The 56738-nt window shown below is 63.0% G+C and carries 57 protein-coding genes (2 of these 57 only partly in view); 24 read left to right on the forward strand and 33 right to left on the reverse strand.

All coding sequences use genetic code 11. From position 1 onward, the window contains the following. From GE253_RS15865 to GE253_RS15880, 4 genes are all read left to right on the forward strand, one after another. On the forward strand, nt 1-644 hold the 3' end of the coding sequence (locus tag GE253_RS15865; RefSeq protein ID WP_153205128.1) for an ATP-binding protein. The gene continues 1603 nt to the left of window position 1, outside the view; 644 of the gene's 2247 nt are visible here — the last part of the coding sequence; its start codon lies off the left edge, out of view; its stop codon occupies nt 642-644. Nucleotides 645-780: 136 nt separating this feature from the next. Further along, nucleotides 781-1437 carry an OmpW family outer membrane protein gene (locus tag GE253_RS15870; protein ID WP_089286016.1) on the forward strand — a complete coding sequence of 219 codons (657 nt, stop codon included), beginning with the start codon at nt 781-783 and terminating at the stop codon, nt 1435-1437. Nucleotides 1438-1793: 356 nt separating this feature from the next. After that, a protein-coding gene (gene prfB / locus GE253_RS15875) for a peptide chain release factor 2 (protein WP_153205129.1) occupies nt 1794-2916 on the forward strand; the annotation gives its coding sequence in 2 pieces (ribosomal slippage) (nt 1794-1862 and nt 1864-2916; 1122 coding nt in all). 202 nt (nt 2917-3118) lie between these two features. Further along, nucleotides 3119-4684 (forward strand): ATP-binding protein, encoded by a 1566-nt coding sequence (locus tag GE253_RS15880; protein ID WP_153205130.1) that lies wholly within the window; start codon nt 3119-3121, stop codon nt 4682-4684. A gap of 12 nt (nt 4685-4696) precedes the next feature. Here GE253_RS15880 and GE253_RS15885 read toward each other — a convergent pair whose 3' ends face one another. Continuing rightward, nucleotides 4697-6526, reverse strand: coding sequence for a DUF885 domain-containing protein (locus GE253_RS15885; protein ID WP_153205131.1), 1830 nt, complete (start codon nt 6524-6526; stop codon nt 4697-4699). 198 nt (nt 6527-6724) lie between these two features. Here GE253_RS15885 and GE253_RS15890 point away from each other — a divergent pair, with 198 nt between their 5' ends. Beyond that, nucleotides 6725-7267, forward strand: coding sequence for a peptidoglycan-binding protein (locus GE253_RS15890; RefSeq protein WP_173012671.1), 543 nt, complete (start codon nt 6725-6727; stop codon nt 7265-7267). A gap of 14 nt (nt 7268-7281) precedes the next feature. Here the strand turns inward: GE253_RS15890 and GE253_RS15895 are convergent, their stop codons facing one another. Further along, nucleotides 7282-7626, reverse strand: a complete 345-nt coding sequence (locus GE253_RS15895; protein ID WP_153205133.1) for a hypothetical protein — start codon at nt 7624-7626, stop codon at nt 7282-7284. Nucleotides 7627-7707: 81 nt separating this feature from the next. Beyond that, entirely contained in the window at nt 7708-8550 is an 843-nt protein-coding gene (locus GE253_RS15900; RefSeq protein ID WP_153205134.1) for a ferritin-like domain-containing protein, read from the reverse strand. 518 nt (nt 8551-9068) lie between these two features. Here GE253_RS15900 and GE253_RS15905 point away from each other — a divergent pair. Continuing rightward, complete coding sequence (locus tag GE253_RS15905; RefSeq protein ID WP_153205135.1) at nt 9069-10289, forward strand: hypothetical protein; 1221 nt, start codon at nt 9069-9071, stop codon at nt 10287-10289. On the opposite strand, the gene GE253_RS15910 is transcribed toward GE253_RS15905, so the two are convergent. The 15 genes from GE253_RS15910 to GE253_RS15980 all read right to left on the reverse strand — a co-directional run bounded on the left by GE253_RS15910 (nt 10216) and on the right by GE253_RS15980 (nt 22899). Further along, a complete protein-coding gene (locus GE253_RS15910) occupies nt 10216-11361 on the reverse strand; it encodes an acyltransferase (RefSeq protein WP_153205136.1) in 1146 nt (381 codons plus the stop codon). The genes GE253_RS15905 and GE253_RS15910 overlap by 74 nt on opposite strands. Before the next feature lie 350 nt (nt 11362-11711). Then, nucleotides 11712-12056, reverse strand: a complete 345-nt coding sequence (locus GE253_RS15915) for an iron-sulfur cluster assembly accessory protein (protein WP_153205137.1) — start codon at nt 12054-12056, stop codon at nt 11712-11714. A gap of 17 nt (nt 12057-12073) precedes the next feature. Further along, the gene (locus GE253_RS15920; RefSeq protein WP_247878697.1) at nt 12074-12424 is read right to left on the reverse strand and encodes an SUF system Fe-S cluster assembly protein; all 351 of its coding nucleotides are present in this window, start codon (nt 12422-12424) and stop codon (nt 12074-12076) included. 54 nt (nt 12425-12478) lie between these two features. Then, nucleotides 12479-12961, reverse strand: coding sequence for a Fe-S cluster assembly sulfur transfer protein SufU (sufU, locus tag GE253_RS15925; RefSeq protein WP_153205139.1), 483 nt, complete (start codon nt 12959-12961; stop codon nt 12479-12481). A gap of 11 nt (nt 12962-12972) precedes the next feature. Further along, nucleotides 12973-14253, reverse strand: coding sequence for a cysteine desulfurase (locus tag GE253_RS15930; protein ID WP_153205140.1), 1281 nt, complete (start codon nt 14251-14253; stop codon nt 12973-12975). Next, entirely contained in the window at nt 14250-15155 is a 906-nt protein-coding gene (locus GE253_RS15935) for a GNAT family N-acetyltransferase (RefSeq protein WP_153205141.1), read from the reverse strand. The genes GE253_RS15930 and GE253_RS15935 overlap by 4 nt, the downstream gene beginning before the upstream one ends. Continuing rightward, nucleotides 15155-16498 (reverse strand): Fe-S cluster assembly protein SufD, encoded by a 1344-nt coding sequence (sufD, locus tag GE253_RS15940; protein WP_153205142.1) that lies wholly within the window; start codon nt 16496-16498, stop codon nt 15155-15157. Before sufD ends, GE253_RS15935 begins: the two co-directional genes overlap by 1 nt. Before the next feature lie 3 nt (nt 16499-16501). Continuing rightward, entirely contained in the window at nt 16502-17386 is an 885-nt protein-coding gene (locus tag GE253_RS15945) for a GNAT family N-acetyltransferase (protein WP_153205143.1), read from the reverse strand. Between the two features lie 16 nt (nt 17387-17402). Then, nucleotides 17403-18158: a Fe-S cluster assembly ATPase SufC gene (gene sufC, locus GE253_RS15950; protein ID WP_089286835.1), complete on the reverse strand. Its 756-nt coding sequence runs from the start codon at nt 18156-18158 to the stop codon at nt 17403-17405. A 184-nt stretch (nt 18159-18342) separates the two neighbouring features. Continuing rightward, a complete protein-coding gene (locus GE253_RS15955; protein WP_153205144.1) occupies nt 18343-18627 on the reverse strand; it encodes a GIY-YIG nuclease family protein in 285 nt (94 codons plus the stop codon). Nucleotides 18628-18791: 164 nt separating this feature from the next. Then, entirely contained in the window at nt 18792-20273 is a 1482-nt protein-coding gene (gene sufB / locus GE253_RS15960) for a Fe-S cluster assembly protein SufB (RefSeq protein WP_153205145.1), read from the reverse strand. Nucleotides 20274-20308: 35 nt separating this feature from the next. Then, nucleotides 20309-20764 carry an SUF system Fe-S cluster assembly regulator gene (locus GE253_RS15965; protein ID WP_153205146.1) on the reverse strand — a complete coding sequence of 152 codons (456 nt, stop codon included), beginning with the start codon at nt 20762-20764 and terminating at the stop codon, nt 20309-20311. Nucleotides 20765-20971: 207 nt separating this feature from the next. After that, a complete protein-coding gene (locus tag GE253_RS15970) occupies nt 20972-21904 on the reverse strand; it encodes a YtxH domain-containing protein (protein WP_153205147.1) in 933 nt (310 codons plus the stop codon). Nucleotides 21905-21931: 27 nt separating this feature from the next. Then, nucleotides 21932-22345 carry a phage holin family protein gene (locus GE253_RS15975; protein ID WP_153205148.1) on the reverse strand — a complete coding sequence of 138 codons (414 nt, stop codon included), beginning with the start codon at nt 22343-22345 and terminating at the stop codon, nt 21932-21934. Continuing rightward, entirely contained in the window at nt 22342-22899 is a 558-nt protein-coding gene (locus GE253_RS15980) for a hypothetical protein (protein WP_153205149.1), read from the reverse strand. Before GE253_RS15980 ends, GE253_RS15975 begins: the two co-directional genes overlap by 4 nt. Nucleotides 22900-23521: 622 nt before the next feature. Here GE253_RS15980 and GE253_RS15985 point away from each other — a divergent pair. The 3 genes from GE253_RS15985 to GE253_RS15995 are packed head-to-tail and all read left to right on the forward strand — an operon-like array spanning nt 23522 to nt 26537. Then, a complete protein-coding gene (locus GE253_RS15985; RefSeq protein ID WP_153205150.1) occupies nt 23522-24136 on the forward strand; it encodes a hypothetical protein in 615 nt (204 codons plus the stop codon). After that, the gene (locus tag GE253_RS15990; RefSeq protein ID WP_348770875.1) at nt 24048-24956 is read left to right on the forward strand and encodes a response regulator transcription factor; all 909 of its coding nucleotides are present in this window, start codon (nt 24048-24050) and stop codon (nt 24954-24956) included. Before GE253_RS15985 ends, GE253_RS15990 begins: the two co-directional genes overlap by 89 nt. Before the next feature lie 6 nt (nt 24957-24962). Beyond that, the gene (locus tag GE253_RS15995; protein ID WP_153205151.1) at nt 24963-26537 is read left to right on the forward strand and encodes a HAMP domain-containing sensor histidine kinase; all 1575 of its coding nucleotides are present in this window, start codon (nt 24963-24965) and stop codon (nt 26535-26537) included. 16 nt (nt 26538-26553) lie between these two features. Here the strand turns inward: GE253_RS15995 and GE253_RS16000 are convergent, their stop codons facing one another. Together GE253_RS16000 and GE253_RS16005 are read right to left on the reverse strand one after the other, a co-directional pair. After that, a complete protein-coding gene (locus GE253_RS16000; protein WP_153205152.1) occupies nt 26554-27903 on the reverse strand; it encodes a class I SAM-dependent RNA methyltransferase in 1350 nt (449 codons plus the stop codon). Between the two features lie 28 nt (nt 27904-27931). After that, entirely contained in the window at nt 27932-28363 is a 432-nt protein-coding gene (locus tag GE253_RS16005; RefSeq protein WP_173012672.1) for a thioesterase family protein, read from the reverse strand. Between the two features lie 171 nt (nt 28364-28534). On the opposite strand from GE253_RS16005, the gene GE253_RS16010 reads away from it, so the two are divergent. After that, nucleotides 28535-28780: a hypothetical protein gene (locus GE253_RS16010; RefSeq protein WP_089286041.1), complete on the forward strand. Its 246-nt coding sequence runs from the start codon at nt 28535-28537 to the stop codon at nt 28778-28780. Nucleotides 28781-28901: 121 nt separating this feature from the next. On the opposite strand, the gene glgA is transcribed toward GE253_RS16010, so the two are convergent. The 3 genes from glgA to glgC all read right to left on the reverse strand — a co-directional run bounded on the left by glgA (nt 28902) and on the right by glgC (nt 32619). Further along, nucleotides 28902-30395, reverse strand: coding sequence for a glycogen synthase GlgA (gene glgA, locus GE253_RS16015; RefSeq protein ID WP_153205154.1), 1494 nt, complete (start codon nt 30393-30395; stop codon nt 28902-28904). A 33-nt stretch (nt 30396-30428) separates the two neighbouring features. Further along, nucleotides 30429-31271: a type I methionyl aminopeptidase gene (gene map / locus GE253_RS16020; protein ID WP_247878688.1), complete on the reverse strand. Its 843-nt coding sequence runs from the start codon at nt 31269-31271 to the stop codon at nt 30429-30431. A 61-nt stretch (nt 31272-31332) separates the two neighbouring features. Next, entirely contained in the window at nt 31333-32619 is a 1287-nt protein-coding gene (glgC, locus tag GE253_RS16025; RefSeq protein ID WP_348770878.1) for a glucose-1-phosphate adenylyltransferase, read from the reverse strand. Between the two features lie 518 nt (nt 32620-33137). On the opposite strand from glgC, the gene GE253_RS16030 reads away from it, so the two are divergent. Continuing rightward, on the forward strand, nt 33138-34427 hold the full coding sequence (locus GE253_RS16030; RefSeq protein ID WP_211101487.1) for an ammonium transporter: 1290 nt from the start codon (nt 33138-33140) through the stop codon (nt 34425-34427). Nucleotides 34428-34497: 70 nt separating this feature from the next. Here the strand turns inward: GE253_RS16030 and GE253_RS16035 are convergent, their stop codons facing one another. Continuing rightward, the gene (locus GE253_RS16035) at nt 34498-35472 is read right to left on the reverse strand and encodes an NADPH:quinone oxidoreductase family protein (RefSeq protein ID WP_153205157.1); all 975 of its coding nucleotides are present in this window, start codon (nt 35470-35472) and stop codon (nt 34498-34500) included. Between the two features lie 81 nt (nt 35473-35553). Then, nucleotides 35554-35766 carry a hypothetical protein gene (locus GE253_RS16040; protein WP_089286046.1) on the reverse strand — a complete coding sequence of 71 codons (213 nt, stop codon included), beginning with the start codon at nt 35764-35766 and terminating at the stop codon, nt 35554-35556. 140 nt (nt 35767-35906) lie between these two features. On the opposite strand from GE253_RS16040, the gene GE253_RS16045 reads away from it, so the two are divergent. The 5 genes from GE253_RS16045 to GE253_RS16065 all read left to right on the forward strand — a co-directional run bounded on the left by GE253_RS16045 (nt 35907) and on the right by GE253_RS16065 (nt 39532). After that, nucleotides 35907-36134, forward strand: a complete 228-nt coding sequence (locus GE253_RS16045) for a hypothetical protein (RefSeq protein WP_153205158.1) — start codon at nt 35907-35909, stop codon at nt 36132-36134. Nucleotides 36135-36231: 97 nt separating this feature from the next. Further along, nucleotides 36232-37389, forward strand: coding sequence for a Re/Si-specific NAD(P)(+) transhydrogenase subunit alpha (locus tag GE253_RS16050; protein WP_153205159.1), 1158 nt, complete (start codon nt 36232-36234; stop codon nt 37387-37389). Between the two features lie 14 nt (nt 37390-37403). After that, nucleotides 37404-37838: an NAD(P) transhydrogenase subunit alpha gene (locus GE253_RS16055; protein ID WP_153205160.1), complete on the forward strand. Its 435-nt coding sequence runs from the start codon at nt 37404-37406 to the stop codon at nt 37836-37838. 12 nt (nt 37839-37850) lie between these two features. Next, a complete protein-coding gene (locus tag GE253_RS16060) occupies nt 37851-39266 on the forward strand; it encodes an NAD(P)(+) transhydrogenase (Re/Si-specific) subunit beta (RefSeq protein WP_153205161.1) in 1416 nt (471 codons plus the stop codon). Nucleotides 39267-39325: 59 nt separating this feature from the next. Then, nucleotides 39326-39532: a hypothetical protein gene (locus GE253_RS16065; protein ID WP_153205162.1), complete on the forward strand. Its 207-nt coding sequence runs from the start codon at nt 39326-39328 to the stop codon at nt 39530-39532. Between the two features lie 3 nt (nt 39533-39535). Here the strand turns inward: GE253_RS16065 and GE253_RS16070 are convergent, their stop codons facing one another. Beyond that, on the reverse strand, nt 39536-40090 hold the full coding sequence (locus GE253_RS16070) for a pseudouridine synthase (RefSeq protein ID WP_153205163.1): 555 nt from the start codon (nt 40088-40090) through the stop codon (nt 39536-39538). Nucleotides 40091-40306: 216 nt separating this feature from the next. Between GE253_RS16070 and GE253_RS16075 the strand changes: the two genes are divergently transcribed. Continuing rightward, nucleotides 40307-40966, forward strand: a complete 660-nt coding sequence (locus GE253_RS16075; protein ID WP_247878698.1) for a superoxide dismutase — start codon at nt 40307-40309, stop codon at nt 40964-40966. A 49-nt stretch (nt 40967-41015) separates the two neighbouring features. Here GE253_RS16075 and GE253_RS16080 read toward each other — a convergent pair whose 3' ends face one another. Continuing rightward, nucleotides 41016-43304 (reverse strand): TonB-dependent receptor, encoded by a 2289-nt coding sequence (locus GE253_RS16080; protein ID WP_153205164.1) that lies wholly within the window; start codon nt 43302-43304, stop codon nt 41016-41018. Between the two features lie 106 nt (nt 43305-43410). Further along, entirely contained in the window at nt 43411-44889 is a 1479-nt protein-coding gene (locus GE253_RS16085) for an NAD(P)/FAD-dependent oxidoreductase (protein ID WP_153205165.1), read from the reverse strand. A 250-nt stretch (nt 44890-45139) separates the two neighbouring features. Between GE253_RS16085 and GE253_RS16090 the strand changes: the two genes are divergently transcribed. From GE253_RS16090 to GE253_RS16100, 3 genes are all read left to right on the forward strand, one after another. Further along, nucleotides 45140-46252 carry a DUF3089 domain-containing protein gene (locus GE253_RS16090; RefSeq protein WP_173012673.1) on the forward strand — a complete coding sequence of 371 codons (1113 nt, stop codon included), beginning with the start codon at nt 45140-45142 and terminating at the stop codon, nt 46250-46252. 44 nt (nt 46253-46296) lie between these two features. Then, a complete protein-coding gene (locus GE253_RS16095) occupies nt 46297-46677 on the forward strand; it encodes an HNH endonuclease signature motif containing protein (RefSeq protein WP_153205167.1) in 381 nt (126 codons plus the stop codon). 154 nt (nt 46678-46831) lie between these two features. Continuing rightward, nucleotides 46832-49138 (forward strand): TonB-dependent receptor, encoded by a 2307-nt coding sequence (locus GE253_RS16100; RefSeq protein WP_153205168.1) that lies wholly within the window; start codon nt 46832-46834, stop codon nt 49136-49138. Nucleotides 49139-49438: 300 nt separating this feature from the next. Here GE253_RS16100 and rpsU read toward each other — a convergent pair whose 3' ends face one another. From rpsU to pstS, 5 genes are all read right to left on the reverse strand, one after another. Next, complete coding sequence (gene rpsU / locus GE253_RS16105) at nt 49439-49642, reverse strand: 30S ribosomal protein S21 (RefSeq protein WP_089286057.1); 204 nt, start codon at nt 49640-49642, stop codon at nt 49439-49441. Nucleotides 49643-49871: 229 nt separating this feature from the next. Further along, nucleotides 49872-50657: a phosphate ABC transporter ATP-binding protein PstB gene (gene pstB / locus GE253_RS16110; RefSeq protein ID WP_153205226.1), complete on the reverse strand. Its 786-nt coding sequence runs from the start codon at nt 50655-50657 to the stop codon at nt 49872-49874. A gap of 20 nt (nt 50658-50677) precedes the next feature. Beyond that, entirely contained in the window at nt 50678-51529 is an 852-nt protein-coding gene (gene pstA / locus GE253_RS16115) for a phosphate ABC transporter permease PstA (RefSeq protein WP_153205169.1), read from the reverse strand. 3 nt (nt 51530-51532) lie between these two features. Further along, entirely contained in the window at nt 51533-52507 is a 975-nt protein-coding gene (gene pstC / locus GE253_RS16120; protein ID WP_089286059.1) for a phosphate ABC transporter permease subunit PstC, read from the reverse strand. Between the two features lie 107 nt (nt 52508-52614). After that, the gene (pstS, locus tag GE253_RS16125) at nt 52615-53670 is read right to left on the reverse strand and encodes a phosphate ABC transporter substrate-binding protein PstS (protein WP_211101488.1); all 1056 of its coding nucleotides are present in this window, start codon (nt 53668-53670) and stop codon (nt 52615-52617) included. Between the two features lie 211 nt (nt 53671-53881). Here pstS and def point away from each other — a divergent pair, with 211 nt between their 5' ends. The 4 genes from def to GE253_RS16145 form a co-directional block, all read left to right on the forward strand. Beyond that, nucleotides 53882-54436, forward strand: coding sequence for a peptide deformylase (def, locus tag GE253_RS16130; protein ID WP_348770876.1), 555 nt, complete (start codon nt 53882-53884; stop codon nt 54434-54436). 24 nt (nt 54437-54460) lie between these two features. Then, on the forward strand, nt 54461-55177 hold the full coding sequence (locus GE253_RS16135; protein WP_153205170.1) for a COQ9 family protein: 717 nt from the start codon (nt 54461-54463) through the stop codon (nt 55175-55177). Further along, nucleotides 55174-56415, forward strand: coding sequence for an adenylate/guanylate cyclase domain-containing protein (locus GE253_RS16140; protein WP_247878689.1), 1242 nt, complete (start codon nt 55174-55176; stop codon nt 56413-56415). Before GE253_RS16135 ends, GE253_RS16140 begins: the two co-directional genes overlap by 4 nt. Nucleotides 56416-56507: 92 nt before the next feature. Next, on the forward strand, nt 56508-56738 hold the start of the coding sequence (locus GE253_RS16145) for an alpha-2-macroglobulin (RefSeq protein ID WP_153205171.1). 4743 nt of this gene lie beyond the right edge of the window; only the first 231 of its 4974 coding nucleotides appear in the window; its start codon is at nt 56508-56510; its stop codon lies beyond the right edge, outside the window.

Genomic DNA, 56738 nt, shown 5'->3' on the forward strand with positions numbered 1-56738 from the left:
CCGACGGGGAAACGGCGTTGGCTCTGCTGCGCGAGAAAGCCGTTTCCACCGTGCTGATGGATATCGGGATGCCTGGCCTGGATGGGTTCGAGACCACGGCCCGGTTGCGCGCCAGTGGCGGCCCCATGGCACATGTGCCGGTCATTGCGCTCACCGCCAATGTATTGCCGGAGACCGTGGCTCGCAGCCGCATTGTCGGAATGCAGGGCTTCATCGCCAAGCCGATCCGGCTGGAGGAATTGTTGGCAGCTTTGGCTGCGGTGATGCCGCCGGACGGGTTGGGGCGGGTGGAAACGCCTGATCCCGCGTCTGCTCCACCGCCATCGGCCTTGTCCACCCTGCGTGACCGACTGGGCGATGGCGCCACCAGCCAGTTGTTGCAACTGGCCGGGGAGCAGATGGCGCTGGCCCGCCGGTCGCTGGCTTTCGATGCCACGCCGGCGCCGGCGGAACTGCGGCGCATTGCCCTGCGGCTGGCGGATGCGCTGGATGCTGTGGAACAGACTACCGACGCCCAGGCGCTGCGCGATTGTCTGGGACTGCTGCTGGATGGCCAGCCCCCTGGCACGGCGCAGGCGGCCATGGATGCCATCCTGGCCGGCGCCCAGGCCCGCCTGCCTCGACCGCATCAGTCGGCAGCATAAACAAACGCCGAATTGATCCAAGTCAGAGAAACAGCGATCATGAAGTTATAGAAAAGCTCCTGTAGGACGCGCCAAGGAGAGCGCGCCGCTGGGAAGACGAAATATTCGCCCGGCACATGATATAGGAGCCTCTGTTATGAAAAAGACTGCCCTGGCTGCCGCCATTGGTGGCGCCGCCCTCCTGATGTCCGCCGCCACCCCTGCCATGGCGGAGAAGGCCGCCGGGGATTTGCTCGTTCGTGGCCGCGTGATCTTCGTGTCGCCGGATGAAAGCAGCGATCTGAAGCTGGGCAATGCCGCCATCCCCGGCCATGCCTCCCTCGACATGTCCGTCGTGCCGGAACTGGATTTCAGCTATTTCTTCACCGACAATATCGCGGCTGAGCTGATCCTGGGCACCACCCATCACCACCCGAAGGCCAAGGCCACCCCGCTGGGTGCCTCGGTTGATCTGGGCGATGTCTGGCTGCTGCCGCCGACGGTGACCCTGCAGTACCATTTCAACCCGAAGGGCCAGATCAGCCCCTATGTCGGTGCGGGTCTGAACTACACCTTCTTCTATGGCGAAGATCCGGGCCAGGCCCTGGATACCAAGTATGACAATGGCTTTGGCTATGCCCTGCAGGCCGGTGTGGATGTGGAGCTGACCAAGAAGTGGTCGCTGAACCTCGACGTCAAGAAGCTGTGGCTGAACACGGATGTGAAGGTCAATGCCGGCCTGCCGTCCCTGATCAATGCCGATGTTGATATCAACCCCTGGATCATCGGCGTCGGCGTCGGCTACCGCTTCTGATGTCATACTCATCTCCCTTGATCGTAACCGATCAAGGGAGATGAGTGTTCCCTCACGCGCCGGGCGGCGGCATCCGCCGCCTTGGCTTACGCGGGCACGAGCCCGCGGGCCAGCGGTCACTGGCCTCCAACCTGTCTGAAGGTCAACCTTCAGACAGGTTGGTATCATTGGGTTCAGGCAGTCCGAAAAGGCCGCAGGGGCTTTCCCTGCGGCCTTTTCACGTTCAGGGCAGCGGCTATGCCCGGTCATGGGCGTGATAGGGCTTGGCGCGGCGGGCGCGCGCCGCTACATACAACGCTCCCTAAATGTTGGCCGCCCCCTGGGTGGTCCACCCTTGTGATCATCAGGAGCCGCCCATGCGTGCCGAGATCCAGGCGGTGATCGAGGCTGTTGAACAGTCCTTGGTCCTGCTGAGGAGGCATCTTTGACTGGGAGAAATCCCTTTTCCGCCTCGACGAACTGACCGCCCTTTGTGAAGACCCCAACCTCTGGAACGATGCTGAGCGTGCCCAGAAGCTGTTGCGGGAAAAGAACCAGCTGGATTCGGGCCTGAACGGCACCAGACAGCTGGAACGCGACATGAAGGATAATCTGGAACTGTTGGAGATGGCCGAAGCCGAGGGCGATCAGGATATGATCACCGAGGCGGAAACCGCTCTGCTGGGCCTGAAGGACCGCGCCGCCAAGATGGAGCTGGAAAGCCTGCTTTCCGGCGAAGCCGACGCCAACGACGCCTTCCTGGAAGTCAATGCCGGTGCCGGTGGCACAGAGGCCCAGGATTGGGCCCTGATCCTGCTGCGTATGTATACGCGCTGGGCCGAGCAGCATGACTATAAGGTGGATCTGCTGGACGAGACGAACGGCGAAGAAGCCGGCATCAAGTCCGCTACCATCCAGATCAAGGGGCACAATGCCTATGGCTGGCTGAAGTCGGAAACGGGTGTGCACCGTCTGGTGCGCATTTCCCCATTCGACAGCCAGGCGCGGCGCCACACCTCCTTCTCCTCCGTGTCCGTCACCCCGGTGATCGACGACAAGATCAATGTCGAGATCAACGAGAAGGATGTGAAGGTTGACACGTTCCGCGCCAGCGGGGCCGGCGGCCAGCACGTCAACAAGACCGACTCGGCGGTGCGCTTCACCCACATTCCCACCGGGATTGTGGTGTCGTGCCAGCAGGAACGCAGCCAGCACAAGAACCGCGCCAAGGCGTGGGACATGCTGCGCGCCCGCATCTATGAGATGGAACTGCGCAAGCGCGAAGAGGCGGCCAACGCCCTGGAAGCCACCAAGAGCGATATTGGCTGGGGCCACCAGATCCGCTCTTACGTGCTGCAGCCCTATCAGATGGTGAAGGATCTGCGCACCAACGTGGAAACCAGCGACAGCGCCGGCGTGTTGAACGGCGATCTGGACCGGTTCCTGCAGGCAGCATTGGCGCAGCGTATCCAGGGCCATGGGGATCAGCAGGCCGGCTGACGGTCCCTGTTCCCGGCGGCCATAATCCGTTATGATGGTCACCCGGCAACAAAATGTTGCCGGGTGACTGTTTTTGTCGCACAACATTTGACAGGTTCCCGGAGAATCTGTCGGTTCCCGTTCCCGGTCCGGAAAATTTCAAACGAAATTCATCGAATGCCGCCCCTGGCGGGCGTCTTCGGCTTTGTGCAGGGATTGCCGCATGATCGCAGCGGATACCAGCGGGTTTCCTGACCCGACCGGGTTCGGCCTGGGTGACGGGCGGTTGATGGCTGCCTATTTCGAATCGACCCAGCAGATGCTGATCCTGCTGGACCCGGATGGGTTGGTGCTGTCCGCCAACCGGGCCGCCCTGCGCAGCGGCGGTCTGTTGCTGCAAAGCCTGATCGGCCGCCCCCTCTGGTCCACGCCCTGGTGGCAGGGGGCGTCGCTGGAACAGGAACGGCTGCGCGCCGCCATTCTGGCCTCTGCCCGGCGCGGCGCCACCATCCGCATGGATTTGCAGACCGGCCCCGGCTTCATGGCGCCGCTGATCTTCGATCTGGCGTTGACGCCGATCCTGGACGAACGCGGGCGCGTCCATCGCCTGATGGTCGAAGGCCGCGACGTCACGGAGGCACGGGAGATCGAGACTGCCCTGCGCACCAATGAACAGCGCCTGCGCGACATGGTGGAAGGCTCGGTCCAGGGTATTATGGTGCATCAGGGCGGGCATATCCTGTTCGCCAACCCGGCCTTTCTGGAAATGACCGGCTATGCCGATCTAGGCGCGCTGCGGCGGGCCGGCGTGTCCAGCATCATCCTGACCAGCGAGCTGGAAACCGCGAAGATGGAATGGGAGCGGCTGCTGGCGGGCGATCAGCTGCCGGTCCAGCGCAACCGGATGCTGCGCTGCCAGAATGGCGCCCTGATCTTTGTCGATGTGTTGGCCCGCGCGGTGGATTGGGATGGGCATAAGGCCATCCAGGCCACGCTGGTGGATGTGACGGCGCAGACCCAGGCGGCCACGGCAGAGGCGGCCCGGCTGGCGGCGGAGGAGGCATCGCGCGCCAAATCCGCTTTCATCGCCACCATGAGCCATGAGCTGCGCACGCCGCTGAACGCCATTCTGGGCTTTGCCGGCATGATCGCCACCGATGCCGGGCCGGATGATCCCCATGCCGAATATGCCGACGATATCATCATGGCGGCCCGGCATCTGCTCTCCCTGATCAATGACATGCTGGACCTGTCGAAGATCGAGGCGGGGCGGCTGGTGCTGGACCTGTGCTGGATTCCGCTGGAACATGAATTGCGCCAGGTGCGGCGCATCGCCCAGGGGCTGGTCCGCGCCAAGGAACTGGCCTTTGATCTGGAGATGACCGGGGCGGAGGGGGTGCAGCTGCTGGGCGATGAACGGGCGGTGCGCCAGCTGCTGCTGAATATCGTCGGCAATGCGGTGAAATTCACCCCCGATGGTGGTTCCATCCGCATCAAGGTGGGGCTGGAGGCGGATGGCGACCTGACCATCGTGGTGGCCGACAGCGGGGTGGGCATCCAGCCCGATGATCTGCACCGCATCTGGCGGCCGTTTGAACAGGTGGGTCGGGTGCAGGATCATCAGCATGGCACGGGGCTGGGGCTTTCCATCGCGCGGGCGCTGGCAGAACTGCATGGCGCCAGCGTCTCGGTGGAAAGCCGGCCCAATGAAGGCACGGCTTTCAGCTTCCGCTTCCCGGCCGGCAATGTGACCATTGCCCCACCGCCGGGCGAACGCCCGGCGGATTGATAGAAATTTCCCTCAGGCGCTCTTGCGGCTGTCGACCCACTGCGCCACCACCTCTTCCAAGATGGGCAGGGTGACGGGGCCGTTCTTCAGCACCGTGTCATGGAAACCCCTTATGTCGAACTTCTCGCCCAGGGTGGCCTTGGCCTGTTCGCGCAGCTCCAAAATCTTGTTCATACCGATCTTGTAGCCCAGGGCCTGACCGGGCCAGACGAAATAGCGCTCGATCTCGTTCTCATTGTCGGCAATGGGGTTGGCGGTATTCTCGCCCATCCAGGCGATGGCCTGTTCGCGCGTCCATTTCTTGGCATGGATGCCGGTATCCACCACCAGCCGCCCGGCGCGGAACAGTTCGGACACAATGCGCCCGGCCTCTGAGAGCGGTTCCTTATAGAAGCCGAAATCCTTGGTCATGCGCTCCGTATACATGGCCCAGCCTTCGCCATAGGCGGTGTCCCAGGTGAAGCGGCGGAAGGTGGGGATGCCGTCGGTTTCCTGGGCGATGGCGATCTGCATATGGTGGCCGGGCAGGGCTTCGTGGTGGCACAAAGCCTCCAGATCATGCCGCGTCTGCACCGACATGTCGGACAGGTTGGCATAGAACACGCCGGGGCGGGAGCCATCGGGGGAGGATTGTTCGTAAAAGGCGCTGGGGGTGGCCTTTTCCCGATAGGCCTCCACCGGCTTCACCACCACCTTGGCCTTGGGCAGGGTGCCGAACATCTCGCTCAGGCGGGCGGCCACGCCGTCAATATAGCCGGCGGCGGTGGCCAGATATTCCTTGCGGCCCGCCTCGCTGTCGGGGAAGCGCATGGCGGGATCGGTGCGCAGATGCTGGAAGAAATCCTGCACGCTGCCCTTGAAGCCCAGCTTGACCATGGCCTGCTGCAATTCCCCATGCAGGCGGGCGGTTTCCGACAGGCCCAGCGCGTGGATTTCATCCGCTGTCATCAGCAGGCCGGTATGAAAGCGGATCTGCGCCCGGTAATAGTCGTCGCCATCGGGCAGGGCCCAGGCACCATTATTGGCCGTCTGCTGCTTCTGGAACCCTTCCACCGCGGCGATGAAGCGGCCATAGGCCGGCTTCAACTTGTCGGAAAGTGCTGCACGACCGGCGCGGATCAGCGCCTGCTTTTCGGATGCAGGGATGGAGAGCTTCTCCACCTTCTCCTTCAGGTCGGCCAGCAGCGGGCTGTCCGGTCCCTTGGTGAAGGGGGCCCCTTCCACCACATTCCGCGCGGCAGTCAGAATGCGGGGGAAGCTGAAGGCGGGCGGCAGCACGCCCTTTTTCGCCTGCCGGCCCATCTGGTCGATGGTGATATCGATCAGCGTGGCGGCCCCGTTCAGGCGGGTGACATAATCCTCCGCATCCTGCTTCTTCTCCACGGCGTGATAGCCGATCAGGAAGGAGGGGATGTTGGTATGCACGCCTTCCAGATGGCTGACGGCGAACTGGTGGAAGCGCCAGCGATAAAATTCAATGCCGGTGGTCAGCTTCTGTTCGAGCAGCCGGTGGCTGATGCGGGCCGACGGCGACAGGCTGTTAATGTCAAAGCCGCGCAGTTCCTTCAGCGTGGCGGCAGCGATGCGCAGGCTTTCCTGCTGATAGCCGTCATCGGGTAGGGTCCAGGCATCATGGCGGCCGGGCAGGCCCAGACGGGTGCGCATTTCCGGGCTGCGCGCCAGTTCATCCTGCCACGCCTTTTCCAGGAAGGCGTTGAAAGCCTTGTCGGCGGTGGTCTCGGGGGTGGCGGCAAGGGCCATGCGCGCCATCACCCCATCCAGGGCGGCGGCGGTGGCGGACAGGGCGAACAGACCGGCAAGGGTGGCGCGGCGGCTCAACATCGGTGGTTTCACTCCAAGAAACGGCAGCCAGCGGTGCCGGTGGATGAAAGATGGTGCCCATCCTAGCCCGATCGGGTTTCACGCCAAGCCCGCTGTTGTAACGGGCCTGTAACGGTGGGGTGTTTCTTCGCCATTCTCTTGCCACCCTTGGCGGCCAGCATGGGCAATCGGATGTCACAACCCGCCGGACCCAATCCCATGCGCCGCCTGTCCCTTGCCCTGATGGCCCTGATCGCCACCCCCATGCTGGCCAGCCCTGCCCTGGCCACCCCGCAGCCGGAATGGCACCGCGCCTGTGCCGCCGATGGGGTGGTGCCGCTGCAATCCGTGCCGGTGATCAAACAAATTCAGACAGAACTGGCCATTGCCGGCTTCGATGCCGGCAAGCCCGATGGTACCGTCGGCCGTGGCACGCGCCAGGCCATCCGCGATTACCAGAAACAGGCCGGGTTGAAGCCTGATGGCTGCCCGTCAGAGGCGCTGTTGCAGCGCCTCTCCTTCGGTTTGCCCAAGGTCTATAACAGCCGCCGCCCGGCCATACCGACGGAGACGGTGCAGGTTCAGGAAGAATTGTTACGCCGGGGGTATTGGACTGGGCCGGCGGATGGTCGCGTCGGCAAGGCCACCGCTGAGGCGATCCGTCAGTTCGAACTGGATAATGACCGCCCGCTGACGGGTGAGATCAGCCCCACCCTGTTACAGGATCTGAAGACGGGCGACCTGTCCAAGCGACGGAACTGAGCTTCCGCCGTACGTCACCAGGGTCGGGCATTGGGCTGGCCCTGGACGGTGCCACCATTCGCGCTGGGAACAACGGTTTTGCCGGCATCCGGGTTGGGGCTGTCGGTCATGCGGTCCAGCCGGCGGTTGGGCGGGGCTTCTTTGCCATAGATCTTGTTCAGCCGTTCGAATTCCTTCTGGTGGAATTCGTTCTGTTCCTGAAAGTCGGGCTCCCCATCACGGCGGCCGCGTACGATGATTTCCTCCTCCATGGCGGGCGGCTCGGCTTTCTTGTCACCCGTTGCCGGCGGCTCTGCCAGCACGGGCGAGTACCAGGCCAGTGCGGCAAGCACCAGGGGGAACAGCACCCGTTTCGTCATTTGTGTCACCGCCGTCTCGCACAGGCCCTATGATTGGGCCTTTGTTTCACCCTGCCACAAGATAATGGAACCGAACAGGGTTCACGCGCTGTGGGGCAGGTCACTGGCCAGTGGTTCATACCAGTCCGATGGCAGGCCCGCCAGTTCGCGCGACAGGCCATTGAAGGGGCGCTTCAATTCCCCCTTGAAATGGGTGCGCACCAGATGCTGCCACCAGGGGCCAGCCTCCTGGCCCAGGCAGCGGGCCGCCTGTTCAAACCAGCGGCGGCCGGCGGCCACATGTCCCACCTCTTCCGCCAGGATAATCTCCAGCACGGCCACGCTGTCCCGGTCGCCGGCCTTGGTCAGGCTGTCGATGATGGCGGGTGTCACGTCCAGTCCGCGCGCTTCCAGCACCATCGGCACGACGGCCAGCCGGGCCGGCAGATCATGCGCCGTCACCTCGCTGGCCTGCCACAAGCCATCATGGGCCGGCAGGTCGCCATAGGCAGCGCCAAAATGGGCCAGCCGGTCGGCGACCAGCGCATGGTGCTTGGCCTCCTGCTCCGCCACGCGCACCCAATCATCATAGAAGGCGCGCGGTAGCGGCGTACCATCGGGAAGGGTGCGAAACCGGGCCACGATGTCCCAGGCCAGATCAATGGCGTTCAGTTCAATATGGGCGATGGCGTGCAACAGCGCGATGCGGTTGGCGATGCTTTGCCCCTTGCCGCGCTTGGGCATATCCTTGGGGTGGCGCAGTTCTGGCTTGGCAGGGCGCGCGGGCCGGGAAGGCGGGCTGCCCTGGCCGATTTCGCTGATGCGCCCCTCGCGCCAGGCGGCGGCAAGGGTGCGGGACAGGCGCACCTTGTCGGCGGCGTCCGGCGTGGTCAGCACCGCGATAGCGGCGTCGGCAAGGGTGGGTATGGGGGTGGCAGCACTCATAGGCGACCCGGTATCGCGGAACGCCCGCCGGGGCAAGGGTGGATTAGCGCAGGGCGCCCCGGACCAACAGGCAAAAAGCCAAGAGCCAGCCCAGCAAGGCTGCCATCAGCCAAACCGGATCGGTGATCCGGGTCAACAGCAGGGGGAGGGGGGCGGCCGCGAAGCAGATCGTGGCAGCTTTGTGGTTTGGCTTAACCCATGGCCGCATCATCGGCTGCCCTATTCATTACATCGTAAAGTTTTTAGCATAGCCGCAGCGCACCTTCCAGTCCGGTCTCTTGAAGGTGACGCCGGACTGGAACTGATTTGCTTGATCCTATACTCAATTGCCTTGATCGTCGGCGCCAACATGCCAACGGCTTGGCTTCACGTGGCACGGGCCGCGCGGCGGCGGTCGCAACATTACCAAGTTGCGATGCGTTCTGCTCATCCCAACTTGATCTTAAGCACTATCATTCGATAATGAGGCGTGCTTAAACTTGGGCCTCTATTTTCCTTTGGTTGCGGCGCGGTCCCTGATGCCAATTATCATTTTTTTATTGAGCATCTTTCTGATTTTTCCATCCCAACATGTGGCTCATGTCACCGGTGGTACGATTGGCCTTCTCCTTTATCTGATCCTGCCGACAGTCTCTTTCAGCATTCTGCTGGCAGTGGAACGCTCCAAGCCGTGGGCTCAATGGGTACGACGCCATGAAAAATGGCTGCTGGCCTTGGCCTGCGCCATTCTGGTTGCAATGTTCGTCATAAGATATCCCCTATCCCAGGCGGGATTATTGGGGGCTGGGACAGACCGCGACGAGGCATTGGATATCGGCATCAGCCGGCTTCTCGCCGGTGAATTCCCATATTATGTACGTACCTATTTGGGTGGAAGATTGACACCCATGCCGGGCGCATTCTTGCTGGCAGCCCCTTTTCATCTGCTGGGCGGCGCGGCTTGGCAGAATCTACTATGGGGACCGATCGGGCTTATTTTGCTGACGAGCATGGCGAGCGGACTGCAGGCGCGTGCAGCATTTGCTATTGTCGCTTTTTTCGGTCAGCCCCTCCTGTTGCAGGATTACATGCATGGCGGTGACCTTGGGGTTAATTGCTTTTATGTCGCTGCGGCGTTAATGCTGGTACACCATGTTGGTGCTGAAGGAAAACCAAGGCGCTGGAAGTTAATAGTTTCCGCAATATTTTTGGGTATTGCCATCGTCTCCCGTCCAATTTTCGCCAGTGCTGCGATTCTCGGTGTTTCTTACATTTTTGGCCGCTGCGGTCGACATTATACAGTCATTTTTACTGCTGCACTTGGTGTCGTTATCACTATTTTGGTTGTGCCATTTCTGCTTTACGATGCATCGGCATTTCTGCCCCAACATCTGATTTCTCTGTTACCGAAGGCATGGTTTGGCATCAGCATCGCTTTGGGTATTGCCGGCCTTCTGGTCGCAACGGCACCAGCCTACTGCAAAATCAGGCGGTTGTCGGGATTATATGGCTGCCTTGCCATCAGCCTGGGGCTTATGGTCGTCATGCCTGTCTTCTATAATCCTCATGTTAATGGGAACATACTGAGCCAATCCCCTCGCGTCATCGCCTTCGCTTTACCGGCGTGCCTGTTTGCTGTGCTGGCGTTGTTACCCAAACTTGCCAGAAAAGACCCCGCTTCCAGTGTCAATCTTTCTTCGGACGAAGCCGAAAAATGGAACGGATATCCCGCCCGCCAAATTCAAAATAGCGGTAACTGAGCGTAGAAATTATAAGTAAGAAGCCAATGTAGAGTGGCAGATTTTCTATCCGTTCTATGAAGTTTAATTTTCTTCCCGTGACAAGTTGATCCAAGAGCGGTTTATGCCAAAGATAAATACTATAGCACATAACACCAATCGCGCGCAGGGGCCACAGTGTGAGTACAGCGTCCAGCCAGCTATGGCGCGAGAAGAGAAAACCAATACAAAATAACAATGAAATATCCAGAAGAATAGTTAGAAAAATCTTAGAGTAAATTGAAACGACACCCAGGTACCAGAAGTGCCACAGAGCCAGAACGGCAAATGTTCCGCCGATCCCCAGAACGATGAAGCTCCCCCAATTCAGTAACCGGGATCGCGCCCTCACAAGATCGACCGCCAACATACCAAACAGGAAGTCCGGCAGGCGTGCCGGCAAACTATCCGCGATCCAGTGAAGCCCACCAGATGCGTTCGGGGGAGTTGCGTTAATCCCACGCAATAGGAAGGTGACGGCTACAGCGACGATCAGCAAGGTGTTTCGGTGCCGCTGATAAAGGGGGAGTAATAGGGGAAACAGCAGGCTGAACCATATTTCCAGCCCGATTGACCAAAATGGATAATTGAAGCGGGGTGCGAAGCTGGATGGATGGAAGTTGAATGAAGCAGTCAGCAGCATCAAAATATAAACCCAGTCGCGCAAACTATCAGTGTTGAAAGGATCCTTCAATCCATAGCCGATACAGACAAATCCCACAAAATAATAGAGCGGAAGTAAGCGCTCTAAACGGTGTCGGAGAAATTTCTTGGCATCCCCCAAGTTCTCCATCTTTTTCTCTCCACGGGCGTAGGGAAGATAAAGAACGGCCCCAGATAGAAAGAAGAAAAGACTGACGCCAAGCCAGCCATTTTGTAAAATTAGCTTAAAAGGAAGCCACAGTTCGTTGATGGGAGATTTAATAGAATTTGGACTTACATATCCAACCGCAAAATGATGAAATACCACGCCGATAATGGCAATAGCTCGCAAGCCATCAATTACTGGAACAGGATTGAGGTCAATAGGCGCTGTTGAGTGTTCCCGATTCAATTTTCCTCTCCAGGAATACTTAAATATGCATTAACGCCAAACCACCCAAAGGCGGGCCATTAGGCAGATATGATACCGATATGTTCTTGCCTCGCCAAGTCGAGGACGCTTCATGGTCCTCTCCCGAAGATTGATATAATATCAAAATTCAGGGGACATGGCTCTTCATATGAGCGTTTTCTTCAGACGCCGCGTGTCCTTATCATGCTGTAGGACCTGTGCTTTCATGAGGCGCGCGCAAGCGGTCGCCTATCTCCAATGGAAATATCCATGATCTCCGGATAAGAGGGTAAAAATAATTTAATATTCAATCTAAAATTCGGCTACAGACAGTAGCCGACGCCTCAAGTTTATACCATAAAGCTCTCGCCGCAACCGCAGCGTGCCTTTTCGTTCGGATTTTTGAAGGTGAAGCCGGACTGGAACTTATCCTCGCTATAGTCCATCTCCGACCCGATCAGGAACATGGTGGCGGCAGGGTCGATCAGGATGGTGACCCCCTTATCCTCCACCACCTCCTCGAACAGCTTCTTTTCCTCAGCATATTCGACGAAATAGCTCATGCCTGAACAGCCGCGCGCCTTCACGCCCACGCGCAGGCCGATGATCGGCTTGTCGGACCGGCTGATCAGTTCCTTCACCCGCTCGGCGGCGGCGTCGGTGATGGTCATTGCCTTGGGCAGGGGACGGGCCATGGTCGGGCTCCTTCACATCAAAACATGTTCAACGCGATACGCGCTTCGTCGCTCATGCGGCTGGGATCCCAGGCGGGTTCCCAGATCAGATCGACCCGCGCGCTGCGCACACCGTCAACGGCCTGCACCACCTGCTGCACCTGGCCCGGCATTTCGCCGGCCACCGGGCAGGCGGGGGCGGTCAAGGTCATTTCGATCTCGACATCGCCTTCCGCATCCACATCGCAGCGATAGATCAGGCCCAGTTCATAGATATTCACCGGGATCTCCGGATCATAGACCGTGCGCAGGGCTTCCACCACCCGGTCGGCCAGCGGCGCGTCGGGGGGAAGCTTCTCATCTTCCGGTACTTCCGCCGGGCTGCCCATGAAAATGCCGGGGGCGATGGGGCGTGGATTGCTGCTCATTTTTTTTCGTCCCCCTCAGAAGGCGGAATTTTCGGTGGAAGTGACAGGGTCGCCATGCAAGGCGGCCTTCATCGTGTGCCAGGCCAGCGTGGCGCATTTCACCCGCATGGGGAATTCGCGCACGCCCGACAGCACGGCCAGCTTGTCGGTCGCATCCTCGTCCAGATTCTCATGGACGCCCTGTTCATCATCATCCTTGGTGCAGACATCGTGGAAATACTCGAACAGGGCTTCGGCCTCCGCCGCCGGCTTGCCACGCAGGATTTCCGTCATCAGGCTGGCGCTGGCCTGACTGATGGCGCAGCCGCGCCCGTCAAAGCGCAGATCCTGGATGATGCCGTTCCCATCCACGGTCAGATAGACATTGATCTTGTCGCCGCACATCGGGTTGTCGCCGCGCGCGGTGCGGTTATAGCTCTCCGGCTTGCCGAAGTTCCGCGGGTTCTTGCCGTGGTCCAGGATCACTTCCTGGTAAAGGTCGCGCAAATCATCAAACATGGGGGAAGCCCTTACCCAAAGAAACTCTTGGTCGCCAACACCGCATCCACCAGCGCATCCACCTCCGCCTCGGTATTATAGGCAGCGAAGCTGGCGCGGGCGGTGGCACCCACGCCGAACCGGTCCATCAGCGGTTCGGCGCAATGCCGGCCCACCCGCACGGCCACGCCCCGGCTGTCCAGCAGCGTGCCGATATCATGCGGATGGATGCCATCCATGGTGAAGCTGATGATGGCGGCCTTGTCCGGCGCGGTGCCGATGATGCGCACGCCGTCGATCTCTGACAGCCGGCCGGTGGCATAGGCCAGCAGCCTTTGTTCATGGGCATGGATGGCATCCATGCCCAGTGCGGTCACATAATCAATCGCAGCACCTAAGCCGATGCCTTCCACGATGGCCGGCGTCCCCGCCTCAAACCGATAGGGGGCTTCGCGGTAGGTGGTGTGGGCGAAACTGACGGTGGAGATCATGTCGCCGCCGCCCTGCCAGGGCGGCATGGCATTCAGATGCTCCATCTTGCCATACATCACACCGATGCCGGTGGGGCCGTACAGCTTGTGCCCGGTGAAGACATAGAAGTCAGCGTCGATGGCCTGCACATCCACTGGCTGGTGCACGGCGGCCTGGCTGCCATCAAACGCCACCGGAATGCCCTTGGCATGGGCCAGTTGGGCAATACGCTTGGCCGGGTTCACCGTGCCCAGCACATTGCTGGCATGGGTGATGGATACCAGCTTCACATTGTCGGTCAGCAACTGGGCATAGGCGCTCATGTCCAGCGAGCCATCATCTAGGACCGGCACCACCTTGATTTCAATGCCGATCTGGTCGCGCAGCAACTGCCAGGGCACGATATTGGCGTGATGTTCCATCCAGGAAATCAGCACCGCATCGCCCGCCTTCAGGAACCGCCGGCCCCAGCTTTGGGCCAGCAGGTTGAACGCTTCCGTGGCGTTGCGGGTGAAAACGATGTTCTCCCGGCTGGGCGCGTTCAGGAAGGCGGCCACCTTGTCGCGCGTGCCCTCATACAGGTCGGTCGAGCGCTGGGAGAGGAAATGCACGCCGCGATGCACATTGGCGTAATCGTTCTCCAGCAGGTGCGACATGGCGTCGATCACCTGGCGCGGCTTCTGGGCCGAGGCACCATTATCCAGATAGACCAGCGGCTTGCCGGGCCGGCCTTTGCGTTTATGCACCAGCCGGGTCAGAATCGGGAAATCCTGGCGCACACGCTCCACATCATAGGGCGCATTGCCAAGGCTGGTGGGGGAAAGGGTGGCGGTATCGCTCATGGTGTCGTCCCCAGGGGCCGGCGCAGCCAGTAACGGCCATGGCCCAACAGATAATCCTCGATATGCAGCACAGGCGCGTAGCCCTGGGCCTGGAAGAAGCCCGGATGCTGGAATGCCATCGTGCAGGCGGTGGCCCAGCGACAGCCGACCTCTGCCGCCGTCGCTTCTGCCGCGGCCAGCAGCCGGCTGCCCAAACCTTGGCCGCGCTGGGCCGGTTCCACCCAGCAATCAACCAGGGTGAAGTACCCATTGTCGACGACGCCCATCACACCGCCCAGCGGGTCGCCCGCAGCATTGCGGGCCATCACCGTCAGTTCGGTGTAAAGCCGGTCAATATGCAGCAGCCAATGGGCATCCAGCCCTTCCTCCACCAGCCGCACATCCTCATGCGCGGGCGGGGCGGAAACCTCCAGCCGCAGGCCCGGCGGCAGGTCCGGTGCCGGGGCCTTCTCGGCCAGCGGGCTTTTACGGAAATACAGCCGGTCATGCCCGCCGGTGAAATCCACCATCACGCCCATGGGTACATAGCCCAGGCGCGGATAGAAATCCGGCGCCTGGAACCGCATGGTATTGACCAGGGCGCGGGTGCAGCCGCGCTTGGCGGCCAGTGCCTCCCCGGTCCGCATCAAGGTGGCGGCCAGCCCGTGACGACGCCAGGGCGCATCCACCCACAGCATATGCAGATAGGCATCGCCCCCACGCAGCCAGCAGACCAGCCCGGCCACGATGCGCCCGGTTTCGTCCTTGATGAACAGGCCCGCATCCTCCCGCCCCACGCCCAGGGCCGCGCGCTCGGCCGCCGACACCCGGTCGTGCAGCCAGCGCAGCGCCGACATATCCGCTGGATGGCAGATTTCCAGCGCCAGATCGGCCAGGGAGCTGGGGTGGGCGGCGGCGTTCATCAGGCGCGTTCCGTTCCCATCCAGGCCGCTGCGGCGGCACGGAAATAGGCGCGGACCTGTTCGTCGATGATCTCGTCCATCGCTTCATCCAGGAAGGCACCGATCAGCATCACGCGGGCCATGTCGCGCGGCACGCCACGGGCCCGCAGATAGAACATCTGATCCTCGTCCAGTTCGCCCGCCGTGGCCCCATGGCTGCACTTCACATCATCGGCATAGATTTCCAGTTCCGGCTTGCTGTTGATCTCCGACGTTTCCGACAGCAGCAGGGCGCGGTTCAACTGGTAACCATCGGTCTTCTGCGCATCGGGGCGGACGATGATCTTGCCCTGGAAGACGCCGCGCGCCTTGCCGTCGATGACACCCTTCACCACCTCGCGGCTGGTGCAGTTGGGCTTGGCATGGTCGATCAGGGTGGTGATGTCGCTGACCTGATCGCCGCCGATGGCATAGGCACCAGACACCCGCGCCTCAATCTTCTCACCCCCCAGCACCTGCCGCGCCTCATGCCGGGCCAGACGGGCACCTAAGTTCAGCACGAACGTGTCATAGGTGCTGGCATCGGCCAGATGGGTGTTCAGCGTGGCGATGTGGAAGGCGTCCGTCCCTTCGCGCTGGATCTTGTAATGGTGCAGCCGGGCACCCTTGCCCACTGCCACATCGGCGGCGATGTTGGACAGGTAGGCCGCACCCGGCTGGCCGGCATGATGTTCCACGATGGTGGCTTCCGCCCCATCCTCCACCACCACCACCAGACGTGGGTGCCAGGCAGCGGCCACGCCCGCCGGGGCCAGGAAAACCAGTTCCACCGGCTGGGCCAGCTTCACACCCGCTGGCACGTGCAGCAGCACGCCATCGGCCAGGAAGGCGGCATTCAGCGACCGCATCGGGTGATCAGCACCGGGGAAGCGGGCCAGCAGCCCCTCCATCCGGTCGGCCAGCCCCTGCGGGTCAGCTTCCATCTGCGCCGACAGGGCATCCAGCAGCACGCCATCGGGCAGGCCCTGGATGCGCGACAGGTCAGCCCGGAACTGCCCGCCGATGAAGACCAGACGCGGCCCCGCCGCTTCCAGGGCGGTGGGGATGGCATCCACCGGCACGGACTTGGCATCCGGGGCCGGCGACAAGGACAGCTTGTCCAGCCCGCGCAGGTTGGTGAATTTCCACGCTTCATTCCGGGTGGTGGGCAGGCCCGCCTTGGCGAAACGCTCCATCCCCTCCGCCCGGAAGCAGGCCAGCCAGGGATGTGCCACCGGGGCCAGGGCAGGCTGCGCCTGCTTCACCTGTTCGATGAAGGAAGCAGCGCCCTGGGGGCTATGGGTCGGGGTCAGTTCGCCACTCATCTCTCAAAGCCGCATTTCATAGAAGTTCATGCCCATGCCCGGCACCGGGCTCGCCACATAGGCGAAGCGCTGGAAACCGTGCTTCGGATAGAATTTGGGGGCCTGGCAATCCATCGTTTCCACCCCCGCCCGCGTGCAGCCCATGGCCCGGCCTTCATCCAGCGCGCGGGCCAGCATGTCGAACCCGACACCGGTGCCGCGCAGCCGATCATCCAGCCAGACCATATCGACCATATAGTCGCCCTGGGTGGCGTAGCAGAGGGCGCCGCCCAGCACGGCATGGCTGGCCCGGTCACGCACCATGGCTGCCACCAGGGTCAGCGGCTGGGCCAGCATCAGGCGACGCCGCCGGTCGGTCACGGCCCAGGCATCCCGGCCCAACTGGCGGGACGGTGGGGCGTGCAGGGCGATGGACAGGCCCTCGGCATTCGGCGGGCTGTCCGGGTAGGCCACCGGCTTTTCCATCACGGTGAAGGGCCGGCCATTGACATGCCCATCCACCTGCTGGCGGACCGTGAAACCATAGGTGCTGTAGGGTGCCGTATCATCATGGGCGCGGATGTAGAACTCCATCCGCGTCATGTTGCGCCGCGCCAGTTCCTGCTCCGCCAGCCCTAGCAGCACGGCCACAGCCCCCGGATGGTCCACCGCACCTTGCAGTGACCAGACACCCCAGAAGCAATAGGCGGTATCGCCCCAGCCGATCAGCGTCATGCCGGCGGCGGGGGCACCCGTCTCCGGGTCACCGATCACCAGCATAAAACGGTTGTGACTGGGCGGCAGATGGGCCGTGTTATAGGCCATCAGGCCGGCAATCACCGGTTCGGCCTCCGGGCTGGAGGCCGTGATATCCCGTTCCAGGCTGATATAGGTGTCGGGGGCGGCCATGGCGTGTCGCTTTTCCTCAGGCCGCCGCGTCGCTGATGCCGAACTCGGCATAGCCCTTGGCTTCCAGCTCCAGCGCCAGTTCCTTGCCGCCGGTCTTCTGGATGCGGCCATTGGCCAGCACATGCACCACGTCGGGCACAATGTAATCCAGCAGGCGCTGGTAATGGGTGATCACCAGCATCCCGCGTTCCGGGGAACGCAGCTTGTTCACGCCCTCAGCCACGATCTTCAGCGCGTCAATATCCAGGCCGCTGTCGGTCTCATCCAGAATGGCCAGCTTCGGCTGAAGCACGGCCATTTGCAGCGCCTCGTTGCGCTTCTTCTCCCCGCCGGAGAAGCCCACATTGACGGCGCGCTTGATCATCTCGTCAGTCATGGAGAGATCCTTGGCCTTGGCCCGGATCAGCTTCAGGAACTGCATGGCATCCAGCGGGGATTCGCCGCGCGTCTTGCGGATGGCGTTCAGCGCTTCCTTCAGGAAGGTGGCATTGGTGACACCGGGGATTTCCACCGGATATTGGAAGGCCAGAAACAGGCCGGCAGCGGCGCGTTCTTCAACCTCCAGGGCCAGCAGGTCTTGGCCGTCGAAAGTGACGCTGCCTTCGGTGATCTCATAGCCCTCGCGGCCGGCCAGCACATAGGACAGCGTGCTTTTGCCTGCCCCGTTGGGGCCCATGATGGCATGGACCTCACCAGCATTGATGGTCAGATCAACCCCCTTGAGGATCGCCTTGCCATCGACCGAGGCATGAAGATTCTTGATTTCGATCAGGGACATAACGCTGCTCCGTACTGCCGGATCTGACCCGGTTCCTGTCTTTTCACTACATTGCCGCCCTCTCAACCGTCACCCCGGCGAAGGCCGGGGTCCAGTTCACAGGGCGAGGCGCTTCAGGCATGGCCCCCGGCCTTCGCCGGGGTGACGGTTGAGGGACTCGTATCGGATTTTCCGAACCTCACAGCAGATCGCCTGCAAGGTCGTTCCAATCCGGGTTCGCACTCTCAACCAACCGTATTTTCCAGTCCCGCTTCCATTCCTTCATCTGCTTTTCCCGTCGGATCGCATCGTCGATGCGGTCGAAGGTCTCGCAGTAAACCAGGGTGGCGATGCCGTACTTCTTGGTAAATCCATCGACCAGACCTTCCCGGTGTTCGTAAATTCGCCTGCTGATATCGCTGGTTACGCCGATATAGAGCGTCCCATTGCGGGTACTGGCGAGGATGTAAACGTAACCGGGCATTCTCCTCTTTGCCTTTTCCTGATCCCATCATCCTTGTGAGGGGCGGGGTACAGAATCATCGAGCGCTTTGCTCTACGAAACTGGACCCCGGCCTTCGCCGGGGTGACGGTGAAGGGGGCGGATGACGGAAGAGGAGCGAAAACGGCAACGCCTCTCTCCCCCCATCACCCCACACTCCCCTCCAAACTGATCGCCACCAGCTTCTGCGCCTCCACGGCGAATTCCATCGGCAGTTCCTTCAGCACTTCCTTGCAGAAGCCGTTTACGATCAGCCCGACCGCGTCTTCTTCCTTCAACCCGCGGGAGCGGCAATAGAAGAGCTGGTCTTCGCTGATCTTGGCCGTCGTCGCCTCATGCTCCACCCGCGCCGTGCGGTTCTTGCTTTCGATGTAGGGCACGGTATGGGCCCCGCATTTATCGCCGATCAGCAGGCTGTCGCATTGGGTGAAGTTGCGGGCGTTCTGGGCCTTGGGCAGAATGCGGACCAGGCCGCGATAGGTGTTCTGCGCCTTGCCGGCCGAAATGCCCTTGGAGATGATCGTGGACCGGGTGTTCTTCCCGATATGGATCATCTTCGTTCCGGTATCGGCCTGCTGCATATTGTTGGTGATGGCGACCGAATAGAACTCGCCCACCGAATTATCACCCTGCAGAATGCAGCTTGGATATTTCCAGGTGATGGCCGACCCGGTTTCCACCTGGGTCCAGCTCACCTTGGAATTACGGCCCCTGCAGGCGGCGCGCTTGGTGACGAAATTATAGATGCCACCCTTGCCATTCTCGTCGCCCGGATACCAGTTCTGCACCGTTGAGTACTTGATGGTGGCGTCATCCAGCGCCACCAGTTCCACTACGGCGGCGTGCAACTGGTTCTCGTCCCGCTGCGGGGCGGTGCAGCCTTCCAGGTAGCTGACGTAGGAACCTTCGTCGGCAATGATCAGCGTGCGCTCGAACTGCCCCGTATTCTTCGCATTGATGCGGAAATAGGTGGACAGTTCCATCGGGCTGCGCACGCCCTTGGGGATATAAACGAAGCTGCCATCGGTGAAGACGGCGCAGTTCAGCGTGGCGAAGTAATTATCCGAATAGGGCACGACGGAGCCCAGATACTGGCGCACCAGTTCCGGATGGTTCTGCACCGCCTCGCTGATGGAACAGAAGATGATGCCCTTCTCTTCCAGCTTCTTCTTGAAGGTGGTGGCCACCGACACCGAATCGAACACGGCATCCACGGCGATGGAGGGGCTGTCGCCAGCGCCTTCGACACCGGCCAGGATGGCCTGTTCCTTCAGCGGGATGCCCAGCTTTTCATAGGTCTTCAACAGCTCAGGATCGACCTCATCCAGCGATTTCGGGCCGGGCGTCGTCTTGGGCGCTGAGTAGTAATAGCTGTCCTGATAGTCGATGGGCGGATAGTGCAGCTTGGCCCAATCCGGCTCTTCCATCGTCAGCCAGTGGCGATAGGCCTTCAGCCGCCATTCCAGCAGCCACTCCGGCTCCCCCTTCTTGGCGGAGATGAAGCGGACGATTTCCTCAGACAGGCCCTTGGGCGCGGTTTCCGCCTCAATATCCGTGAAGAAGCCGTACTTGTACTTCGCTTCCGCCAGATTGCGGACCTGTTCGATGGTCTGTTCGGTGGCGGCCATGGCCTGAAAGCTCCCCTAAACGATGCCGTTCCCGATCAACCGGCCAGCGCCGCCGGCGGGGCCGGGGCGTGGATGAAGTCAATCGTGGACGGTGCGGCCATATCGGCCAGCGTCACATCCTGAAGTGCGCGGCGGACCGCGCTGTTCACCTTGTCCCACGCGCTCTTGCGGGCGCAGAGGCTGAGCACCCCGCACGACCCGCTGCCGCCATCCACACAATCGGTCAAGGCGATCGGACCCTCGATCGCCTCAATGATATGCACCACATTGATGGCGGTGGGGGCCTTGGCCAGCGTATAGCCGCCCGTGGCCCCGCGATGGGATTGCAGAAGGTCGCCGCGCGCCAGCAGCTTCAACAGCTTCTGGACCGTCGGCATCGGCAAGCCCGTGCGGTCGGCCAGCGACGTGGCGGTATGCAGCGCACCATCGGTATGCGCCAGCGTGGCCAGGACGACCACGGCATAATCCGTCATTTTGCTGAGCCTCAGCATGGGTTGTTGCGACTCCTTCTCAATTCAGTACCAATCTAGTACTGATTAAGTGAGCCGCCAGCCGGCGATAGTCAAGCATCGCGCTTCAAGCTGTTGTCACAGGTGACATGCATGGGCCGAAAGGCGGGCGGCGCGGATACAAAAAGGGGCAGCCGGATCTGGCTGCCCCTCGGTAGGGAGGGAGGAAGGAAGGGGAAGGCGTGGTCGTTACATGGCCCCCGCCTTCAGTCCCTGTTCTTCGGCCACCGCATCCGCTTTACGAGTGGCCTCATCGGCACCGGCATGGGCGGCCTCCTTGGCAACGGTGGCGACCTTCTCTGCTGTGCGGCGGCCCTTGGCCAGGGCTTCCTCTAGCAGATCGTCGCGGTATTTGCCCATCATCTCATCCTCCCGGCGGGTGGCCGGCAGGCAGGCACCGATGGCCGCCCCTACCGCCAGACCCGCCAAGCCGGCGGACAGCGGATGTTCATCCACCAGATCCCAGAAGCTGCGGTTGATGCGGGCAGCCCGGCGGCGGGCGCGCTGGGCCATGGCTTCACTTTCGGCGACAATGCGGTGGTAACGGCGGTTGCCTTCCGCATCATCCTCGTAATCGAAGCCATAGGCGCTATCGCCGTAGCTGGCGTAGCGCTGCCCCAATTCGTGCAACTGGCGGGAATGGCGCATCCGGGTCAGCTTGCGCTTGGCACGTGCCCGCAATGCGGCAGCCTTGTCGGAAAGATCATGCGTCGTTTCGTCGATCCGGTGGCCGGCCTCGTGCAGGCCTTCCTCAACCCGGTGCGACAGGTCACGATATTGGCGGCGCAACCGTTCCCGCACCTGGGCGGTATGTTCGTCTGCCCAATGGGTGGCGCGATCATAGGCCTCTGTCTTGCGGGCAGCGGAGAAGAGCAGCCAGCCAATACCGGCACCGATCAGGCCCAGGGCGATCTTGTTTTCAGACAACATCGTGCCGATGCCGTGACCGTTCAACGGGGCGGTGCTGCCATGCTCTTCCGCCAGATCATCATGCGTGCTGCCATAGCTGGCCAGCGGATCGGCATAGTTCAACGAATCCGTATCCGTTTGCGCCTGGGTAGAGGAACGGACGGTGCCGCTGTAGCTGCTGCCGTTGCCGCCATTGGTGCTGCCATAAGTCATGCTCATCTCCTTGGGATTTCGGGGGGCTCAGCGGGTCACCGCGTCTGCCACCTCGCGCGCGTCAGCGCGCAGATTGTTCAGGGTGCGGCGGGGTTGCAGGGTCAGCGCCTTCAGCTTCGCCCGCCCCGCCATTACCAACACCAACCCCAGCAGGATCACCGCCCCCCCGACCACCAAAGCCGCCGCCCAGGGGGCGATGACATGGGCCAGACCCAGCGTGGCCGCCGCCAGCAACAGCAGCAGGCCGCAAAAGGCGAAGGCTCCGCCGCACAGGATTTGCCCGGCACCACGCCCGGCATATGCTGCCTTTTCCATCAACTCGGCCTTGGCCAGTTCCACTTCCTTGGTGACAAGGGCGGTCATGCTGCCGGCCAGGTCGGCCAGCAGGCTGGTCAGGGGCCTATCTTCCGGGGTGGGGGTTTCCGGCGCTTCCGGGGTCATGGGATGGACCGTGTGCCGGATGGGATGGTGGTTGCGGCGGCATAATCAAAGCTGACATTTGTTTGCGCCTCGCCCGCATCGGGCGTCGGCTCTGCCGGCGGGGCGGCTGGACGGGGTCGGGTAGCCAGATTGATATCGCCGGCCATGCGGCGGCGATTGCTGCTGGCCTTCAGGAAGCGGCCCAGGGCCACGCCGGCCAACAGTGCCCCACCGACGAACAGCTCCGGCTGGCGGCGTGCCAGGCCTTCGGCTTTTGCCACCAGATCTTCCAGCCCCCGATCACGTACCTGCCCAGCAAGCTTTGCGGCCTGGTCGGCGGCGGCCTTCACATAATGGGCGGTGCCGCCATGATCCTCGGCGCGCAACCGGTCGGCGGCATCGCGCAGGGCGCCGGCCACGCCGGAGATTTCGTCTGCGGCGCGGCGCTGCTGCTTTTCAAAGCCGCTGCGCACCTTCTCCCGCGCGGCATCCACCATCTTGGCACCGACTTCCTTCACCTGCTCGCCCAACTCGGCGGAATTTTTTTCGCCAAAGGGATTCGTCTGGTCAGGCATCTGGTCCTCCTCACCATGGTTGTTCTGCAACGTGCATGGGATAAGAACGCTTGGGCCTCCCCCTGATGTTCCCTGGGGGCTGTCCGTCCCAGCCATGTGGCAGGCGGGACGCTTCCGCGCCGCGCCATGTGCCTGACCGGGTTGACCAACGTCCGGCAGGGGCGCACCATTTCTTCATGACGGGGCGGTTTCGATGGCCGTTCCCGCCAACAGACCGACCGGACACGGGGTTACCGTGGCTGGCCGGACATTCGGTCGGATCGTTATGTGGCGAAGCCACCGCGCTGATGCGGGTTACGAAGGTTTGCGCCCATCCGGCTGAGGCCGACAGGCCGTACAAGATGAAAGCGGCGGGTGCGTCAATTCCAGGCGCCCCGCCGTTTTCATATCCGGGGCTGGCGGCGGTACGGTGTCTTTTACCCCGTCGGCAGTAGAAGCGGAAAAGCGCTACCACCATCGCCCCGGCCCGTTCCCCCACCCCTGCCATTTTTTCGTCTTAGCTGAACCATGGCGTTGCCGTTTCGCGGCGCGATGAACCGTTTTGCGGTTCCGGTTGTTACAGCTTTGTCGCGCGCCGGCCGGATGGCCGCCTTGCTGACGGGACGGATGGAAAGGGCAGATCATGTCGGGCTTGGCCTGGAGGGGCAGAGACAAGGGAACGGGGCAGGCCCTGCCGGTGGCGCTGCTGGCCCTGCTGCTGTCTGCCTGCGCTACGCCGAAGCCAGACCCCACCCCGAAACCCAGCCCATCGGCCCCGGTCGCCGCCACAGCACCGCAGCCGCTGGTTCCCGCCACCCCGGTGCCCAAGGTGAAACCGAAACCACCGGCCAGCAAGCCGGCGGCCAAGCCCGCGCCGGTGGTTCCCGACAGCGCGCCGCAGGTGGCGGCCCTGCCGCCCGCCCCGCCGGTTGTTCTGCAACCGGAGCCCGCCCGCCCCGCCTTCAACCCCGATCGGCTGATCGGCCTGTCGGAGGAACAGGCTGAAGCGGCCTTGGGCCAGCCGGGCCGGGTGGAGGAAAGCCCGCCGTCGCGCACGCTTCATTACGCGGAGGGGCGCTGCGTTCTGCGGCTGCACCTGTTCATGGAAATGACCAGCCGCAGCTTCCGCACCCTCTCTTACGATCTCAACAGCACGGGAGTAGGCCCCGATGTCGATCAGCAATGCCGTGACTGGCTCCAAGCTCGCTTCAAGTCCGCAGCCGGCAGCCCCGACGGGCGCGCGGCCAGCCAGCCGTGACGGTGCCATCATGCAGACGGAAAACCCCATCGCCCGTGTGGCCCTGGTGGATGATGATGACCTGTTCCGCGAAAGCTTAGGCCTGAACCTGGCCGATGAAGGCTATGAGGTGATGCCCTTCGACCGGGGCCATACGGCGCTGGATTATTTCAGCAATGGCGGCACCGCTGACCTGATCCTGCTGGATTGGCGGATGCCCCGCATGGACGGGATTGAAACCCTGCGCCAGCTGCGCGCCCGCAATATCGATATCCCGGTCATTTTCCTGACCGTGCTGTCCGACCAGATTTATGAGGAGACGGCGCTGGGCGGCGGGGCGGTGGATTTTGTCGAAAAATCCCGTTCCCTGCCCATCCTGCTGAAGCGGATGCAACTGATCGTGCAGGGACGCAAGCCGCTGCCCGAAGAGGCTTCCGCCGCAAACGGGGCCGATCATGGCGGGGCGGGCGGCCAGATGTTCCGGCGCGGGCCGCTGGAACTGCGCCTGGATGTGGCCCGCGCCTTCTGGGCCGGCCAGCGGATTGACCTGACCCTGACCGAGTTCAACATCGTTAAGCTGATGGCGACCCGCGCGGGGGAGGATGTCTCTTACCGTGATCTTTATGATCTGGTGCATGGCAAGGATTTCGTCGCCGGCTACGGCCCCGCCGGTTACCGGGCCAATGTGCGCGCCTTCATCAAGCGCATCCGCCACAAGTTCCGTGCTGCCGACCCGCATTTCGATGAGATCGGCAATTATCCCGGCTTTGGCTATCGCTGGTCGGATCGCCATCCGGCGGAACTGACCGGCGAGGCGATGACGGTCCCGGCGGTGGGGTAACAACCGATGGCGACGGCAACCCCCTTTGCCCGTAAAAAGCCCGGTGGGCGGGGCCGTTGGCTCTGGCGGTCGCTGGCGACAAGGCTGGTGCTGGTGCTGCTGGTTTTCCTGGCCGTACCGCTGCTGATCTATGAGCAGTTCCGTGGTGCCGATGCCGAGAAACAGTCCCTGCTGCTGCGCAGTGCCCAGCAACAGGGCCAATTGGTGGCCCGCGCTCTGGAACCGCTGCTGGCCGGGCTGGACAAACGTGGCCTGACGGGGCTGGGGGAACGGCTGGCCCCCTATGCCGACAGCAATACATCGGTTCGCCTGCTGCTCAGCCCGACGCTGAGGCCAACCATTGCCTCAGCCGGGAATGCCGTGCCGGTGCCGCCATCTGGGGCGGAGGGCTTCTTTTATGTTGCCGCCGCACCGGCCATCCCCACCGATCTGCTGGACCTTGAAAGGGATCGGCTGATCGAACAGGGGGTGCTGGACAAGCTGGCCGGCAGTTGCGCTGGCAATTATCCGCTGGCCATCCCGGTATCGCAGGGCAGTGGGGGGGTGGAGTTGCTGACCTCCATCACGCCGGTGCGCACGCCCATGGGTTGCTGGGCCGTCATCACCTCCCATCGGGCGGCGGCCTATCTGGGGGCTGGGGCTGGCCGGCCCTATTGGCAGAACCCGGAAGTGCAGGTGGCGTCCCTGATCTATCTCGCCATGGCGGCCCTGGTGATGCTGCTGCTGGTGGAGGTGTGGCGCAACCTGCGTCGGTTCGGTGATCTGGCCCGCGATATCGTACAGAAAAGCGGCCCCGCCGGCAGTTTCGCCGACCAGAACACGGTGCCCGAGCTGGCCCCGGTGGCGGAGGATTTCGACCGGCTGGTCGCCACCCTGCATAGCAGCGCCAGCAATCTCCGCCGCGCGGCGGAGGATAATGCCCATGCCTTCAAGACCCCCATTGCCGTCATCCGCCAGTCGCTGGAACCGCTGAAAAAGCTGGTACCGACGACGGAACCGCGCGGGCGCCGGGCCTTGGATATGATCGAAGGATCGGTGGAAAAGCTGGATGGCCTCGTCTCCTTCGCCCGGCGGATGGACGAGACGGCAGCCGACCTGCTGGAACCGCCGCGCCAGCGGGTAGACCTGTCCGCCCTGCTGGAGCGGGTGCTGAAGGGCTATCGCGGGTTGGTGGAGGAACGCGGGGTTGAACTGCTGACGCGGGTTGACCCGGATATCGCCGTGCGGGCGGGGGAAGATCTGCTGGAAACGGTGATCGAAAATATCATCGACAATGCGCTGTCCTTCTCCCCCAGCGGCGGGGTGCTGCGCGTCACCCTGCGCCGCCGCGCCAAACAGGCGGAATTCTGCGTGGAGGATGAAGGGCCGGGCGTGGAGCCATCCAGCCTGGACCGGATATTCGAGCGCTATTTCTCCCAGCGGCCGCCCGATTCCGGTCCCGTCGACCCGATGCCGCATTATGGCATCGGGCTGTGGATCGTGCGCCGCAATGTGGAAGCCGTGGGCGGCAAGGTGGAAGCCATGAACCGGGCCGGCGGTGGGCTGTCCATGCGGATCACCCTGCCGGTTTTGGCGGGTTAGCAGGCTTTATCCCCGCTCACCGCTCGAACCGCCCCACCAGCTCCAGATGCGAGGACCAGAGGAACTGGTCCACCGGCCAGATATCCGTCAGCCGATAGCCGCCCTCCACCAGCAGGGCTGCGTCGCGGGTGAAGGTGGCGGGGTTGCAGGACACGGCAATCAGCACCGGTACCGTCGATTTCGCCAGTTCGGCTGCCTGGGCCTGGGCACCGGCGCGCGGCGGATCGAACAGAACGGCTTCGAAACGGTTGAGGTCATAGGGCGGCAACGGGTCGCGGAACAGGTCACGCCGTTCCACCGTCACCTGTCCCGGCGGGCGGATGCGGGCCCCGGCCTGCAGCGATGCCACCGCATCGCCATCGTCCTCCACCGCATGAACGCGGGCTTGTTGCGATAACGGAAAGGTCAGTGTGCCACTGCCGGCGAACAGGTCGGCCACCTCTTTCGCCGGCCCGATCCCGGTCAGGGCGGCGGCGATGATGGCGGACTCCCCGGCGAGGCTCGCCTGCAAAAAGCTGCCAGGCGCGGGGGATTGGGAGACGGGGCCGAAGGTGATGCTGCCCCGACGGCGCATGGCGATGGGTTCCGCCGGTCGCCCTTCCTTGGGCCGCCAGCACAGCCGGGCCAGATCGGCGGTCTCGGCGAAGGCGGCCAGGGTTTCCAGCACCCGCAGATCGGGTTCCGGCAGCCCCTCCAGCACCATATCCACCCCGTCATCCAGCAGGGTCAGGGAGACATCAATCTGCTGTCCGTCGGCCAGAATCTGGCTCAACACCGCGCGCAGCGGGTTCAGCAGCGCCACCAGCGGCGGGGCCAGCACGGCGCATTCGGCCAGATCAACCAGCTTGTGCGAATGCGCTTCGTTAAAGCCCAGCCAGGTCCGCCGGCCGCGCTGGGCCGCCACCAGGCTGGCCCGGCGCCGCCCGCCCTGGCCTGTGCGCGCCATCGGGTGCAGGGTCACCCCCTCGCCCAGCAGGCCTGCCCGGCCCAGGATGCTGGTCAGCATTTCCAGCTTCCAGGCGGTATAGGTTGCCTCATCCATGTGCTGGGCGGCACAGCCGCCGCAACTGCCGAAATGCTGGCAGGCCGGATCGGTCCGGCCCGGTGCCTCCTCCAGCAGGCTGACCGGCACGCCTTCCCAGCCATCGGCGCGGGCTTCGCCGAACTTCACCATCAGCCGGTCGCCGGCCAGCGTCTGCGGCACATAAAGCCGGTGGCCCTGCCATTCCGCCAGCCCGTCACCCCGCCCGCCGACACGGGTGATGGTCACCTCTACCGGGCCATGGGTGGGCGGTTCCTGCCGCACCTTGGCGGGCGGGCGGTGGCTGGGGCGGGGCTTGTTGCTATGCCGGCGGGGGGCGGCCATGGCGGTGACTTTCGTTCCGAGGTCGAAATTATAGAATGATGTTGTTGGCCAGGATGGCGCGGGCCTCTGGCGGCAGCGGGGTGGGCCGGCGGGTCTGCCGGTCGATCAGCACCATCCACGCCTCATGCGTGGCCGCATTCGTTCCGTTTACGAAAAGACCGGCCAGGATGCTGAAGGAGCTGGTGCCGACCGTTCCGATGCCGACACCAATATCCAGCCGGGCGGGGCGATGCACCTCCGCGTTGAATTCGGTCCGGGTGGTTTTGATCACCATCAGCCCATCCGGCAACAGCGGACGGATTTCCAACCGCTCGGTCAGACAGACGCGGCCATTTTCCATGATGATATTGATGGCATTATTGTTGGCATGGCCCAGCGGGTCCAGGTCGCCAAAGCGCACATGGTCCTGTACCCAGTGCCGGAAGCGGGCCGGGTCGCGCAACAGGTTCAGATCGATCATATCCATATCACCGCGCATAGAGGCAGGCATCGTCCCGGTCAAGCCCGCTTACGTCGGGGGGCGTGCCCCGCCTGGGCATAGGTGGTGACCCACATTTCGGCAAGCAGGACGCGGCAAAGGATGTTAGAAGGGGGCTTACCGGTAATCTCTAATCCCGGAAGGGGTCCATCCATGTCCGAACCGACCAACACCAGCGCCGCCGAGCAGCTCTTCGACAAGGCGCTCGACCTGGCCGAGAAGCATCTTGAAGCGGCCATGAAGGAAGGTGGCGCGCTTTCCGGCTATGTGGCGATTGCCATGATCGAAGCGGCGGTGAACCAGGCCGTTGAAGAGACCAGCCACGAAGACGTGGCCGACATGTTGCGCGATCTGGCCGACCAGATCGAAGCCGACGCCGAGGAAGGTGACGAGGAGTAATCCTCGAAGGACAACGGCCGCAAGGCCGAACGACAGGCGTTATGCACACCCGTCAGGGTGTTGATGACGCGCGCTGTGACGCCCCGCCGATATTTTCGGCGGGGCGTTTTGTTATCAGGGCTTACTGCCCCGCCTCCTCCATCGCAGCCTTGTACGTGGCCACATAATTGCGGGCCGAGGCCTGCCAGGAGACATCGCGCCCCATGGCGTTGCGCTGCACCTGCCGCCACAGGTCGCTGCGGTGGTACAGGGTCAGCGCCCGGTCGATGGCGGGCAGCATGGCCGCCACGGTGACGGGGGCGAAGGTGAAGCCGGTGGCCGTGCCGGCGGCCAGGCTGTCCTCCGTCACATCCGTCACCGTATCGGCCAGCCCGCCGACATGGGCCACCAGCGGCAGGCTGCCATAGCGCAGGGCATACATCTGCGTCAGGCCGCAGGGCTCAAACCGTGACGGCACCATCAGCACATCCACCCCGGCCTGCAGCCGGTGCGACAATGCCTCATCATAGCCCAGCACCAGCCCCACCCGGCCGGGGAAGCGGCGGGCGGCCCCGGCCAGGGCCTGTTCCAGCGCCGCACTGCCGGTGCCCAGCACCACCAGTTGCGCGCCCCTTTCCACCAGATAGGGCAGGGCATCGACCACCAGATCGATGCCCTTTTGGTCGGTCAGGCGGCTGACAATGCCGAAAAGGGGAGCGTGCAGGTCAGGCGCCAGCCCGAAAATCCGCTGCAATTCCGCCTTGTTGGGGATTTTCGCCTCCAACTGGTCGGCATCATAGGGGCTGACCAGTTGTGGGTCGCGCCGGCTGTCCCAGGCATCGGTATCGATGCCGTTCAGGATGCCCTCCAGGGCGGCGGCCCGGGCGCGCAACAGCCCGTCCAGCCCGAACCCCATGGTTTCCCCCTGGATCTCGGTGGCATAGGTGGGGCTGACGGTGGTGAGCCGGTCGGAATAGACCAGCCCGGCCTTCAGGAAGCTGAGCTGGGAATGGAATTCCAGCCCGTTGGGCGTGTAGCTGTCCCAGGGGATGCCCAGTGTGGGCAGCAGGTCGGGCGGGTACAGGCCCTGGAAAGCCATGTTGTGGATGGTGAAGACGGTGCCGGGGCGCTTGGCATCACCAAAGGGCCAGAGCGGATGGCGCAGATAGGCGGCGGCCAACCCCGCCTGCCAATCATGCCCATGTACTACCTCGGGCTTCCAGCCGGCCCGGCCCCGCCCGCCGTCGCCATCCAGCCCGATCAGTGCTGCCGCGCGGCCCAAGGCGGCGAAGCGCAGGTGATTATCGCTCCAATCCTTGCCGTCCGGCCCCAGATAGGGGTTGCCCTTGCGTCCGAAGAAGGAGGGGACGTCCAGGGCATAGACCGTGCTGCCATCCACCCCGCGCCCCGACAGCAGCCGGGCCGGCGCCTGGGAGGTGAGGCCCGGCATCCCGCGCAGATCACGCAGCGGCTTCACATTTTCCAGCTTTTCCAGCACGCCGGGGTAGCCCGGCAGCAGCAGCCGGACATCTGCCCCTTCGGCCCGCAGGGCGGCGGGCAAGGCCCCGGCCACATCCCCCAGACCCCCGGTCTTCACATAGGGCAGACATTCCGACGTGACGAAAAGAACGCGCATGATGATTCCGAGAGCCTGTGAAACGGGGTTGCGTTATCGGGATAACGGCTTGATCGCCCCCACCGGGCGATCAAGCCCGCCCGGCGACAGGGTGAAAATTTCCACCCCGTTCGCCGTCACCCCCACCGTATGTTCGAACTGGGCGGAAAGGGACAGGTCGCGGGTGACGTTGGTCCAGCCATCATCCAACTGGCGCAGGCCGGGGCCGCCCTGGTTGAGCATCGGTTCCACGGTGAAGATCATGCCGGGCACCAGCTTCATGCCGCGTCCCGGCTTGCCCCAATGCATCACATCCGGCGCATCATGGAACACCCGGCCGATGCCGTGCCCCACATAATCGCGCACGCTGGAATAGCCCACGGCGCGGGCCATGCGGTCAATGACATGGCCGACATCACCCAGATGTTTGCCCGGCGCCACCTCTGCGATGCCGGCCATGGTGGCATCATAGGTGGTGCGCACCAGATGGGCGGCGCGCGGGTTGACCGTTCCCACCAGATACATGCGGCTGGTATCGCCATACCAGCCGTCCAGAATGGCCGTGACGTCGATATTGACGATATCGCCATCCTTCAGCAGCACCTTATCATCCGGCACGCCATGGTTGACGACATGGTTGGGGGAGATGCAGCAGGATTTGGGATAGCCGTGATAGCCCAGCGTGGCGGGAATGGCCCCATGGTCCCGCATGAACGTATCGGCGATACGGTCCAGCGCCCCGGTGCTGACGCCCGGCTGTACATAGGGGGTGAGATGGTCCAGGCAGGCGGCAGCGATGCGGCCCGCCGCGCGCATGGCGGCAAAGCCCTCTTCCCCATGCAGGGGAACCCGCCGGCCCATCGGGTCCAGCACGAAATTGCCCGCATAGGTCTTCATGACAGCCCTCCCCCGTGCCAGGGGACGGTGCCTGCCTTATCGCCGGCACCGCCCGCCCTGGTCAGCTTTCCAGCTTTTTCAGCATGGCTTGGGTAATCAATACCACACCCTGTTCGCTGCGATAGAAGCGGCGTGCATCCTCCTCCGCATTCTCCCCCACCACCAGGCCGGCGGGGATGACGCAGCCGCGATCCACCACCACCTTGGTCAGTCGTACATTCCGGTTGATTTCCACCTCCGGCAGGATCACCGCGTCGTTCAGCTCGCAATAGGAATGGATGCGTACCTTGTTGAATAACAGGGAACGGCGGACGACGGAACCGGACAGGATGCAGCCGGCCGACACCATGCTGTCCACCGCCATGCCGCGCCGGTCATCATCATCAAAGACGAATTTGGCCGGTGGCAATTGTTCCTGATAGGTGAAGATCGGCCAGCTGGGATCATAGATATCCAGCGACGGGGAGACGTGGCAGAGGTCCAGATTGGCTTCCCAATAAGCGTCCACCGTGCCGACATCGCGCCAATAGGCCTCCCCCGGCTGGGCGCGGTTGCGCACACAGCTTTCGCTGAAATGGTGGGCCATCACCTTGGCCTTGTCGATCAGATAGGGGATGATGTCCTTGCCGAAATCGCGCGAGGATGTCTGCTCACCGGCATCGCGTTCCAGATGCTCATAAAGGAATTCGGCGTTGAAGATATAGATACCCATGCTGGCCAGCGCCACGTCGGGCTTGCCGGGCATGGGCGGCGGGTCGGCCGGCTTTTCCAGGAAGCTGGTGATGCGGTTGCTCTCGTCAATCGCCATCACGCCAAAGCCGCTGGCCTGCGCGCGCGGCACCTCAATGCAGCCCACCGTCACATCCGCTCCGGTGCGGATATGGCTGGCCAGCATGTTGGCGTAATCCATCTTGTAAATATGGTCGCCGGCCAGGATCAGCACCCATTCGGCCTCATGGCTGCGCAGGATGTCCAGATTCTGGAACACGGCGTCGGCCGTACCCTGATACCAGCTGGTTTCATCAATGCGCTGCTGCGCCGGCAGCAGATCGATGAATTCGCCGATTTCCCCGCGCAGGAAGTTCCAGCCGCGCTGCAGATGCCGCAGCAGGGAATGGGACTTGTATTGGGTCAGCACGGAAATGCGACGGAAGCCGGAATTGATGCAGTTGGACAGCGCGAAATCAATGATGCGGAACTTGCCGCCGAAATGCACCGCCGGCTTGGCCCGGCGATCGGTCAGCTGTTTCAACCGGCTGCCACGGCCGCCGGCCAGCACCAGGGCCAGCGCATTGCGTGGTGCCTGCCGCAGTTCCTGGTCGAGGCGTTGTTCTGTCTGATTATCGATCATTTTTTGATCCTCTCCCCCCTGATACACGCCTCTCGTTACAAGCGCATGGTTCCGGCCCGCCGCATCTGCCCCATGGAAGGTTTGATGAGACGGAAACATGAACCGGAACGGATGCTGGCACAGATCGGTTCCGTCTTCCATGGTCGGTTGCATGGCTTCGGCAATATGTCATCCCCAGCGGGCATGGCTGGGCAATGATCTAAATCACCCTATTTTCTGCCCATAAATTAGGCAGTGATAATTGTTGGCGGTGAATCAATCGTCCAATCCGATGCCGATTGGGGACGGTTCGGCAGAAAACAAGGGGTTTCCGCCGCTTTTGTGACAAGAAAAATGGCCTATTTTTTGTGCAAATGGGAGCTTTTCAGGCGGTTCTCTGCTAGGCTGAGGCCGATTCATCCGGGGTAGTGCGCAAGGGATTCCGCCGCTTCCAGACACGGCACGGACTTTGAATAGAGTGCGGACGGCGTGTGCGGCGGCCGGTCGGCCCCGTGCCCACAAGAATGGGGAGCCACATGAATCGTTTGAATAAACTCCTTCTCGCGGCGTGCGTGGCGATGATGCCAGGCGTGGCCCTCGCTCAGGACGCGGCACCGACCCCGACCCTGGACAGCGGTAACACCGCTTGGATGCTGACCTCCACGGCCTTGGTCCTGTTCATGACCATTCCGGGTCTGGCGCTGTTCTATGGCGGCATGGTGCGCAAGCCCAATGTCCTGGCGATGGTGATGCAGTCCTTCGCCATCTGCTGCGTGATGTCCGTGCTTTGGGTCGTTGTTGGGTTCAGCCTGGCTTTTGGTACCGGCAATCTCTATATCGGCGACCTCAGCCGCGCCTTCCTGGCCGGTTTGGAAGTGGGCAGCCTGAGTGGCACCATTCCGGAATCGGTGTTCATCACCTTCCAGATGACGTTTGCCATCATCACCCCGGCCCTGTTCACCGGTGCCTTTGCCGACCGGATGAAGTTCTCGGCCCTGCTGGTTTTCGCCGTGCTGTGGTCGCTGATCGTTTACTCCCCGGTCACCCACTGGGTGTGGGGCGGTGGCTTCCTGATGGGTGACGGCGTGCTGGATTATGCCGGCGGTACCGTCGTGCATATCAATGCCGGTATTGCTGGCTTGGTCGCCTGTATCGTGCTGGGCAAGCGCAAGGGCTATGGCACCTCTGACATGAAGCCGCACAATCTGGTGCTGTCGCTGATTGGCGCTTCCATGCTGTGGGTTGGCTGGTTCGGCTTCAATGCCGGTTCCGCCGTGGCCGCTGATGGTCGTGCGGGTATGGCCATGCTGGTGACCCAAGTTGCCGCCGCCACCGCCGCCCTGGCCTGGATGTTTGTGGAATGGGGTGTGAAGGGCAAGCCCTCCATCCTGGGCATCATCTCCGGTGCTGTTGCCGGTCTGGTTGCCATCACGCCCGCCGCCGGCTTCGTCGGTGTTGACGGCGCCCTGGGTATCGGCCTGGCCGCCGGCGTCCTCTGCTACTTCGCTTCCACTACCTTGAAGCACGCGCTGAAATATGATGACAGCCTGGATGTCTGGGGTGTGCATGGCGTGGGTGGTATCGTCGGCGCGGTGCTGACCGGTGTATTCGCCAAAGCCGCCATCGGTGGCACTGCCGGTGCCCTGGAAGGCAATATCGGTCAGGTCTGGACCCAGATTTACAGCGTCCTGATCACCCTGGTTTGGTCTGGTGTCGCCTCCGCCGTCATCCTGTACGCCATCAAGTTCACCATCGGTCTGCGGGTGGACGAAGATGCCGAGCGTGACGGTCTGGATATCGCCCTGCATGGCGAATCCATCCAGTAAGTAAGGCCGGTCCTTAATACGGGCTGCGTTTGACCGCCGCACCGGGCAACCGGTGCGGCGGTTGTCTTTTTTAGCCCACCGTCATCACCACCTTGCCGGTTGATTGCCGGCCCGATAACAGGGCAAAGGCCGTTTCATACTGTTCCAGCGGCAGCAGGTGGCTGACATGCGGGTGCAGCTTTCCCTCCGCCCACATTGCCAGCAGATCGCGCAGGCTGTCGGTCAGGGTGGTGCGGTCATGATGGCGATAGGCACCCCAGAACAGGCCCAGCACGGCGCAGTTCTTCACCAGCAGGATATTGGTGGGCACCTGGGGAATGCGCCCGGACGCATAACCGATGGTGACGATGCGACCGCCCCAGCCCAGGCAGCGCAGGGCGGCGTCAAACAGATCGCCGCCCACCGGGTCATAAACGACATCCACGCCCTTGGGCGCCAACTCCTTGATCCGCGCGCGCAGATCATCGGTGGCGTAATTCACCAGCTCGTCGGCACCATGCGCCTTGGCCAGGGCCAGTTTTTCGTCCGATGAGGCAGCGGCGATCACCCGTGCGCCCAATGCCTTGCCGATTTCCACCGCCGTCAGCCCCACGCCGCCGGCTGCTCCCAGCACCAGCAGGGTTTCCCCCGCTTTCAGCCTGGCCCGCACCGTCAGCGCCAGATGCGAGGTGCCATAGGCGACGGGGAAGGCGGCAGCACTGGGAAAATCCATACCCTCGGGCAAGGGCAGGGTGAGGCTGGCATCGGCCACCGTGTCGCTGCGAAAGGCCCCGTGGGCGGCCAGCGCCATGACCCGCTGGCCGGGCAGCAGATGGGTCACATCGGCCGCCACCTCCACCACCTCACCGGCGCATTCCAGGCCGGGGGTGAAGGGGAAGGGCGGCTTTTCCTGGTACTTCCCCTCGATCATCAGCGTGTCGGCGAAGTTCATCGCCGCCGCATGAACGGCGATCCGCACCTGCCCCGGCCCCAGGGGCAGCGGGGCAACCGGCTCAATGGCCAGCCGCGAGGGCGGCCCAAATTCCTTGCACAACAGCGCGCGCATCCGTTTCCTCTCCCATGCTTATATTTAAACACATGTTTGAGGGTGCGGCGGATATATCGACCCGTCAAGGGAAGGTTGTTTTCAGCGCTTGATGCCCTCATCCGTTAGTACCACCACCGGGTAACCGCGATATTCCGCCGGTGCGCCATGGTCGGGGCCGGCCACCCGCAGATAGATGCGGCCTTCGCCCATGCCGGTGCCCACCACAGGTTTGCCGGCATCGGTCAGTTCCTTGAACAGGCTGCGGGCGGCCTCGGCCACCGGGTGCTTTTCCGTGTTGGTCGCGTCACTCATGCTCTGATCACCTTTGTCGGTTCCTGCGGCCCAATCTGCGCTGGAAAGCCCCCTCTGGTCCAGCCTTCGCCGTTGCAGCAACCAGCAGGACGCGGGGCCGGTTCCACATGGGCGCATAGCGGGCAGGTCGAAGGTAGTAGATGTTTTTCGGCAACAAAATTACCTATGACACCGGTGGAACAGTGAAATTTGGCGTAATTCCTTGTTTTTTGATCGGGCTTTCTGTCCACGGTGACACTTGCCTGCTGGTGCAACCCTTTTTGGTATGGGCATTTTGGCCCTGCCATTCTGCCAATGTGAAACTGCGTGGGCATCCCGCGAAGCTTCACAAAGATTACCGGATCAGGCATCGTGCCGATGCAAAATAAATCCGGCCGGGACCGATCATGTCGCAGGCGGGCCAACCGCCTCCGGGGTTCCGGCCAAGCCGGGCGTCACTGAAGCCAGAGGGGGAATCGGATCGCAATGAAGATCGCCATACCGAAGGAACGCCGTGCGCATGAATTGCGCGTTGCGGCCACGCCGGAAACGGTGCGCAAATATATCGGGCTGGGGTTTGAGGTGGTGGTGGAAACCGGCGCCGGCCTTGGCTCCGCCATCACGGATGACGCTTTTGCTCTGGCTGGTGCCAAGATCGTCCCGGACGTCGCCGCCACCCTGACCGGTGCTGATATCGTGCTGAAGGTGCAGCGCCCCCTGACCGCCGGTGAGGGTGAGGTGGATGAGCTGGCGCTGCTGAAGCCCGGTGCCATCCTGATTGCCGGCCTGTCCCCCTATGGCGCGCCGGAATCGGTGACCGCCTATGCCAATGCCAAGGTCGATGCTTTCGCCATGGAATTCATGCCGCGCATCACCCGCGCGCAGAGCATGGATATCCTGTCGTCGCAGTCCAACCTGGCCGGTTACCGCGCGGTGATTGAGGCGGCGAACGAGTTCGGTCGCGCCTTCCCGATGATGATGACCGCCGCCGGCACTGTGCCGCCGGCCCGTGCCCTGGTGATGGGGGCCGGCGTGGCCGGCTTGCAGGCCATCGCCACGGCCAAGCGTCTGGGTGCCGTGGTGTCGGCCACCGACGTGCGTCCGGCCACCAAGGAACAGGTGGAAAGCCTGGGCGGCACCTTCGTTGCCGTGATGGATGAGGAATTCCAGCAGGCGCAGACCGCCGGCGGCTATGCCAAGGAAATGTCCCCGGAATATAAGGCCAAGCAGGCGGCCCTGATCGCGGAGACGATCAAGAAGCAGGATATCGTCATCACCACAGCCCTGATTCCCGGCCGTAAGGCCCCGGTGCTGGTGACCGACGAGATGCTGAAGACCATGAAGCAGGGGGCGATCCTGGTGGATCTGGCCTGCGAGCAGGGTGGCAATGTCGAAGGTTCCGTCGCCGGTGAGGTGGTGGAGAAATATGGCGTGAAGATTGTCGGCCGCATCAATATGCCCGGCCGCATCGCCGTGGATGCCTCGGCGCTTTACGCCAAGAACCTGCTGAATTTCATCACCCCCTTCGTCGATAAGGAGACGAAGACCCTGAAGCTGAACTGGGAGGATGAGGTGGTGAAGGGCACGGGCCTGACCCGTGACGGCACCATCGTCCATTCCGCCTTCAAGCCGGCCGCCGCCTGATCGGGAGGGATAATATGGATCCGCAACAGCACGCCCAGAACGCGGCGGAACTGGCCAACCAGGCCAAGGCCCTGGCCGATAACGCCGCTGAGCTGGCCAATCAGGCCGCCTCCGTGGCCACCCATGCCGCCATGGCCGCCGGCCCGCCCTTCATCGTCACCGGGCTCACCATTTTCGTACTGGCCTGTTTCGTGGGCTATTACGTGGTGTGGCGGGTGACGCCGGCCCTGCATTCGCCGCTGATGGCCGTCACCAATGCCGTTTCCTCCGTCATCATTGTCGGCGCGCTCATCGCCACCGGGTCTGCGATCTCCGGCTGGTCGATGCTCTTCGGGTTCCTGGCCACCATCCTGGCTGCCGTGAATATTTTCGGCGGCTTCCTGGTCACCCAGCGGATGCTGGCCATGTACAAGAAAAAGACGCCGGCTGCCGGCGGCAACGCCAAGTAAGGAGGGCGATTCATGGTTATCGTTGCTTCGCTCGCCTATCTGGCGGCGGCGGTCTGTTTCATCATGGCGCTGCGCGGGCTGTCCAGCCCGGCCACGGCGCAATCCGGCAACCGGTTCGGCATGGTCGGCATGGCCATTGCCATCGTCACCACCCTGGTGGTCACCCCTGATATTGGCGGGCTGGCTTGGCTGCTGATCGTGGCCGGTTTGGCCATCGGCGGCGGCATTGGCTATATCATCGCCAAGCGCATCCAGATGACGGAGCTGCCGCAGCTTGTGGCGGCCTTCCACTCCCTGGTCGGTCTGGCCGCCGTGTTCGTGGCTGCCGCCGCCTTCTTCTCGCCGGAGAGCTTCAATATCGGGGAGCCGGGCGACATTCATGTCGGCTCCCTGATTGAAATGAGCCTGGGGGTGGCCATCGGTGCCATTACCTTTACCGGCTCCCTGGTGGCGTTCGCCAAGCTGCAGGGGCTGGTCTCGGGCAAGCCGTTGCAGTTCAGCGGTCAGCATATGCTGAATGCCGGTCTGGGCATTGCCACCCTGCTGCTGATCATTCTGCTCTGCATCACGCAGAGCCCGGTGATCTTCTGGCTGATCGTTGCCGTGGCGCTGGCGCTGGGCCTGCTGCTGATCCTGCCGATCGGCGGGGCGGACATGCCGGTGGTCGTTTCCATGCTGAACAGCTATTCCGGCTGGGCGGCGGCGGGTATCGGCTTCACGCTGCAGAACCCGCTGCTGATCATCACCGGATCGCTGGTCGGTGCCTCGGGTGCCATCCTGTCCTACATCATGTGCAAGGGCATGAACCGGTCCATCTTCAACGTCATCCTGGGTGGCTTTGGCGGCGATGCCGCTGCGGCCGGCCCGGCGGGCGGTGCGGCGGTGGATCGTTCCTTCAAGGCCGGTTCGGCGGATGATGCGGCCTTCATCATGAAGAACGCTGCCAAGGTCATCATCGTGCCGGGTTACGGCATGGCGGTGGCCCAGGCCCAGCACGCGCTGCGTGAAATGGGTGATCTGCTGAAGAAGGAAGGGGTGGAGGTGAAGTACGCCATCCATCCCGTGGCCGGCCGTATGCCCGGCCATATGAATGTGCTGCTGGCCGAAGCCAATGTGCCCTATGACGAGGTGTTCGAACTGGACGAGATCAACCGTGATTTCGGTCAGGCGGACGTGGCCTATGTCATTGGTGCCAATGACGTGACCAACCCGGCGGCCAAGACCGACACGTCCAGCCCCATCTATGGGATGCCCATCCTGGATGTGGAAAAGGCCAAGACGGTGCTGTTCATCAAGCGGTCGATGGGGGCCGGTTATGCCGGCGTGGAGAACGAGCTGTTCTTCCGCCCCAACACCATGATGCTGCTGGGCGACGCCAAGAAGATGACGGAAGAAATCGTCAAGGCGCTGTCAGGCGGCGGGCATTGATCTGTGACGGGGGCCGGTCGATTGACCGGCCCTTTTTGTTTGATACAGAGGCTCTGATCATGGGCGTGAATGCCCGTAACTCCGATGCGCCGACCCCTTTGATGGTGCGGCTTACCCTCTCCCGCGAGGTGCTGGAAGAGGAGATGCGTGCGCGTGTCCGTCGGGGGGAGATGTCGTTGGAGACCTATTTGACCGACGTGAAGGGCTACAGGCCCGAACATATCGGGCCGCAATTGCCGCAATTCCATAAGGCCATCTTCGGCTGATTTTTATCGGGACTGGGGTGGTGCCACCCGCCATTCCCCCGGTGCCAGCCCATCCAGCCGCCAGTCGCCGATACCGATGCGGATCAGGCGCAGGGTGGGGAAGCCCACGGCGGCGGTCATCCGGCGGACCTGTCGGTTGCGCCCTTCGCGCAGCACGATTTCAACCCAACTGGTGGGGATGGATTTGCGGAATCGCACCGGCGGGTCGCGCGGCCACAGCCAGTCGGGCTCCGGCACGGCGCGGGCCTCGGCCGGCAGGGTGGGGCCGTCCTTCAGGTCCAGCCCGCCGCGCAATTGCGCCAAAGCCTCTTCCGTCACCGCGCCATCCACCTGCACCAGATAGGTTTTCGGCCATTTATGGCGCGGCTGGCTGACGCGGGCGATCAGCGCGCCATCATCGGTCAGCGCCACCAGCCCTTCGCTGTCGCGGTCCAGCCGCCCGGCGGGATAGATGCCGGGCTCCTTGATGAATTCTGCCAGCGTTTTGTGACCGGTTCCCTCATCGGTGAACTGGCACATCACATCATAGGGCTTGTTGAGCAGGACAACGCGTCCCATCTGCCAGTTTCCTGAATAGCCACAAAGTTGCCGGGGAGAACCCCAGCGCGTGTGATAGTGGGAGCTGGCGGCCCCCGACGCCACCTTAATCTTGTTCACCGGACGAAGAGGTTGATGATGAATGCCGATGTGAAGCGGATGGGTCTGGAACCGGGCCGCCGGGAAATGATGCTGGCCGGTGCCGCCGGTTTGGCGCTGGCCGCCGCCGGCGGGGCGATGCCGCGTGTGGCCTTTGCCCAGGCCACGGGCGGCCCCGTCTCCCTGCCGCCCTTGCCCTATGCGCCGGAAGCGCTGGAACCGCATATTGATGCGCAAACCATGTCGCTGCACCATGACAAGCACCATCAGGCCTATGTCACCAACCTGAACAAGGCCCTGTCGGAGCATAGCCAACTGGCCAGCCTGACCCTGCCGGAACTGCTGCGCCGCCTGCCGGAGGTGCCCGAAGGGGTGCGCAGCGCCATCCGCAACAATGGCGGTGGCCATGCCAACCATGCCATGTTCTGGTCCATCATGGGCCCCAAGGCCGGCGGTGCGCCCACGGGTGCCGTGGCCGAGGCCATCACCCGCGATCTGGGCGGGTTTGAGGATTTCAAAAAGACGTTCAACGCGGCCGGTACCAAGCAGTTCGGCTCCGGCTGGGTGTTCGTCACCGCCGACAAAGCCGGCAAGCTGGAGATCGTCGCCCGCCCCAACCAGGATACGCCGGTGATGGACGGCAAGGCGGTGCTGATGGGCAATGACGTGTGGGAACACGCCTATTACCTGAAATACCAGAACCGCCGGGCGGATTACCTGGCGGCCTGGTGGAATGTGGTGAACTGGCAGGCGGTGAATGACCGCTATGCCGCCATCCGCCGTGGGGAGTTGATTTGAGGGAAAAGGGCGGGCGGCTTCCGCTCAAGGCCAGCCGCCCGCCCGATCATCAGAACTTGTAACTGACCGTCACCCCAAAGCTGCGCAGGTCGGGCAGCAGGACCACCGGCTGGCGGCCCAGTGTGTTCAGGATCAGGGCGGATTGCGCCAGCACCGGCGTGTCATTGTTGAACAGGTTGCGCACCCAGAAGGATGCCTCCACCTGATCATAAATCAGGCCCACCTTGGCATTCACCAGCGTGCGACCCTTGACATAGCCCAGGTCGGGCGTGGTGAAGCCGTTCTTCTTTGAATTATACTGGATATCGGTGCGGATATAGCCATCCAGCGCTTCTGTCAGCGGCGTTTCATACTGGATGCTGGCATTGGCCAGATGCTTGGCCTGACGCGGCAGCGGGTTGCCAGAGACATCGTAATTGCTGACAAAGCTGGGATAGGAGCGCAGCGAGCCATCCTTGGCATTGACGAAATGTGAGTCGGCATAGGCATAGGAACCCTGCAGCGTCAGCCCCTCCACCGGTTTGGCCGTCACTTCCAGCTCAAAGCCCCGGCTGCGCCCGGTGCCGGCATTCTTGGTCAGGAAGATGGTGGGGGAGGTGGCGGACGGGTTGGTGATCTGAATGCCCTCCATCTCCACATCAAAGACGGAAAGGTTCAGGCGCAGCTTGCGGTCCAGCAGGTCGCTTTTCACGCCCACCTCATAGGTCCAGTTGAATTCCGGATCAAATGGCAGTTCGTCGGCCGTTGGGGCCGTGGCGTTGAAGCCGCCGGCCTTGGCCCCGCGCGCCGCTGAGGCATAGAACAGCAGATTATCATCCGCCTTGTAGTCCAGCGTGAAGCGCGGGGTCAGATATTTGAAGCTCTTGTCCACCTTGGTGGTGGTCGCCCCATATTGGAACAGCGTCTTGGTCTCATCCGTATGGCGCAGTTCGGCCCGGGCCGTCAGCGCCTCGACAAAGGTGTACTGCACGGCGCCAAAGGCGGCATAGGCCGCCGTTTCCTTGCGGTTGCGGCTGAAATAGGCGCTGAAGAAACTGTCCTGCAGGGTGGCGTCGGGGATGTTCTTCAACCCGGCCGCCAGGGCAATGGCCCCGGCGGAGGTCAGCCGCGCGCCGGCCGGCACCGGACTGGTGTCGATGGCATAGGGCGAGTCGGTGTTCAGCCGGTAACCGTAATAGGAAGCGCCGACAATCCACTGGAACGGCCCGTCATCGCGGGATTCCACCCGGAATTCCTGCGAGACATCATAGCTGTTGCCGCCGGAGCCCTGCAGCGCTGTCAGGTTCACCGTGCCGGTCTGGCCAGCCAGCGTATAGCTGAAGGGCACGCCCTTATATTGCCGGTCGAGGTCGGTATAGCTGCGCGTATCCAGCCGGTTATAGCCGGTGATGGAGGAAAGGCGCACGGCGTCCAGATCCTGGGTCAGGGTCAGGCTGGAACGCATGGTTTCCCGCTCCGTCCCCTTGGCACGGCGGTCATAGCCGCTGAAATCCGGGTCTTTCACGCCGGGATAGGCACCGCACCAGGCCCCCAGCGCCCCGGCGATACGCTGGCAATTGCCGGCAAAGATGATCTGCGGGGCGGGGCCGATATCATCATTGGAATAATAAATATTGGCATTGGCCTCAAACCCGCTGTCCAGCACCAGCCGCAGCCCGCCAGAGGCAAAGCGCGATTTATAGCCGCCGATCTTCAGGTCGCTGTCGCCGTAGGAACCGTCCCACTGGTCATAGGCGGCGGCCAGCCGGGCGAACAGCTTTTCCGCCACCAGCGGGCCGGAGAGGGAGCCCTTGGCGGTGAAACGGTTATCATCACCCACGGTGACAGCGGCACTGCCGGACGGCGTGTCGGTCGGCTTTTTGGTGATGTAATTGATGGAGCCGGCATAGGAGTTGCGGCCATAGAGCGCGCTTTGCGGGCCCTTCACCACCTCGATCCGTTCCACATCCAGCAGGCTGCCATCAATGCCGTCGCGGCCGGAGACATAAACGCCATCGATGAAGACGGGGACGTTGTTTTCGTCATCGGAGCGGGAGACCTGCGACAGGCCGCGCACCACCGGGGTGGTGGTGGTCTTGCCGCCGGTGGTGTCGATCTGCAACCCGGCGGTGGCGCCGGCCAGGCTGCTCATATCGGTGATGCCGGCCCGCTCAATCTCCTTTGCCGTCACGGCGGAGATGGAGAGCGGCACATCTTGCAGCGTTTCGCTGCGCAGCCGGGCCGTCACCACGATCTCTTCCAGCAGCAGATCGTCCCCCTGGCCCTGCTGGGCCAAAGCCGGGCTGCCGCACAGCATCATGGCGGCCGTGCCGATGGCGAGTTTCTTTGCGTGTCCCATATTATCCCCTACCTGTTCCTGATTGATGGTTGGTTTTGTTTTCAAAGGACCGCTGCCGGGGTTCCCATCCCCGTGGCACCGGTTGCTGCTCCTGTGCCCCGGCACCTCACCCGGCGCGGGTCAGCACTTCCAGGGCGGCGCGTTCGCCGCTTTCCATGGCCGATTCCATGCCGAAATCGCTGCGGCGTGTGTGTTCGCCGGCGAAATGCATCACCTGCCAGGGCTGGTTCATCTCGCGCGCGAAACTGTTGATCTGGCCGGGGGCGAGGCTGAAGCCGCAGCCCCGTTGCAGCGGGTCGCGGGCCCAGTCCTTATAGGTCGCCACCTTCGCCTTGCCGGCCGAGGCGGGGCGCAGGCGGGCCAGCTCCTCCACCAGGAAGGGCACCACCTGATCGGGGTCGCGCTGGCTGATCGCGGCGGCGCGCTGGCCCACCATCACGATCATGGCGCGGTGGGTGCCGGTGCCCTTGTGGTTATCGATGGCCCAGAACATGCCCAGCGGCCCGTCACTGTTGAAGGAGGGGGGCAACCCATCCTCCAGCCAGAACGGTTCCACATGCATGTAAAGCCGGGCCGTATTGGCATAGGGCATCTGGGCAATGGCCTTGGCCGCCGCCCCGCCGGGGGCGCCGGAAATGGCCACGTTGCGCAGCAGCGTGAAGGGGACGGCGGAGATGATGAAGCGGGCCTTGTAACGGCTGCCATCGGCACAGCGCACGCTGGCGGATGTGTCCGTCAGGTCAATGGCGGTCACCTGCTTGTTCAGCCGCACCGCATCGCCCAGATCAGCGGCCATGGCGGCCGGCAGCAGGTGACAGCCCCCATCGATATTGGAGGTGGAGGTCAGGCCATTGACCAGATCGCGGCGATGCTGTTCGCCGAACGGGTGCAGTTTGGTGGCTTCCTGCCCGCTGGCCGGGCCGCCGAACTTCCGGTCCAGCGCGCCGCGCGTTTCCTCCTGCCACATGCGCAGCACGGAGGTATCATCAATGCTGATGCCGGGGGCCGACAGGGCGGCCAGTTCAATGGCCTGCGCGCTGTGGCCATGGCGCTGCAACAGGGTGCGCAGGCTGATATCCTGATCGGCGAAGGCGGGGTTCAGCCAATCATCCAACTCCTTAAGCGGGTTATATTTCCCCACCAGACGGGAGCCCATCATCATGGGCGCGATCTTGCGTTCCTCGCCGACGCATTGGTTCAGCGGGTTGCTCTCCCAGCTTGCCGCATCGATCCAGTTCCCCTTGTAATGGGTGCCGAAGGTCAGCAGGTCGCGGTCTTCCGGGATCAGTTTCAGCTTGTAGCGCCAGCAGGCATCCAGCACGCGGGCATAGGAACGGCCGATCTGGCTGGCCCCGACATCAATGGGCCCATCGGCCGTCTGGTGGGTGCGCACCCGGCCGCCCACTTGGGCGCCCGCTTCCAGCACGATGGGGCGTAGGCCTTGTTCGCGCAGAATCAGCGCGGCATTCATGCCGGAAAGGCCGGCCCCGATGATGATGATATCGGCCTGTTCCTCCGCAAAGGCGACCCGGGGCGCCAGGGAAAGCGCTGCCGTGGCGGCGAGGAATCCGCGTCTTGTGAACATGATGTCAGCCTCTGATCCGGGATTGTTTCTTTATTGATCAGAAGCTTCGGCGTGAATTCATTCAAAATGAAGGTTTGATATATTTCTTGTCCATTTGGTGGATGGGTAAATATTATCAGTTTTTATTGATGTGTGTCGAATTGTGTATTTTGTGTCAACTTTTGTCGGGGCGGGGGCAACCGCCTGATGGTCGCCCACCCCACCGCGCAAGCGCACCCGCGCCGCGCCCGTGTTAAGGCTGGGCAATATCATGCCGGGGATTGTCATGAACCAAGCCTTTGCCCGCCTGCTGGCCGCCGGGATCAGCCTGTTTGCCGCCAGTGCCGCCACACACGTGGCCCTTGCCGCCGATGCCGTGCAACCGTTCGACCAGCAGACCCCGCCCCCGGTGCCGGATTATGCCAAGGCGGAAGCCTGGGCCGCAGGTCCGGGCGGGCTGGGGGCTGCGGCGGCCCTGCCGGCAGGAGCTACACCCCTGGCCAAGGATGCGGTGGTGGATGTGTTCTATGTCCATCCCACCACCTATCGCTCCAAGGATCGCTGGAACCAGGATATTGCCGACAAGGCGGCCAATGACTGGACCGATGCCAGCGTGATTGCCCGGCAGGCCGGTGTGTTCAATGGCTGCTGTCGGATTTTCGCCCCGCGTTACCGCCAGGGTTCCACCCTGTCCTTCACCAGCATGGACGGCGATGGTGGCAAGGCGTTCGATCTGGCCACCAGCGATGTCGAACGCGCCTTCGATTATTACCTGACCCATTATAATAATGGCCGCCCCTTCATCCTGGCCAGCCACAGCCAGGGCAGCTTTCACCTGATGCGGCTGCTGGAAAGCCGGATTGATGGCACGCCGCTGAAGGGCCGCATGGTGGCCGCCTATATTATCGGCGTGAACCTGTCGGTGGGCGATTTCCCCAAGACTTACAAGAACCTGCAAATCTGCGCCAAGCCGGCACAGACCAACTGCGTGGTGGCCTGGAACGCGCTGTTGCCGACCGCCAATCTGGACGTAATCCTGCCCATGGCCGAACGCCGCTATGTGCAGCGCCATGGCGATGATGCCGGCAAGCAGCTTCTCTGCGTCAATCCCATCACCTTCGATGCCGACCAGCCTGCGGCACCGGCGGACAAGGCGCTGGGTGCCGTGCCCGGCGCACCGGGGGAGGGGGGCTTGCAGCCCTTGAAGGCCAAAGCCGTGGCCGCGCGGTGTGACCGGGGGGAATTGATTGTGGAGCCGGCGGCGGCGCTGGACCTGCAGCCTTTGCCCGGCGGGTCCATGCATTATCATGATTACGGCCTGTTCTATGCCGATATCCGCGCCAATGTGAAGCTGCGGGTGGATACGTTCCTGAAGCAGAAATAAGCTTCCCCTTGACGGGCGGTCCGGGCGATCCAGTATTCAGCCCCATGGACCGCCTGAAGCCCCTGCCGCCGCCCGATCTGCTGCCCCGCCCCCGTGCCGCCACGGCGGCACGAGAACTTGGGCCCTGTGGCCTGTGCGGGCGGCCCATGCTGGATGGCCCCAGCGTGGATGCCCATCACCTGCTGCCACGCAGCCAGGGCGGGCGCGACACGGTGATGCTGCACCGGGTCTGCCACCGCAAGATCCACGCCGAACTGTCGGAAAAGGAACTGGCGCGGCAATACAACACGCTGGAAGCCCTGCGTGCCCATCCCGACATTGCCGACTTCATCCGCTGGGTGGCGCGCAAGCCGCCGGAATTCACCGCCATCACCTTCCGCGCCAAGGATCATGTGAAGGCCGGCAAGCGCTACCGGGACAAATAAGCCACACTTATGGGGCGATCTATCGGGTCGCCTGAAACCCCCGTTGCGGGGTAAATAGTAATGAAGCATGATGGTTATGCAAAAATATCGGACTGGCCGCAAAGGCCAGTCCGCCGAGGCCTGAATTAAGAAACAAGGTCCAGGGAGGATCATCATGTTCAGTTGGCAACATCGGCGCCTGCCGGTGGGGGTTGGCGCACGTGCGTCTGCAATGACATCCCGCAAAGCCATTATTCTGGGCTTGGCCCTGGCCAGCGCCGCCCCCGTAGGCGCGCAGCAGGCCGATCAGGGGGCGCTGGATGAAATTGTTGTTACCGCGCGCCGCCGGTCGGAATCCATTCAGGCCACACCGGTGGCCGTCACCGCCTTCACGGCAGAGGCGTTGGAATCGCGTAATGTCGATACGCTGGATAACATTGCCAAATTTACCCCCAATATCCGTTTCGATGGGGCGGCCGCCTTGTCCGGCGGCAATTATAATGCCACCGTCTTCATTCGCGGTATCGGCCAGAATGACTTTGCCATTTTCAGCGATCCGGGCGTCGGCTTCTATGTGGACGGGGTTTATTATGCCCGCTCCATCGGCGGCATCATGGATGCGGTCGATCTGCAAAGCGTGGAGGTGCTGCGCGGGCCACAGGGCACGCTGTTCGGCAAGAACACCATCGGCGGTGCCGTGCTGATCAATACCCAGCGCCCGACGGCGGATTTCGGCGGCCGGGTGGAACTGACGGGTGGCCGCTTCAACCGGTTCGATGCCAAGGGCACGCTGAATGTGCCGCTGGCCGATGGCAAGCTGCTGACCCGGATTTCCGCCTCCTCCCTCAACCGTGACGGCTATGCCAAGCGGTTGTCGGATGGGCAGGATATGGGCAACCGCAATGCCGACAGCGCCCGGCTGCAGATGCAGGCCGAACTGGCGGAGAATGTTACCTTTCATATCGTTGGCGATGTGACCCGCGCGCGCGAACATTCCGCGCCGAACAAGCTGCTGGCCGTGGCCCCGGCGCCGGGCCTGACCGGGGTGCCGTTCCTGACCAATTATAACCAGTTGGTGGCCCCGTCACGCGGGGTGGTGGCGCCCAATGGCCAGCCCACGCTGAACGGTTCCTTTGTCACCGACAGCCCCTTCACCAATTGGGGCACCGGCCCCAATGTCAATGATCTGGACCTCTGGGGCGTGGCCGGCACGCTGAGCTGGGATGTTGGCGGGGCGGAGATCAAGAGCATCACCGCCTATCGCAAGCTGGCGGCCGTGTTCGGCCGCGATGGTGACAACACGCCCTTCGTGTACCGCGAAACCTACAATGATGATGACCAATGGCAGTTCAGCCAGGAACTTCAGCTCAGTGGTGACAGTTTTGATGGCCGCGTCACCTGGGTGGGCGGGCTCTATTACTTCAAGGAGGAAGGCAGCGACAAGGCGCGGGCCGATCTGGCCATGGGCCTCTGGCCGCCGCTGGGGCCGCCCCTGTCGCCGGCCACCCGGATTCGCAATGATATCGACAACAGCTCCTATGCTGCCTTTGGCCAGGGCAATGTGAAGCTGACCGATGAATTGAGCGTCACGTTGGGTGCCCGCTGGAACCGCGACAAGAAATGGATTTCCGTCTTCAACCAGCGCCAGCGCGACAATGTGATCTTCACCGACGTGCAGCGTTCCAGTAAGTGGAACGCCTTCACGCCCAAAGCGGGGCTGGAATACAAGGCGACCAAGGATGTGCTGCTCTATGCCTCCGCCGGCAAGGGCTTCAAGAGCGGCGGGTTCAATGCCCGCCCGCTGGTCGATGCCTCAGAGGTGACGCAGTATGAGCCGGAAACCATCTGGACCTATGAGGCCGGCGCCAAGACCGGCTGGTTTGATAACCGGCTGATTCTGAACGCCGCCGCCTATCTGTCAAAATATGACAATATCCAGCTGACGGTGAACCAGACCCCGCGCAACTTCGTTGCCAATGCCGCCAAGGGCACCATCAAGGGGGCTGAGCTGGAGGTCAGGGCGCGCCCGGCCAAGGGGTTGGATTTCGATCTGGCTGTCGGTTACACCGATGCCTCTTATGATGAGGTCGGGTCCGGCCTGGGGCCGACCCAGATTCTGCCCATCACCAAGGACGCCAAGTTCGTGAAGACGCCGAAATGGACCGTCTCCACCGGGGTGCAATATACCTATATCCTGCCCGATGACAGTTCACTGGCCCTGCGTGGTGACCTGTCCGCCTACAGCAAATTCTATAATGACGTCGCCAATACCGCCCTGATCGCCCAGGACGGCTATGGCATCGCCAATGCCCGGCTGACCTACACCTCGGCCGATGATGGCTGGACGGCGGCGGCCTTTGTCACCAACCTGACCGACCGGCGCTATTTCGTCTCCGGCAATGCCAGTGCCGCGTTCGGCTTGGCAGAGGTGAGTTACGGCCGCCCCCGCGAATGGGGGGTGAGTTTTGCCGTGAAGTTCTGAGCGGGGAGGGGTGGAGACGGTGACGTTGCCGCCCCCTCAGCCTCCATCCCTGATTCTTCTTCCGTCACCCATGCTGCGGCCGGGGTCCAGTTCGTAGAGCGATAAGCCTGTGACCCTGGACCCCGGCCTTCGCCGGGGTGACGGTGGGGGAATGAGGATCAGCCAACCGCTCTTCCGCCCCAATCGATACACCCGCCCCACAAAGACCAAAAGCCGCCCCGGAAAATTCCTGGGCGGCGATCAATCCCGTATGCGAATAATTTCGCTACGAATTCAAGCGGGCGGAACCCGCAAGGGCTATTAGTAGCCCTCGCGCTCCAGACGCTTGCGCAGCAGCTTGCGCGAACGGCGGATGGCTTCAGCCTTCTCGCGGGCGCGCTTCTCTGACGGCTTCTCGTAATTGCGGCGCAGCTTCATTTCGCGGAAGATGCCCTCACGCTGCATCTTCTTCTTCAGCGCGCGCAGGGCCTGATCGACGTTGTTATCACGAACCAGAACTTGCACGGGACTTTCCACTCCAATGGATGCGCTCATCCGGCAAGCCGGCGTCACGCGATAGGGTTGATCATAGAAAGAAACGGCAATGGGAACCCTTTCAGGTCGTGCCATCGCCCGATCCAGTCGGCGGGGTTATACACATGCCCGCAGCACTTGTGAAGGGCTTGCGGCGGTTCCCCGTCAGATTCATGCGGAATGGCCGACATGCGGGGGGTGAAAGCCGGTTTTCTGAGGGTCAGCCGAAGCGACCGGTGACGTAATCCTCCGTCCGGCTTTCCCGCGGCCGGGTGAAAACCTGCTCCGTATCGCCGAATTCCACCAATTCGCCCAGATGCATGAAGGCGGTCCAGTCGCTGATTCGCGTGGCCTGCTGCATGTTATGGGTGACGATGGCGATGGTATAGCGGTCCTTCAACTGGTCAATCAGCTCCTCGCATTTGGCGGTGGAGATCGGGTCCAGGGCGCTGGTCGGCTCATCCAGCAGCAGCACGGCGGGGCGGGTGGCGATGGCGCGCGCAATGCACAGCCGCTGCTGCTGCCCGCCTGAGAGCGACAGGCCGGATTGCTGCAATTTGTCCTTCACCTCGTCCCACAGGGCGGCATCGCGCAATGCCTGTTCCACTCGCGCTTCCAGCTCCGTCCGGCCCAGCCGTTCATAGAGTTTGATGCCGAAGGCGATATTGTCATGGATGGTCATGGGGAAGGGCGTGGGCTTCTGGAACACCATGCCCACCCGCGCGCGCAGCAGGTTGGGGTCTTGCCGGGGCGACAGGATATTCTGCCCGTCCAGCAGCACCTCCCCCTCCGCCCGCTGTCCGGGATAAAGATCATAGATACGGTTCAGCACCCGCAGCAGGGTGGATTTGCCGGAACCGGACGCGCCGATAAAGGCCGTCACCTCCCGTTCCCGCAGGTCCAGATTGATATCCCTCAGCGCATGGAAGCTACCGTAATGGAAGTTCAGGCGGCGGATGCTGACCTTGGCGCTGGTGGCATCCGTGGCCATGGCGGGGGGCGCCATCTGCAGGCTTGTCTGTTGCATCATTTTCCCTTTCCACCGGCGGACAGCACGCGGGCGAGAATGTTCAGGGCCAGAATAACGATGGTGATCAGCAGCGACCCGGCCCAGGCCAGCTGCTGCCAGCCCTCATAGGGGCTGAGCGCGAACTGGAAGATGGTGACGGGCAGATTGGCCAGGGGGGCGTTCAGGTCGGTGGACCAGAACTGGTTGTTCAGCGCGGTGAACAGCAGCGGGGCCGTCTCCCCGCTGATACGGGCAAAGGCCAGCAGCCCGCCCGTCACCAGCCCCGAGCGCGCCGCGCGGTAGGAGATCAGGGTGATCACCTTCCAGCGCGGCGCGCCCAGGGCGGCGGCGGCCTCCCGGATCGTGTCCGGCACCAGCCGCAGCATATCCTCCGTGGTGCGCACCACTACCGGCACCACGATCACCGCCAGGGCACAGGCACCGGCCCAGGCGGAGAAATGGCCCATGCGCATGACCAGCACTTCATAGATGAACAGGCCGATGATGATGCTGGGCGCGCTCAGCAGCACGTCATTAACGAAGCGGACCAGTTCCGCCAGGGGTTGCTTCCGGCCATATTCGGCCAGCCAGGTGCCGGCCAGCAGACCCACCGGCAGGCCGATCAGCATAGCCATCAGGCTCATGGCCAGGCTGCCGAAAATGGCATTCAGCAGGCCACCGTCGGCCGATCCCGGCGGCGGTGTCATCTGGGTGAACAGGGCCAGGTTGAGGGCGCTGCCGCCCTTGACCACCAGCATCCCCAGGATCAGCAGCAGCCAGACCAGCCCGATCAGGGTAGCCGCCAGCGACAGCCCCATCATCACGGTATTGATGATGCGGCGGCGCAGATAGAGCGTGTTGTGTTGCATGGCTCAGGCCCCTCGCCGGCGTTCCAGATGCCGCAGCATCAGCCGGGCCGCCGTCAACACGCCAAAGGTGATGACGAACAGCAGCAAGCCCAGCGCGATCAGGGAAGAGGTATAGAGATCCCCCGTCGCCTCGGTAAATTCATTGGCGATGGCGGCGGAAATGGTGGTGCCGGGGGCCAGCAGCGACCCGGAAATCCGGTGGGCATTGCCGATGACGAAGGTGACGGCCATCGTCTCCCCCAGCGCCCGGCCCAGGCCCAGCATGATGCCGCCGACCACACCGGCCCGCGTATAGGGCAGCACGACGTTCCACACCACCTCCCAGGTGGTGCAGCCCAGCCCATAGGCGCTTTCGCGCAGCAGGGGCGGCACGGTGTCGAACACGTCGCGGGTGATGGCGGTGATGAAGGGCAGCACCATGATGCCCAGGATCAGCCCCGCCGTCAGCACGCCGATGCCATAGGGCGGCCCCTGGAAAAGTGCCCCGATCCAGGGCAATTCCCCCAGCGTATCGATCAGAAAGGGCTGCACATGGTGTTGCAGAAAGGGCGCCAGCACGAACAGGCCCCAGATGCCATAGATGATGGAGGGGATGCCGGCCAGCAGTTCCACCGCAATGCCCAGCGGGCGTTTCAGCACCGGCGGGCAGCGTTCAGTCAGGAACAGGGCGATGCCGAAACCCAGCGGCACCCCCACCAGCATGGCGATGATGGAGGTGACCAGGGTGCCGAAGATCGGCGCCAGTGCCCCGAACTTCTCCGTCACCGGGTTCCAGGTCTCCGTCACCAGAAAGCCGAAGCCGAACTGGCGCAGGGCCGGCCAGGCCCCATCCAGAATGGACAGCACGATGCCGCCCAGCAGCAACAGTACGAACAGGGCGAAACCGCCTGTCAGCCATTGGAAATACCGATCCTGGCGTTGATAGCGTCCTGCACGGGACAGGGTCGCTGCCGGCTCGGCAATGATCAGATCGGCCATCGCTGCCGCTCCCCGCTGTCATTGGGGTGAAAACAAGGCCGGGGGTGAGCCGTGGCAGCGGCTCACCCCCGAAAACCCTATGCAATCAAGATGTCCGCAACAGCGGCTTAGCCGGCATGGACCGGCTTGCCATTGGCATCCTTGATATGCGCGGCCCAGGTCTTGCGCACCATGTCGGCGACGCTGGCGGGCATCGGCACATAATCCAGCGCCTCAGCCTCCTTGCCGCCCTTCTTGTAGGCCCAGTCGAAGAATTTCAGCGCCTCGGCAGCGGCGGCCGGGTCTTCCACCTTCTCGTGCATCAGGATGAAGCTGGCACCGGTGATCGGCCAGCTCTCGGCACCGGGCTGGTTGGTCAGGATGACGGCATAGCCCGGCGTATGGGCCCAGTCGGCATTGGCGGCGGCGGCCTGGAAGCTCTTGGCATCCGGCTGCACCTTCTTGCCGGCGGCATTGATCAGCCCGGCATAGTTCATGTGGTTCTGCTTCACATAGGCATATTCCACATAACCGATGGCGCCGGCGGTCTGTTTGACCATATTGGCGACACCTTCATTGCCCTTGGCACCGATGCCGGTCGGCCATTGCACAGAGGCGGCAGCCCCGACCTTGCCTTCAAAATCCTTGCTCACCTTGGACAGGTAATTGGTGAACAGGAAATTGGTGCCCGACCCATCGGAACGGTAAACCACGGCGATGGCGGTGCTGGGCAGCTTCACACCCTTGTTCAGGGCGGCGATGGCCGGATCGTTCCATTTGGTGATCTCACCCAGATACATACGGGCCAGCGTCGGGCCATCCAGGGTCAGTTCACCGGGGTTCAGCCCCGGGACATTGATGGCCGGCACGGCACCGCCCATGATCATCGGCCATTGCACCAGCGCATCCTGTTTCAGCTCCTCCTCTTTCAGGGGGGCGTCGGAGGCGCCGAAGGTCACGGTCTTGGCCTTGATCTGCTTGATCCCACCACCGGAACCGATGGACTGGTAATTCAGACCGGTCCCCGTCTCCTTTTTGTAGCTGTCGGCCCATTTGGCATAGACGGGATAGGGGAAGGTGGCGCCCGCACCGCTGATATCGGCGGCGGGGGCAACCCCGGCAATGCCGAACCCGACCAGCGCCGCCAGGACCGGCGCCGCCAGGAAACGCGACATGATGCCCATGGAAATTCTCCAGGATGAAACAAGGGGGAACAGGGCTTCATGTAGGACCGCAATGTTTCCTTTCGGTGACCTTTGCCTAAACATTCTTTAATGTGATTGTCACTTGGCAGCGGCGTTTTCGACCCTGTCGGCAGCTTGCGCGGCGGGCGGTGGCGGGGCACAATCGGCCCCCGCCCATCTCCCCCTTCCCCTTAATGCTGGAGCCTGCATCGTGGCCGTCCTGCCGATCATCCGCATGGGGCATCCCACCTTGCGCCGCCCTGCGCTGGCGCTGCCGGTGCGGCCAGGCCTGCCTTTTCCAGAGGAAATCCAGTGGCTTGCGGGGGACATGATCGACACCATGCTGGCGGCCCCCGGCATCGGGCTGGCCGCCCCGCAGGTGGATATCAGCCAGCGCATCATCGTTTTCCGCGTGCCGGCGGAGCGGGCCAGTGGGGCCGATGGCGACACGGCGCTGGGCAATCAGGTGCTGATCAACCCGGAATTCGTTGCCCTGACAGATGAAAAAAAGCTGGGTTGGGAGGGGTGTCTCTCCATCCCCGGGCTGCGCGGCATTGTGCCACGCCATGCCCGAATCCGCTATCGGGGCTATGATCTGGATGGCGATCTGGTGGAGCGGGAGGCGACGGGCACCCATGCCCGCGTCATCCAACATGAGCTGGATCACTTGGATGGTGTGCTCTATCTGGATCGGATGCCCGATCTGGGCAAGTTGACCTTTACCGAGGAAATGGCCCATTTCACGGCAGATGCCTTGAAGGGCTAGTCCCCCGTGCTGGAGCCGAATGCCATGACCGATAGCGAAACGACAGGCGCATCCTCCCCGCTGGCGGGTGTTACGGCCGAATTGCAGGCCCGCCGGGATGCCATCCTGCTGGCCATGCTGCCCGATGTGGCCTTTGACGGCTGGGGACCGGCCGCCATGCGCCGGGGGGCCGAACAGGCCGGGTTCGACCCGCGGGAGGCCGAAGCCAGCTTCCCCGAGGGGCCCCTGCAGGTGGTGGCCCATCTGGCCGACTGGGCCAACCGGCAGATGGCGGCAAAGCTGGCCGCCACCGACCTGTCGGCCTTGAAGGTGCGCCAGCGCGTGGCGCTGGCCGTGCGTACCCGGCTGGAGATTCTGACGCCCCATAAGGAGGCGCTGCGCCGCGCCGCCGCCCTGCTGGCCATGCCCCATGGTCTGACCATCGCACCCCGCCTGCTCTATGCCACAGTGGATGTGGTGTGGAAGGCGGTGGGCGACCAGTCCAACGATTTCAATTTCTACACCAAGCGGCTGCTGCTCTCCGGCGTGGTCAGCTCCACCGCCCTTTACTGGCTGGATGATGCCTCAGAAGGCCATGTCGATACCTGGGCCTTCCTGGACCGCCGCATTGCCGATGTGATGCGGGTGGGCCAAGGCATCGCCAAGGTAAAGGGCAGCACCGGCAAGGCCGGCGACCTGCTGGTGCATCTGCCCTCACCGGCCCGTTTCATGCGCCACCTGCGCGGCGCGTTCAGCCATTGAACGGGTATTCGGAAAGACAGGAACCCGATGCGGCGGCACTGGAGGCGCTGGCCGGCTGGCTGGTTTCCGCCGGGCTGACGGGCCTGACGGAAATGGCCCTGCTGGAAGGCTTCAGTCAGCGTCTCTGTGCGGCTGGCGTGGCGGTCAGTCGTTCTGTGGCCATCATCGACACGCTGCACCCGATCTTTGAGGGCCGCGCCTTTCGCTGGCGCGATGATGGGGTGGAGGAAGAGGGGCTGATCGAATATGGCCCCACCACCGACGGGGAACTGGCGGAGAAATGGCGCCGCAGCATGTTTCAGGACATGCTGAACCGGTCGCTGTCGGAACTGCGCTGCCCGCTGATCGGGCCGGACCTGCCCGACTATTCGCATATGGAGGATATGCAGGCCACCGGCTCCACCGATTGCCTGGCCTTCATCCACCATTTCGCCCCCGATGGGGTGATGGGCGGGATGGATTGCGTCTATTCCTATTGCCTGACACGGCAGACGGACGGGTTCAGCGCCGGCGAGCAGGCGGCGCTGCGCCGGCTGATGCCGCTGCTGGCCCTGTCCCTGAAAACCCTGTCGCTGGCCCGCATCGCCGGCACGCTGACTCAAGTTTACCTGGGCCGCGATGCCGGTCAGCGCGTGCTGTCGGGGCGGATTTCGCGCGGGGTGGCGGATCGCATCAATGCCGTGCTCTGGTTTTCCGACCTGCGCGGCTATACCCGCATTTCCGACAGCGCTGCCCCGGACGCCATTATCCCGTTGCTGAATGATTATGCCGATGTCACCGTCTCTGCCATCCATAATGCCGGCGGGGATGTGCTGAAGCTGATCGGCGATGGCACGCTGGCCATTTTCAAGGCGGACGATCCGGCCGATGCCTGCCGCGCCGCCCTGGATGCCTGGGCCGATCTGCGCGTCCGCCTGCGGGAGTTGAAGCAGCGCCGTACGGCGGCAGGCCAGCCGGTGACGGATATCTATCTGGGCCTGCATATCGGCGATGTCTTCTATGGCAATATCGGCGGGCAGGACCGGTTGGATTTCACCGTTGTCGGCCCGGCGGTGAATGAGGTGGCGCGCATCGTCTCCATGTGCCGGTCGGTGGACCGGTCGCTGGTGACATCCGATGCCTTTGCCGCCAGCAGCCCGCCCGAGGCGCGGGCACGGCTGGTCTCTGTCGGGCGCTATGCCCTGCGCGGCGTCGGTCGGGCGCAGGAGCTTTTCACGCTCGATCCTACTCTTATCTGAAGAATTACCTCCTTCGTTTGCACCACTGACCGTTGTGTCGCCACAATGGGCTTGGCACTCTGTTGTCACGCTTAAGCGGGGGATGGGAAAACATGCGGTCCTTGATGCAGATGGCCCTGGCGGCCATCACGGTCATTCTGTTGAGTTTGGCCGGCTGGGGCGTTGCCCATTGGCTGGGATCGGCAGGGGAACGGGGGGGCGTGGTGGCCACCGGGACTAACCCACCCCCTGCCGCATCGCCCGCTGAACCGGCGAAAACCACCGGACCCGATTCGCGGCCGCTGACCGTCACCAGCCAGCCGGCACCCGATTCCCCCGCTTTC

Source organism: Niveispirillum sp. SYP-B3756 (genome assembly GCF_009495745.1).
In the GTDB taxonomy this organism is placed as follows: Bacteria; Pseudomonadota; Alphaproteobacteria; order Azospirillales; family Azospirillaceae; genus Niveispirillum.

Bases quoted from the DNA above. Each gene is read 5' to 3' on its own strand.
- GE253_RS15870 (WP_089286016.1), top strand. From the start codon at position 781: ATGAAAAAGACTGCCCTGGCTGCCGCCATTGGTGGCGCCGCCCTCCTG.
- GE253_RS15880 (WP_153205130.1), top strand. From the start codon at position 3,119: ATGATCGCAGCGGATACCAGCGGGTTTCCTGACCCGACCGGGTTCGGC.
- GE253_RS15885 (WP_153205131.1), bottom strand. From the start codon at position 6,526: ATGTTGAGCCGCCGCGCCACCCTTGCCGGTCTGTTCGCCCTGTCCGCC.
- GE253_RS15890 (WP_173012671.1), top strand. From the start codon at position 6,725: ATGCGCCGCCTGTCCCTTGCCCTGATGGCCCTGATCGCCACCCCCATG.
- GE253_RS15895 (WP_153205133.1), bottom strand. From the start codon at position 7,626: ATGACGAAACGGGTGCTGTTCCCCCTGGTGCTTGCCGCACTGGCCTGG.
- GE253_RS15900 (WP_153205134.1), bottom strand. From the start codon at position 8,550: ATGAGTGCTGCCACCCCCATACCCACCCTTGCCGACGCCGCTATCGCG.
- GE253_RS15905 (WP_153205135.1), top strand. From the start codon at position 9,069: ATGCCAATTATCATTTTTTTATTGAGCATCTTTCTGATTTTTCCATCC.
- GE253_RS15915 (WP_153205137.1), bottom strand. From the start codon at position 12,056: ATGGCCCGTCCCCTGCCCAAGGCAATGACCATCACCGACGCCGCCGCC.
- GE253_RS15920 (WP_247878697.1), bottom strand. From the start codon at position 12,424: ATGGGCAGCCCGGCGGAAGTACCGGAAGATGAGAAGCTTCCCCCCGAC.
- sufU (WP_153205139.1), bottom strand. From the start codon at position 12,961: ATGTTTGATGATTTGCGCGACCTTTACCAGGAAGTGATCCTGGACCAC.
- GE253_RS15930 (WP_153205140.1), bottom strand. From the start codon at position 14,253: ATGAGCGATACCGCCACCCTTTCCCCCACCAGCCTTGGCAATGCGCCC.
- GE253_RS15935 (WP_153205141.1), bottom strand. From the start codon at position 15,155: ATGAACGCCGCCGCCCACCCCAGCTCCCTGGCCGATCTGGCGCTGGAA.
- sufD (WP_153205142.1), bottom strand. From the start codon at position 16,498: ATGAGTGGCGAACTGACCCCGACCCATAGCCCCCAGGGCGCTGCTTCC.
- GE253_RS15945 (WP_153205143.1), bottom strand. From the start codon at position 17,386: ATGGCCGCCCCCGACACCTATATCAGCCTGGAACGGGATATCACGGCC.
- GE253_RS15955 (WP_153205144.1), bottom strand. From the start codon at position 18,627: ATGCCCGGTTACGTTTACATCCTCGCCAGTACCCGCAATGGGACGCTC.
- sufB (WP_153205145.1), bottom strand. From the start codon at position 20,273: ATGGCCGCCACCGAACAGACCATCGAACAGGTCCGCAATCTGGCGGAA.
- GE253_RS15965 (WP_153205146.1), bottom strand. From the start codon at position 20,764: ATGCTGAGGCTCAGCAAAATGACGGATTATGCCGTGGTCGTCCTGGCC.
- GE253_RS15970 (WP_153205147.1), bottom strand. From the start codon at position 21,904: ATGACTTATGGCAGCACCAATGGCGGCAACGGCAGCAGCTACAGCGGC.
- GE253_RS15975 (WP_153205148.1), bottom strand. From the start codon at position 22,345: ATGACCCCGGAAGCGCCGGAAACCCCCACCCCGGAAGATAGGCCCCTG.
- GE253_RS15980 (WP_153205149.1), bottom strand. From the start codon at position 22,899: ATGCCTGACCAGACGAATCCCTTTGGCGAAAAAAATTCCGCCGAGTTG.
- GE253_RS15985 (WP_153205150.1), top strand. From the start codon at position 23,522: ATGTCGGGCTTGGCCTGGAGGGGCAGAGACAAGGGAACGGGGCAGGCC.
- GE253_RS15990 (WP_348770875.1), top strand. From the start codon at position 24,048: ATGTCGATCAGCAATGCCGTGACTGGCTCCAAGCTCGCTTCAAGTCCG.
- GE253_RS15995 (WP_153205151.1), top strand. From the start codon at position 24,963: ATGGCGACGGCAACCCCCTTTGCCCGTAAAAAGCCCGGTGGGCGGGGC.
- GE253_RS16000 (WP_153205152.1), bottom strand. From the start codon at position 27,903: ATGGCCGCCCCCCGCCGGCATAGCAACAAGCCCCGCCCCAGCCACCGC.
- GE253_RS16005 (WP_173012672.1), bottom strand. From the start codon at position 28,363: ATGATCGATCTGAACCTGTTGCGCGACCCGGCCCGCTTCCGGCACTGG.
- GE253_RS16010 (WP_089286041.1), top strand. From the start codon at position 28,535: ATGTCCGAACCGACCAACACCAGCGCCGCCGAGCAGCTCTTCGACAAG.
- glgA (WP_153205154.1), bottom strand. From the start codon at position 30,395: ATGCGCGTTCTTTTCGTCACGTCGGAATGTCTGCCCTATGTGAAGACC.
- map (WP_247878688.1), bottom strand. From the start codon at position 31,271: ATGAAGACCTATGCGGGCAATTTCGTGCTGGACCCGATGGGCCGGCGG.
- GE253_RS16030 (WP_211101487.1), top strand. From the start codon at position 33,138: ATGAATCGTTTGAATAAACTCCTTCTCGCGGCGTGCGTGGCGATGATG.
- GE253_RS16035 (WP_153205157.1), bottom strand. From the start codon at position 35,472: ATGCGCGCGCTGTTGTGCAAGGAATTTGGGCCGCCCTCGCGGCTGGCC.
- GE253_RS16040 (WP_089286046.1), bottom strand. From the start codon at position 35,766: ATGAGTGACGCGACCAACACGGAAAAGCACCCGGTGGCCGAGGCCGCC.
- GE253_RS16045 (WP_153205158.1), top strand. From the start codon at position 35,907: ATGTTTTTCGGCAACAAAATTACCTATGACACCGGTGGAACAGTGAAA.
- GE253_RS16050 (WP_153205159.1), top strand. From the start codon at position 36,232: ATGAAGATCGCCATACCGAAGGAACGCCGTGCGCATGAATTGCGCGTT.
- GE253_RS16055 (WP_153205160.1), top strand. From the start codon at position 37,404: ATGGATCCGCAACAGCACGCCCAGAACGCGGCGGAACTGGCCAACCAG.
- GE253_RS16060 (WP_153205161.1), top strand. From the start codon at position 37,851: ATGGTTATCGTTGCTTCGCTCGCCTATCTGGCGGCGGCGGTCTGTTTC.
- GE253_RS16065 (WP_153205162.1), top strand. From the start codon at position 39,326: ATGGGCGTGAATGCCCGTAACTCCGATGCGCCGACCCCTTTGATGGTG.
- GE253_RS16070 (WP_153205163.1), bottom strand. From the start codon at position 40,090: ATGGGACGCGTTGTCCTGCTCAACAAGCCCTATGATGTGATGTGCCAG.
- GE253_RS16075 (WP_247878698.1), top strand. From the start codon at position 40,307: ATGCCGCGTGTGGCCTTTGCCCAGGCCACGGGCGGCCCCGTCTCCCTG.
- GE253_RS16080 (WP_153205164.1), bottom strand. From the start codon at position 43,304: ATGGGACACGCAAAGAAACTCGCCATCGGCACGGCCGCCATGATGCTG.
- GE253_RS16085 (WP_153205165.1), bottom strand. From the start codon at position 44,889: ATGTTCACAAGACGCGGATTCCTCGCCGCCACGGCAGCGCTTTCCCTG.
- GE253_RS16090 (WP_173012673.1), top strand. From the start codon at position 45,140: ATGCCGGGGATTGTCATGAACCAAGCCTTTGCCCGCCTGCTGGCCGCC.
- GE253_RS16095 (WP_153205167.1), top strand. From the start codon at position 46,297: ATGGACCGCCTGAAGCCCCTGCCGCCGCCCGATCTGCTGCCCCGCCCC.
- GE253_RS16100 (WP_153205168.1), top strand. From the start codon at position 46,832: ATGTTCAGTTGGCAACATCGGCGCCTGCCGGTGGGGGTTGGCGCACGT.
- pstB (WP_153205226.1), bottom strand. From the start codon at position 50,657: ATGGCGCCCCCCGCCATGGCCACGGATGCCACCAGCGCCAAGGTCAGC.
- pstA (WP_153205169.1), bottom strand. From the start codon at position 51,529: ATGCAACACAACACGCTCTATCTGCGCCGCCGCATCATCAATACCGTG.
- pstC (WP_089286059.1), bottom strand. From the start codon at position 52,507: ATGGCCGATCTGATCATTGCCGAGCCGGCAGCGACCCTGTCCCGTGCA.
- pstS (WP_211101488.1), bottom strand. From the start codon at position 53,670: ATGGGCATCATGTCGCGTTTCCTGGCGGCGCCGGTCCTGGCGGCGCTG.
- GE253_RS16135 (WP_153205170.1), top strand. From the start codon at position 54,461: ATGACCGATAGCGAAACGACAGGCGCATCCTCCCCGCTGGCGGGTGTT.